This is a genomic window from Faecousia sp. (assembly GCF_048519415.1).
Lineage (GTDB): Bacteria > Bacillota > Clostridia > Oscillospirales > Oscillospiraceae > JAZOXB01.
Map to the genome: position 1 here is coordinate 1 of NZ_DBFZUT010000041.1, position 45,149 is coordinate 45,149.

At 62.4% G+C, this 45,149-nt stretch carries 39 protein-coding genes; 21 read left to right on the forward strand and 18 right to left on the reverse strand.

Features of this window, described 5'->3' with window-relative positions; translation table 11 throughout:
• The 6 genes from ACMKFF_RS04640 to ACMKFF_RS04665 all read left to right on the forward strand — a co-directional run.
• Positions 1 to 1,158, forward strand: a 1,158-nt coding sequence (locus ACMKFF_RS04640) for a polysaccharide biosynthesis C-terminal domain-containing protein (protein WP_419496206.1), incomplete at its 5' end; no start/stop codon positions are given.
• 110 nt (positions 1,159 to 1,268) lie between these two features.
• Positions 1,269 to 1,544 (forward strand): HU family DNA-binding protein, encoded by a 276-nt coding sequence (locus tag ACMKFF_RS04645; RefSeq protein WP_349136543.1) that lies wholly within the window; start codon positions 1,269 to 1,271, stop codon positions 1,542 to 1,544.
• Between the two features lie 239 nt (positions 1,545 to 1,783).
• Complete coding sequence (locus tag ACMKFF_RS04650) at positions 1,784 to 6,376, forward strand: S8 family serine peptidase (RefSeq protein WP_419496207.1); 4,593 nt, start codon at positions 1,784 to 1,786, stop codon at positions 6,374 to 6,376.
• Between the two features lie 28 nt (positions 6,377 to 6,404).
• Positions 6,405 to 7,379, forward strand: a complete 975-nt coding sequence (locus ACMKFF_RS04655) for an S-layer homology domain-containing protein (RefSeq protein ID WP_419496208.1) — start codon at positions 6,405 to 6,407, stop codon at positions 7,377 to 7,379.
• Positions 7,380 to 7,455: 76 nt separating this feature from the next.
• A complete protein-coding gene (locus ACMKFF_RS04660; protein ID WP_419496209.1) occupies positions 7,456 to 10,383 on the forward strand; it encodes an S-layer homology domain-containing protein in 2,928 nt (975 codons plus the stop codon).
• Positions 10,316 to 11,260 carry a hypothetical protein gene (locus tag ACMKFF_RS04665; protein ID WP_419496210.1) on the forward strand — a complete coding sequence of 315 codons (945 nt, stop codon included), beginning with the start codon at positions 10,316 to 10,318 and terminating at the stop codon, positions 11,258 to 11,260. The genes ACMKFF_RS04660 and ACMKFF_RS04665 overlap by 68 nt, the downstream gene beginning before the upstream one ends.
• 337 nt (positions 11,261 to 11,597) lie before the next feature.
• Here ACMKFF_RS04665 and pgsA read toward each other — a convergent pair whose 3' ends face one another.
• The 14 genes from pgsA to hprK form a co-directional block, all read right to left on the reverse strand.
• On the reverse strand, positions 11,598 to 12,143 hold the full coding sequence (gene pgsA / locus ACMKFF_RS04670; protein WP_419496211.1) for a CDP-diacylglycerol--glycerol-3-phosphate 3-phosphatidyltransferase: 546 nt from the start codon (positions 12,141 to 12,143) through the stop codon (positions 11,598 to 11,600).
• Complete coding sequence (rimO, locus tag ACMKFF_RS04675) at positions 12,143 to 13,477, reverse strand: 30S ribosomal protein S12 methylthiotransferase RimO (protein ID WP_419496212.1); 1,335 nt, start codon at positions 13,475 to 13,477, stop codon at positions 12,143 to 12,145. The genes pgsA and rimO overlap by 1 nt, the downstream gene beginning before the upstream one ends.
• Before the next feature lie 19 nt (positions 13,478 to 13,496).
• On the reverse strand, positions 13,497 to 14,117 hold the full coding sequence (locus ACMKFF_RS04680; RefSeq protein ID WP_419496213.1) for a regulatory protein RecX: 621 nt from the start codon (positions 14,115 to 14,117) through the stop codon (positions 13,497 to 13,499).
• Positions 14,117 to 15,217: a recombinase RecA gene (recA, locus tag ACMKFF_RS04685; protein WP_367926576.1), complete on the reverse strand. Its 1,101-nt coding sequence runs from the start codon at positions 15,215 to 15,217 to the stop codon at positions 14,117 to 14,119. The genes ACMKFF_RS04680 and recA overlap by 1 nt, the downstream gene beginning before the upstream one ends.
• 2 nt (positions 15,218 to 15,219) lie before the next feature.
• Positions 15,220 to 16,089, reverse strand: a complete 870-nt coding sequence (prmC, locus tag ACMKFF_RS04690) for a peptide chain release factor N(5)-glutamine methyltransferase (protein WP_417324430.1) — start codon at positions 16,087 to 16,089, stop codon at positions 15,220 to 15,222.
• Complete coding sequence (locus tag ACMKFF_RS04695; RefSeq protein WP_417324432.1) at positions 16,083 to 17,090, reverse strand: DUF1385 domain-containing protein; 1,008 nt, start codon at positions 17,088 to 17,090, stop codon at positions 16,083 to 16,085. The genes prmC and ACMKFF_RS04695 overlap by 7 nt, the downstream gene beginning before the upstream one ends.
• Positions 17,091 to 17,101: 11 nt before the next feature.
• Positions 17,102 to 18,532 carry a sensor histidine kinase gene (locus tag ACMKFF_RS04700; RefSeq protein WP_419496214.1) on the reverse strand — a complete coding sequence of 477 codons (1,431 nt, stop codon included), beginning with the start codon at positions 18,530 to 18,532 and terminating at the stop codon, positions 17,102 to 17,104.
• A 17-nt stretch (positions 18,533 to 18,549) separates the two neighbouring features.
• Complete coding sequence (locus ACMKFF_RS04705; RefSeq protein ID WP_417324436.1) at positions 18,550 to 19,236, reverse strand: response regulator transcription factor; 687 nt, start codon at positions 19,234 to 19,236, stop codon at positions 18,550 to 18,552.
• Positions 19,237 to 19,291: 55 nt separating this feature from the next.
• Entirely contained in the window at positions 19,292 to 20,626 is a 1,335-nt protein-coding gene (locus ACMKFF_RS04710; RefSeq protein ID WP_419496215.1) for a hypothetical protein, read from the reverse strand.
• 110 nt (positions 20,627 to 20,736) lie between these two features.
• On the reverse strand, positions 20,737 to 24,219 hold the full coding sequence (locus ACMKFF_RS04715; protein WP_419496216.1) for a DNA polymerase III subunit alpha: 3,483 nt from the start codon (positions 24,217 to 24,219) through the stop codon (positions 20,737 to 20,739).
• A gap of 34 nt (positions 24,220 to 24,253) precedes the next feature.
• Positions 24,254 to 25,183, reverse strand: coding sequence for a DNA-binding protein WhiA (gene whiA / locus ACMKFF_RS04720; protein ID WP_418464683.1), 930 nt, complete (start codon positions 25,181 to 25,183; stop codon positions 24,254 to 24,256).
• Positions 25,180 to 25,560 (reverse strand): RNase adapter RapZ, encoded by a 381-nt coding sequence (locus tag ACMKFF_RS04725; RefSeq protein WP_367926584.1) that lies wholly within the window; start codon positions 25,558 to 25,560, stop codon positions 25,180 to 25,182. The genes whiA and ACMKFF_RS04725 overlap by 4 nt, the downstream gene beginning before the upstream one ends.
• 7 nt (positions 25,561 to 25,567) lie before the next feature.
• Complete coding sequence (gene murB, locus ACMKFF_RS04730) at positions 25,568 to 26,470, reverse strand: UDP-N-acetylmuramate dehydrogenase (RefSeq protein ID WP_418464684.1); 903 nt, start codon at positions 26,468 to 26,470, stop codon at positions 25,568 to 25,570.
• Positions 26,471 to 26,652: 182 nt separating this feature from the next.
• A complete protein-coding gene (gene hprK / locus ACMKFF_RS04735) occupies positions 26,653 to 27,603 on the reverse strand; it encodes an HPr(Ser) kinase/phosphatase (protein WP_349136426.1) in 951 nt (316 codons plus the stop codon).
• A 246-nt stretch (positions 27,604 to 27,849) separates the two neighbouring features.
• On the opposite strand from hprK, the gene rpmB reads away from it, so the two are divergent.
• Positions 27,850 to 28,038: a 50S ribosomal protein L28 gene (rpmB, locus tag ACMKFF_RS04740; protein WP_349136427.1), complete on the forward strand. Its 189-nt coding sequence runs from the start codon at positions 27,850 to 27,852 to the stop codon at positions 28,036 to 28,038.
• Positions 28,039 to 28,258: 220 nt separating this feature from the next.
• Here the strand turns inward: rpmB and ACMKFF_RS04745 are convergent, their stop codons facing one another.
• On the reverse strand, positions 28,259 to 28,519 hold the full coding sequence (locus ACMKFF_RS04745) for a hypothetical protein (RefSeq protein WP_349136429.1): 261 nt from the start codon (positions 28,517 to 28,519) through the stop codon (positions 28,259 to 28,261).
• Between the two features lie 212 nt (positions 28,520 to 28,731).
• Here ACMKFF_RS04745 and ACMKFF_RS04750 point away from each other — a divergent pair, with 212 nt between their 5' ends.
• From ACMKFF_RS04750 to ACMKFF_RS04775, 6 genes are all read left to right on the forward strand, one after another.
• A complete protein-coding gene (locus ACMKFF_RS04750; RefSeq protein ID WP_349136431.1) occupies positions 28,732 to 29,121 on the forward strand; it encodes a 4Fe-4S binding protein in 390 nt (129 codons plus the stop codon).
• Positions 29,122 to 29,322: 201 nt separating this feature from the next.
• Positions 29,323 to 29,787 carry an N-acetyltransferase family protein gene (locus ACMKFF_RS04755; RefSeq protein WP_419496217.1) on the forward strand — a complete coding sequence of 155 codons (465 nt, stop codon included), beginning with the start codon at positions 29,323 to 29,325 and terminating at the stop codon, positions 29,785 to 29,787.
• 129 nt (positions 29,788 to 29,916) lie between these two features.
• On the forward strand, positions 29,917 to 31,722 hold the full coding sequence (gene pepF, locus ACMKFF_RS04760) for an oligoendopeptidase F (RefSeq protein ID WP_418467677.1): 1,806 nt from the start codon (positions 29,917 to 29,919) through the stop codon (positions 31,720 to 31,722).
• Complete coding sequence (locus ACMKFF_RS04765; RefSeq protein ID WP_419496218.1) at positions 31,722 to 32,000, forward strand: hypothetical protein; 279 nt, start codon at positions 31,722 to 31,724, stop codon at positions 31,998 to 32,000. The genes pepF and ACMKFF_RS04765 overlap by 1 nt, the downstream gene beginning before the upstream one ends.
• A 55-nt stretch (positions 32,001 to 32,055) precedes the next feature.
• Complete coding sequence (locus ACMKFF_RS04770; protein ID WP_419496219.1) at positions 32,056 to 32,844, forward strand: SDR family oxidoreductase; 789 nt, start codon at positions 32,056 to 32,058, stop codon at positions 32,842 to 32,844.
• Positions 32,845 to 32,857: 13 nt separating this feature from the next.
• Positions 32,858 to 33,709 (forward strand): NUDIX domain-containing protein, encoded by an 852-nt coding sequence (locus ACMKFF_RS04775; protein WP_419496220.1) that lies wholly within the window; start codon positions 32,858 to 32,860, stop codon positions 33,707 to 33,709.
• 108 nt (positions 33,710 to 33,817) lie between these two features.
• Here the strand turns inward: ACMKFF_RS04775 and ACMKFF_RS04780 are convergent, their stop codons facing one another.
• Positions 33,818 to 35,116, reverse strand: a complete 1,299-nt coding sequence (locus tag ACMKFF_RS04780) for a sedoheptulokinase (RefSeq protein WP_419496221.1) — start codon at positions 35,114 to 35,116, stop codon at positions 33,818 to 33,820.
• Between the two features lie 159 nt (positions 35,117 to 35,275).
• Between ACMKFF_RS04780 and ACMKFF_RS04785 the strand changes: the two genes are divergently transcribed.
• On the forward strand, positions 35,276 to 36,778 hold the full coding sequence (locus tag ACMKFF_RS04785) for an IMP dehydrogenase (protein WP_419496222.1): 1,503 nt from the start codon (positions 35,276 to 35,278) through the stop codon (positions 36,776 to 36,778).
• On the opposite strand, the gene ACMKFF_RS04790 is transcribed toward ACMKFF_RS04785, so the two are convergent.
• The gene (locus tag ACMKFF_RS04790; RefSeq protein ID WP_419496223.1) at positions 36,771 to 36,998 is read right to left on the reverse strand and encodes a hypothetical protein; all 228 of its coding nucleotides are present in this window, start codon (positions 36,996 to 36,998) and stop codon (positions 36,771 to 36,773) included. The genes ACMKFF_RS04785 and ACMKFF_RS04790 overlap by 8 nt on opposite strands.
• 95 nt (positions 36,999 to 37,093) lie before the next feature.
• The gene (locus ACMKFF_RS04795) at positions 37,094 to 38,776 is read right to left on the reverse strand and encodes a glutamine--tRNA ligase/YqeY domain fusion protein (RefSeq protein ID WP_419496224.1); all 1,683 of its coding nucleotides are present in this window, start codon (positions 38,774 to 38,776) and stop codon (positions 37,094 to 37,096) included.
• A 208-nt stretch (positions 38,777 to 38,984) separates the two neighbouring features.
• Here ACMKFF_RS04795 and pyrH point away from each other — a divergent pair, with 208 nt between their 5' ends.
• The 7 genes from pyrH to ispG all read left to right on the forward strand — a co-directional run.
• Positions 38,985 to 39,707 (forward strand): UMP kinase, encoded by a 723-nt coding sequence (gene pyrH, locus ACMKFF_RS04800; protein ID WP_349135022.1) that lies wholly within the window; start codon positions 38,985 to 38,987, stop codon positions 39,705 to 39,707.
• 1 nt (position 39,708) lies between these two features.
• On the forward strand, positions 39,709 to 40,260 hold the full coding sequence (frr, locus tag ACMKFF_RS04805) for a ribosome recycling factor (protein ID WP_349135023.1): 552 nt from the start codon (positions 39,709 to 39,711) through the stop codon (positions 40,258 to 40,260).
• An 85-nt stretch (positions 40,261 to 40,345) separates the two neighbouring features.
• Positions 40,346 to 41,086, forward strand: coding sequence for an isoprenyl transferase (locus ACMKFF_RS04810; RefSeq protein ID WP_419496225.1), 741 nt, complete (start codon positions 40,346 to 40,348; stop codon positions 41,084 to 41,086).
• Position 41,087: 1 nt separating this feature from the next.
• Positions 41,088 to 41,930 carry a phosphatidate cytidylyltransferase gene (locus ACMKFF_RS04815; protein ID WP_419496226.1) on the forward strand — a complete coding sequence of 281 codons (843 nt, stop codon included), beginning with the start codon at positions 41,088 to 41,090 and terminating at the stop codon, positions 41,928 to 41,930.
• 4 nt (positions 41,931 to 41,934) lie between these two features.
• On the forward strand, positions 41,935 to 43,083 hold the full coding sequence (locus ACMKFF_RS04820; protein ID WP_419496228.1) for a 1-deoxy-D-xylulose-5-phosphate reductoisomerase: 1,149 nt from the start codon (positions 41,935 to 41,937) through the stop codon (positions 43,081 to 43,083).
• Between the two features lie 5 nt (positions 43,084 to 43,088).
• Complete coding sequence (locus tag ACMKFF_RS04825) at positions 43,089 to 44,138, forward strand: M50 family metallopeptidase (RefSeq protein ID WP_349135027.1); 1,050 nt, start codon at positions 43,089 to 43,091, stop codon at positions 44,136 to 44,138.
• Positions 44,139 to 44,149: 11 nt separating this feature from the next.
• Positions 44,150 to 45,149: flavodoxin-dependent (E)-4-hydroxy-3-methylbut-2-enyl-diphosphate synthase (ispG, locus tag ACMKFF_RS04830; protein WP_419496227.1), on the forward strand; the 1,000-nt coding region annotated here is incomplete at its 3' end.

Here is a 45,149-nt window from a genome sequence, read left to right on the forward strand (position 1 = left end):
GGGCAGGGGAACATGGCTCCTACGGCCGTCAGCCAGATCATCGAGGCCCTGTGCAAGCTCTTCCTTGGCCTCGGCCTTGCCTGGCTCGTCATGAATCGCCTCGGCGACGGCCCGCTCGCCGCTGCCGGCTCCATCGCGGGCGTGACGATCGGCACGGTGCTCTCGGCCCTCTACCTCTTCTGCAAGACGCGCCGCCGCACGCGCGAGCTCAGCCGCGCGGAGGGGCAGGCAAGACCCGCGGGCGAGACGCTCAAGCGCCTGCTGGCAATTGCCGTGCCCATCACGCTCGGCGCAGCCGGTCTGCAGATCATCAACCTGTTCGATGCGGCGACGGTCATGAACCGCCTCATCAATGCCGCGGGCTACACGCAGGAGCGCGCGGACGTCGTCAAGGGCGTTTATAACTACTGCCAGACCATCTTCAATTTCCCCTGTGCCTTCATTCCCTGCATCACCATCGCCATCATCCCGGCCATTACGAACAGCCTGACGCTGCAGGACCGCCGCGGCGTGCGCTCCGTGCAGAATTCGTCGCTGCGACTCATGGGCCTCATCGCCATGCCCTGCGCCGTCGGCCTCATCGTGCTGGCAGAGCCCATCGTCGCCCTGCTTGGCGGCTACACCGGCGCGAACCTCACGCTTGCCACGAAGCTCATGGCCATCCTTGGCATCGCCGTGGTGTTCAACAGCATCGTGCTCATGACGGACGCCATCATGCAGGCGCACAACCACGCCGTCATCCCCGTCGTCAACACGCTCATCGGCGGCATCGTCAAGGTCATCGTCAACTACATTCTCGTCGGCAACCCCGATATCGCCATCACGGGCGCGCCCGTCGGCACCATCGCCTGCTATGCCGTCATCACCGTGCTGAACCTCATCGCCATGCGCCGCGTGCTGCGCCGCAATGCGCCGAAGCTCCTGCCGAACCTGTGGAAGACGACCATCGCCGCCGTTCTCATGGGCGGCGCGACGTGGCTGGCCTACTGGGGCCTCGGCCGCATCGGCATGGGCCGTGCCGTCGCCTGCCTCGGCTCCATCGTCGTGGCGGTCCTCGTGTACGTCGTGCTCATCATTGTGCTCAAGGTTTTGACCTATGAGGACTGCCTGCTGCTGCCCAAGGGCGAGAAAATTGCAAAAATTCTGCGCGTTCGCTGATTTTTTCCAGAAAAAACCTTGCGTATTTGCCCGGCATGTGGTAGATTTTATAAGCATGCGCTCGGGGATCTCCCCGGAGAATGATATACTGAGAAAAGAGGATACCCATTATGAACAAGACTGAACTCATTGCGGAAGTCGCCAACAAGGCCGGCCTGTCCCGCAAGGACGCAGAGAAGGCGCTCGGCGCCGTCGTTGAGACCATCACGGAAGCCGTCGTCAAGGGCGACAAGGTGCAGCTCGTCGGCTTTGGCTCCTTTGAGACGAAGCAGCGCGAGGCGCGCACGGGCCGCAACCCCAAGACGAAGGAGACCATCGAGATCCCGGCAACGCGCGTTCCCGTGTTCAAGGCCGGTAAGGCTCTGAAGGACGCTGTCGCAGAGTAATTCTTCTGATATTTTACAAAGATTTAACAGAACATTAAAGATGAGAGGCTGCTCCGCTTTGGCGGGGCGGCCTCTTTTTTGCGCCCAAATGACGATAAAAAATGGATATTTTTCCGAATAAAGCCTTGAATTCGACGGGGGATTATGGCATAATTATCTTAAACTTTTGCATGGTAAAGGATAACGGGATTCGTCCTTTCCTGTAAAAGAATGAAAATCAAAGGAAAGAGGTAAAAGCGATGTTAAAAGGCAAGGCGAAGCGATCCCTCGCATTTGTCCTGGCTGCCTGCATGCTGCTTGCTCTCCTGCCGTCCTTCGGCGCGGGCGCAAGCGCGGCAAGCGTGTCGTATACCGAGGTCGATCCTTCCGTGATCGATGCGGGCGCGGCCCTGCTGCCGGAAGCAGAGCAGGACGCGGAGCAGGACGTTCCTGCCGCGGACGAGGAGGTCCATGTGATCATCCTGTTCGAGCAGAAATCTCTGGCGAAGAAGGGCTTCTCTACCAAAGACCTGCTGGAGGATGAGGCGGCTGTCAGCTACAGCAGCAGCCTGAAGAAGCAGCAGCTGTCTCTGGTCGACCGCATCGAGCGCGAGGCGCTCGGCGGGGAGGAGCTGGAGATCCGTTATCAGTTCACCGTTGCCGTCAACGGCGTTGCAACGGTGGTGCCCTATGGCAGGATCGAGCAGATCCTTGCCGTGGACGGCGTGGCGGATGTCTACCTGGAGGAACGCTACGAGCTTGATGCGACGGTCCAGCCGGATACGGCGACTGCGGGCGAGATGGTCGGCTCCTACAGCGCGTGGGCAGACGGCTACACCGGCGCGGGCAGCCGCATTGCCATCATCGACACGGGCCTTGATCTGTCGCATCCTTCGTTCTCGGAGGGCGGCTATTACTACAGCCTGGGCATCAGCGCGGCGAGCTTCGGCAAGAAGATCTCCGATTACAACCTTCTGACGAAGGAAGAGATCAAAAAAGCGCTGCCCAACCTGAGCATTTCCGCGGACGAGAACCCGCCCAAGGCGGACGACCTGTACCGCAATGCCAAGGTCCCCTTTGCCTATAACTATGTGGACGACGGTCTGGATGTCTCCCACGATGCCGAGGGCGACAGCAACGGCGACCACGGCACGCATGTCGCCGGTATCGCGGCGGCGAACCGCTATGTCCCGCACTATGACGCTGACGGCGACCTGTACTATGACAAGCAGGAGCTCGGCGTTACGGGCGTTGCCCCGGATGCCCAGCTCGTCGTGATGAAGGTCTTCGGCGTGGGCGGCGGCGCCTATTCTTCCGACTATATGGCCGCCATCGAAGACGCCATCTGGCTGAACTGCGACAGCGTCAACCTGTCCCTTGGCTCCGGCAGCGCAGGCCGCAGCTACGCCTCGAAGAGTGATCAGCAGATCCTCGACAGCTTCCGGAACACGGATACCGTCGTAACGATCTCTGCCGGCAACAACGGCGCATGGGGCGAGAACGTTCTGACCGGAACCGGCATGACCTATACGACGGATGTGCGCATGCACACCGGCGGCAGCCCCGGCTCCTATACGAACTCCTTCACGATCGCCTCCGTGACGAACACGAGCATGAGCGGCGTGATGGGCAAGTTCAACGGCGTTGCCGCGATCCCCGGCGACACCGGTGAGACCTACGGCGCAAAGAATTTCTCCACGCTCGATACGAGCGAGGACCAGAGCGGCACGACGTATGATTATGTCTTCCTCGGCGATCCCGTCAAGGGCGAGGGCATCTACGGCCTGCCCGAGAACTATGCAAACGTCGACGTGAAGGGCAAGGTCGTCCTGATCTCCCGCGGCAATTCTTCGTTTTCGGACAAGGCCAACGCGGCCATTCAGGCAGGTGCCGCGGCGGCCGTCATCTACAACAACGCGCCCGGCTCCATCAACATGAACCTGTCGGACTATAACTTCCCGAATCCTGCCGTTATGATCGAGCAGGCCAAGGCCAAGGAGATCCTCGCGGCTTCGACGCAGGATGAGACGACCGGCCTCTGGGGCGGCAAGATGACCGTCTCCGCCAAGGCCGAGACGCTGCACGGCGTGGCCGACGGCTACAAGCCCAGCTCGTTCTCCTCCTGGGGCACGACGGAAAATCTCGACCTGAAGCCCGAGCTTATGACGCCCGGCGGAAACATCTATTCCACGCTGAACCACAGCAGCTACGGCGTGATGAGCGGCACGTCCATGGCGGCTCCGTCCGCAGCGGGCGGCGCAGCGATCATGGCGCAGTACATCAAGGAACACAAGCTCAGCAAGCAGGAGGGCCTCACGGTCCGTGCGCTGGCCATGGCGCTCATGATGAGCACGTCCGAGCCGCTGACCGACCCGGACACCGGCGTGACCTATTCCCCGCGCCAGCAGGGCTCCGGCCTGATGCAGCTGCAGGAGGCCGTGACATCTCCGGCCTACCTGCTCGTCGGTGAGAAGGAAGGCAACGACGGTAAGGTCAAGCTGACCTTCGGCGACGATGCGGAGCGCACCGGCGTCTACACCGGCAGCTTCTCCGTCCAGAACCTGTCCGATTCTCCGCTGCACTATGCACTCAGCGGCAAGGTCACGACCATGGCCGTCGAGGAGATCGAGGGCGAGGATTACATGAGCGACAGCGCCTATGCGCTGGATGCGAACGTGACGTTCTCCGCCGACGGTAAGAGCGTCTATGTCTATGACCTTAACGGCGACGACAAGGTCGACGAGCAGGATGCGCTCGTCCTGCTGCAGGCCGCAAACGGTACGCATGACGCGCTCGACGCCGAGACCGTGCAGAAGTACGACCTCGATGCCGACGGCACCATCACCACGGCCGATGCGCAGCTCTATCTTGCGGCGGTCAAGGGCGACAAGAGTGTCGTGGACGTCTACGCCGTGACCTACGAGGTTCCCGCAAACGGCAGCATGAACGTCAGCTTCACCGTCCGCCTGACCGACGGCGACAAGGCGTGGCTGAACGGGCATTATCCGAACGGCTCCTATATCGAGGGCTTCCTCTATGCCGATTCCTGCGACGGCGACGGCCGCCAGCTCTCCGTCCCGATGCTGGGCTTCTACGGCAGCTGGGCCGAGCCGAGCATGTATGACAAGTCCGTATATCTCGAGGATATGTGCACCGAGGGCGCAACGGGCTACGTTGCCCAGCGCACGAACTTCCTCGTGCAGCGCATGGCAGGCTCCACGTCCGGCTACTACTTCGGCGGCAACCTCTATGCCGAGGATGACGAGGCCATCGCGGACCGCGCGTCCTTCGCCAATGAGAGCGGCAATACGATCTATGCGGCCGTTCCGACCATGATCCGCAATACGTCCGATCTGAAGGTCACGATCCGCAATGCCGAGACCGGCGAGGTCTATAAGACCGTCGATTACGGCACGGCGACCGGCGCATATTACTCCGCCTCCTCCGCCGCGTGGTCCGCGACCGGCACGCAGGTCAACCTGAGCTGGCGCGGCACCGCGGCGGACAACAAGACGCTCCTGCCCGAGGGAACGCCCATCGAGGTCGTCACCCGCGCCGTCTCGGAATACTACTGGGATCGCGAGACGGAGACGGTCATCGGCGGCGAAGAGAACCTGCCGGAGAGCGCCTTCTGGACGACCCGCTTCGTGCTGGACAACACCGCCCCGCAGGCCAACGACATCGTGCTGCACAGCAGCGCTGCCACCGGCAAGCGTTCTCTGAGTGTCACGGTGCAGGATAACCGCTATGTCGCGGCCGTCCTCCTGCTCAGCCGCAACGGCAAGCAGATCCTCGCGCGCCAGGCCGTCAACCAGACGGAGCCCGGCACAGAGACGACGCTGGAATTCCCGCTCGACGGCATCTACACCAACGACCTGCTCGTCGCGGTCTATGACTACGCCTGCAATGTCACCGCCTATCAGACGAGCTTCGGCGGCAATGTCGAGCAGCCTGCGGCAAACGCCACGCTCCGTGCGGCCGTTCCCGGCACGGATGACACGACCCTCTTCCTCGAGCTGAACACCGAGGACAAGAGCAGCATCAAGGCCCTGAACGAAAACAATCCCCTGCCCGCATCTGTCCTTTCCGTCACGAGAGGCCCGGAGGGCAAGCTCCTGCTCGCAAGCAACGAGCTGGATGAGGCAAAGAACCTTGTTTCCACGCTCTACAGCGTCGATGAGACGGACTACACCGCTACGAAGATCGGTTCGCAGAGCAAAGCGGCCTACACGGCTATGGCCTATCTGCCGCACCTGAACGGCGGCACCCTGCTGGCCGGTTACGGCTACAATCTCCTGCGTGTCGATACCGCGACCGGCACGATGACGAGCCTCGGCAGCTTTGCCTCCGTCATTGGCAGCGGTGTCTACATCGTCGGCATGACCTATGTCGGCCCGGAGGAGACGGAGCAGTACGGTACCTGCGATGATTTCGCCATGCTGTGCAGCGACGGCAGCGTCTACCTCTTCTCCATGGCTTACTACAAGAATGCCAACGGCCGCAAGACCTATGGCCTGTACTCCAGCTCGCTGCTCGGCAACGTGCCGGACGTGATGGCGAACTATGCCGCCGGTTCTGCGCTGTACTATGCGGATAACCGCCTGTACATCAGTGTGCTGACCACGTCGGCCTCCAAGCTCAGCTATGTGGACCTGACGGCCGACATCTTCTGGCCCATTTCGATCGGGCAGATCAGCGCGGCGCCCGTCGCCCTGTACTCCGCCTTGCAGAATGCGGCTGCGGACAACGCAGCGGCGCTTGCTCCGTGGGCGGAGCGCCAGACCGGCATGCAGGCGCTGGAGCCCGCCGCAGCGGAGACGCTGACGGCCCAGCCGCTCCCGGCTCTGCAGTGAGTGCGGCACGGAAAGGAGACTTCCTGTTATGATGAAAAAACTCTTTGCGCTGCTTCTTGCAGCCGTAATGCTGCTGGGCGCCGGTGCGACGGCTCTGGCCGCCGAGCCCGCCGGCTATGACGTCCGCGCGACGGACAGCAGCAAGACGAACAGCCTGACTGTCGGCATGTTTGCCGGGGAAGGACTGAAGAACGGACGGCTGGAGCTGACGTACCCCGAGGGCCTGACGCTCGTTTCCGCCCGCGGTACGCTGGATGCCGGGGCCGGCATCACCGACCTCGACGCCTCAAAGTCCGGCACGGTGCACTTTGCCTGGGCGGCCTATGCCGCACAGAACGAGGGCACGCAGCTCCTGCAGCTCACGTTCCGCGGCCAGCACGGCAAGAGCTATGAGCTGACGCTGACCGAGACAGAGACCGGCAAGCAGGCAAAATTCCAGCTGGCCTTCGACTTCCGCTTTGCGGATGTGATGGACGAGAACGCCTGGTATTACGATGCCGTTTACGCTGCCTATGACGCGGGCCTGATGAACGGTGTGGGCGAAGGCCTCTTTGCGCCGAACGCCACGCTGGACCGTGCGACGCTTGCGACCGTCCTCTATCGTGAGGCGGGCGAGTCTGCCGCGAAGGGCACGGCGTCCTTCACGGACATTGCCGAGGGCCAGTGGTACACCGACGCCGTCAACTGGGCGGCAGAGCAGGGCGTGGTCAACGGCTATCCCGACGGCACGTTCCGTCCGGAGGCCCCGATCACCCGTCAGGAAATGGCCACGATGCTCTATCGCTACTGGAAGCTGCGGGGCGGCAAGTATACCGCGAAGGACGATGTCCTTGCGGGCTATCAGGACCGCGGTGAGGTCGCCGATTGGGCGCTGGAGGCCATGAGCTGGACGGTGCAGTCCGGCATCATCGTCGGCATGACGCCCACGACGCTGAACCCGGCCGGCAGCGCAACGCGCGCGCAGGTCGCTCTGGTGCTCGTCAACTACCTGAAGATGAACTGATCCCGAGACCGCAGGCTCCCGCCGTCTTCCGGCGGCGGGAGCGCCCCCGAACGATTCAGAAAGGAAGGAAATCTGCATGAAAAAGCGGATGTTATCCCTGCTTCTGGCGGTCGCGCTCGTGCTTGGGCTTTGCCCGAGCGTCTTTGCGGCGGGAAGCAGCTATGCCGATGTGCTCGACACCCATTGGGCGCATCCCTATATCGAAGACGTCACGGAAAAGGGCATCATGAACGGCGTGGACGATAAGAACTTCGCGCCGGAGGATGCCATGACGCGCGCCATGTTCGTCACGGTCCTTGCCCGCCTGAGCGGCGACACGCTCACGGAGCAGACCAGCTTCTCCGATGTCCCGGCCGGTCAGTGGTATTCCGCTGCCGTGAGCTGGGCGGCGGAAAACGGCATCGTGCTCGGCTATCCGGACGGCACGTTTGCCCCCGACAAGGCCGTTTCCCGTGAGGACGCCATGACCCTGCTGGTCCGCTTTGCGGGCTGGAAGGCGCTCACGCTCCCCGAGGGCGGCGAGCTGACCTATGCGGATGCCGCGAGCATCCAGGACTATGCAAAGGAAGCCGTCGCCGCGGCGACTGCGGCCGGAATTCTGGCCGGTTACCCGGACGGCACGTTCCTGCCGCAGAAGTCCATCACGCGCGCCGAGGCCGCCAAGATCCTCAGCACGCTCATGAAGGTCACGGATTACACGCCGGTCGAGCCGACGGAGCCCTCCGAGGAGCCGACGGAAGAGCCGACGGAGGAACCCACCGAAGAGCCGACCGAGGAGCCGACGGAAGAGCCCACGCAGGAGCCCACCGAGCCGTCCGAGCCGACGGAGCCGGGCAAGACCGTGACCGTCACGTTCCGCGGCGAGAACGGCTATGCCAAGTACCACGGCCAGAAGGTCGCGAGCATCGAGGTCAACACGAACGAGCCCTATGTGGAGTTCGGCCTCTACGGCGTGGCGGAAAACGGCTTTGAGCTCGACACCGCCTCCGCCTCCGCGGGCACGCTCGTCCGCGCGGAGAACGTATTCATCCTCTCGGACTTTGATGAGGATGTTACGGTCGACTTCACGACCCGCTACCGCACGATGCAGGTCAATTTCATCATCAGCCCGAACGCCAACGCCATGTACGTCGACACACCCGTGAGCGTGACGTGGGGCCAGCCCGTCCCCGTGCCGGAGACCCGCCGCGTCGGCTCCCATGTGTCGAACTGGTACACGGACGCCGCCTACACGCAGGTCTATGACTTCTCCACGCCGGTCACGACGAACCTGACGCTCTACGGCAAGTGGGAGACCAATGTCTATACCGTGACCTATATCGTCGACGGCGAGGTCTACTATTCTACGCAGGTCGATCACGGCAAGTATGTCACGAACCCGAAGAATCCGACGAAGAACAACTACGTCTTCAACGGCTGGTATACGGACGAGGCCTGCACGCAGCTCTTCGACCGTAATCAGAGCATCAAGGCCGACGTTACGGTCTATGCTGCCTGGGCCGAGGCAAAGCTCAACTATGTCTACCTCGACGGCAAGAACGGCGACGACAGCAAATCCGGCATGACGGCGGCAGAGGGTGTTAAGACCTTTGCCCGCGCCAAGGAGCTGCTGGCGGATTCGGCCTACAAGGTCATTTATATCACGAGCATGGTCACCGTCGGTGATACGCAGGTCTGGGATCTGAGCGAGTATCCGGATGCGGTGGTCACGCGTGCCGAGGGCTACAAGAGCAGCTACATGTTCTGGGTGAACGCCACCGGTAACCTGACGCTCCAGAATATCTGCATTGACGGCGGCGCGCAGCGCTGGGCTGCCGAGGACGGCACGCCGTTCTCCAGCTATATCGTCGGCAACTGCACGTCCGGCAAGCTGACGCTGAATGCGGGCACCGAGATCTGCAATACCGTTACGACCAGCAGCAATATTCTCTATCTGCATAACGCCGACTTCACCATGAACGAGGGCGCGAGCATCCATGACAACACCTGCAAGACGGCGACGATCGGCCTTTCGACCACGAAAGGCGGCAGCAGCATCGTCCTGAACGGCGGCGAAATTCACCACAATACCGTGACCGATGCCGCGAAGGCAAACGTCAGCGTCTTGAGCGTCCCGGCCGGTGCCATCAGCTTGTCCGGAAGCTCCACGAAGGGCTTTACGACGTTCACAATGAACGGCGGTAAGATCTACGCCAACAATGCCGCTGCCGAGGGCAGCCTGAAGGGCGTGGGCGCGATCATTGTCGGTCAGTATGTCAATGCCGAATTCAAGGGTGGCGAGATCACCGGCAATGTCGGCGCTACCGCAGGAGCCATCCTGCTGCAGGGCGGCTCGGCAACGAAGCCCAGCAGCTGCACGCTGGAAAACGGCAGGATTTTCGGCAATACCGCCACGGCGGGCGCAGAGTACCAGATCTACGCCCACGGCAGCCTGATCCTTGCGAACCAGAGTATGGTGGAAAGCGAAATTCTGCTGATGAACAGCACGGCCCGTCTGCCGGTTCTCGTGACCTCCGCTCTGAAGCAGCCGCTGCGGCTGAAGCTCGAAGCACAGGTTTACATGAACAAGATCGTTGGCGGCAGCGGCTATACGCTGACCGAGGCCGATCTGGCGAACATTGAGCTGACAGAGCCGCTGGATTCCCATTACAAGCTGTCGGTCGACACGGAAACGAACACGGTTTTCCTGAATGCTTCCCGTGTGGTCGGTACGGTCGTCTATCTCGCGGCCACCGGCAGCGATGCGAACGACGGCAAGACGGCCGAGACCGCCGTTCTGACGTTCGCGCGCGAAGGAGCTGCTTATCGAGCGGCAGTCCGCCACGGGGGACAACATCATCAGTATCCCGCCGGCTTCGGCGGGCTCTTCCCCCAAGTGCCTTGTGGTACGCAGCGACGAGACGTGGTCCCTGAAGGGCATTCCGAATGCCTATGTCATGCTGGAGAACGACACGAATACCTCTGGCAATCTTGTCGAGGTCCTGAACTGCACACTGACGCTTGAGGACATCACGTTCGACGGCAACCGCTATTATCAGCTCAAGGGCAAGTACGCTACGGCAATCCGCGGTGACTGGAGCGACGGCCAGAAGGCGCAGATCGTCGTTAAGTCCGGCACCGTGTTCCGCGATTTCGACGATGATGCCATCTATGCCTATGGCTCGATCGTTACCATCGAGGACGGCGCAGTCTTTGAGAACATCAGGAAGGGCTCCGCCGTCTTTGCAACAGGCTCGGTGCAGAAAACGGACGACAAGTCTTCCGAGGTCATCGTCAACGGCGGAACGTTCCGCAACAACCTCTATTCCTGCCTCAGCATCCTCGGCCAGAGCAAGCTCACGGTGAACGGCGGTACGTTTGAGAACAACGTCGTCAGCAATACCAAGGGCGGCGCCGCCATTCTCGGCGATTCGGCCGGTGCGGAGATTACAGTGAACGGCGGTATTTACCGCAACAATGCGCTGACGGCGGAGACCGGCACAATGAGCATCGGCACCGTTCTGCTGGCCACGAACGGCTGCAAGGTCACTGTCACGGGCGGCGAATTCTACGGCAACACCTGCGCCTCGGCTGAAAACGGCAACGGCTTTGCCTGCAGCGGCACGAACGCGGCGGACATCACGCTGAAGCTGAAGGCCGGAACGAACATGACCAATGCTCCGTTCTTCTGGAATACACCGAGCAAGACGGCCTGCCTGAACATCGCCTCGGCCCTGCCCGGCGCGATGAAGATCGCCTTCCGCAGTGCGCCTGCGGCCGGTACGGTCGTGGCTGCCGGTGCGGACTACACGCTCACGGAGAACGACCTGAACAACCTGACCAGCCTGACTGAGGGCGTGCGCTTCGCGCTCGTCAACGGCCAGATCGTCACGGCAGAATAAGCAATATCCCCAACGGCCCCGCTGCACCCGCAGCGGGGCCTCAGCTTGTCAAAAAAGTCCCTTTGGACTTTTTCGCCAAGCTGCTTTCAGAATTGCAAAATAGAATTTTGCAGTATTATTTTGCAATTCTGCCGCTGCGGCGGGTGATGGAACGCGAAAGGACACCCTGACGGTTTCCTTTCACACTTTTTTTCCCTCCGTAATTTTCGGCTGGGCAGGTTTTTCGACACTCTGGAGCCCCGGTGCACCAGCACCGGGGCTTTGCTTGTTTGCGGATGATGTAAAAAGTTCCCGGCGCGGTTTGATACTGCACCGGGAGCTTTTCCGTCGGAAACGGTTATTTCGTATTCTCGAACACGTCGTGATTCCGGACGAAGTATTCGATGCCGGAATAGAGCGTCGTGACGGTAATAGCGGCCACGACGATCCAGTCGAGCACCTCGCTGAACACAAAGCGGCGGCCGAAGACGAGCATGAAGCTCAGGCCTGTCATGGTGACAGCGGTCTTGACCTTACCGGACCAACCGGCTGCAATGACGCGGCCCTTTCCGGCGGCGATGAGACGCAGGCCTGTCACGGCAAATTCGCGCGCCAGAACGATCATCAGTGCCCAGGCAGGATAGATGCCCCATTCGCAGAACATGGCCATAGCGGCGATGACAAGCACCTTATCGGCCAGCGGGTCAAGGAATTTGCCGAGATCCGTCACCTGATTGCAGCGGCGCGCGATCTGACCGTCCAGAATATCGGAAAGACTGGCCACGGCAAATACGACGCAGGAGACGATCTGCATCCAGCTCCAGATCTCACTGAGGTACATACAGACCAGAAAAACCGGGATCATCACGACACGAAACAGCGTGATCTTCGTTGCAGTCGTCATTATGCATTCTCCTCCATTTCACCGACCAGGTCGCCGTCCTCGGCGCCTGTGATGCGGACCATTACAAACTCACCGGGAGAGACACTGCGCGCCGCAGAGAACAGTACACGACCGTCGATATCGGGCGAGTCGGCATAGGTCCGGCCGAAGCAGCGGCCGGTCTCCGGCTCCTCGCCCTCGCAAAGCACCTCCATGACCGTCCCGACGCGGGCTGCGTTGTACTCATCCATGATGCGCGACTGCAGCTCGGCGATGATCTCGGCGCGGCGCTGCGCGACCTCCTCGTCCGCATGTTCCATTTTGGCGGCAGGCGTTCCGTCCTCGGGGGAGAACACGAACGCACCGACGCGCTCGAGCTTGTTCTCACGGAGCCAGGCACAGAGCTCTTCGAACTCGGCCTCGCCCTCGCCGGGCAGGCCCGTGATGAGGCTCGTGCGGATGACGGCGTCGGGCAGGCGGCTGCGCAGCTTCTGGAGCATCTCGTCCAGCTCGGCGCGGGTCCCGCGGCGGTTCATGCGGCGCAGGATCGCGTCGTTCACATGCTGGATAGGAATGTCCATGTAGTTGACGAGCTTCGGCTCGGACGCGAACGTGTCCAGCAGCTCGTCCGTGATCATATCGGGGTAGAGGTAGTGCACGCGGATCCAGTGGAAGCCCTCAATGCGGCACAGCTCGTGCAGCAGGAGGGGAAGGCGCGGCGCGCCGTACAGGTCCGTGCCGTAGCGGCTCGTGTCCTGCGCGACGACGATCAGCTCCTTGACGCCGGACTCCGCAAGGCCGCGGGCCTCCTGCAGGATGTCCTCCACGGCGCGGCTGCGGTAGCGCCCGCGCAGATGGGGGATGATGCAGAAGGCGCAGAAATTGTTGCAGCCCTCGGCGATCTTGATGTAGGCATAGTGCTGCGGCGTCGTGAGCACGCGCCCGGCCTCGTCTGCCGGGGCGTCGATGTCGCCGAACTCGCTGACGGTCTCGCCGCCGTTCAGCAGGCGGTCCGCCACGGAGACGATGTCGTCATAGCTGCCCGTGCCGAGCACGCCGTCGACCTCCGGCATCTCCTGCAGGATCTCGTCCTGATAGCGCTGCGACAGGCAGCCTGTCACGAGCAGTCGGCCGATGCGGCCCTCCTGCTTCAGCGCGCCCATGGCGAGAATGTTGTCGATGGCCTCGCTCTTGGCCGAGTCGATAAAGCCGCAGGTGTTGACGATCACGAGATCCGCGCCGTCCACATCCTCCTGCAGGGTGTAGCCTGCCTGCTGCAGGCGATAGAGCATCTGTTCTGCGTTGACCTGATTTTTGGCACAGCCAAGGGAGATCATTCCCACTCGTTTGCCCATCGGGGTTGTACCTCTTTCCTTATTCCTCCGGAAAATCCGGGTCGTAACGTTCGAGCGCGCGGCGGATATCGCCCCACGCATGGCCGCGGCGCAGCAGCGCGTCTGCTGCGCGGCGGATCTCCGTGCGGTCGGGCTGCCTGCCGCGGAACCGCTTCTGTAAAAATGCGTCGATCGCGTCGTCCTGCTCCGGGAGCTCGGCAAGAGCCTCGTCCCACAGCTCGCGCGGGATGTGCTTGGCGTAGAGCATCTGCCGGATGCGTGCCGCGCCGTAGCCCTTTGCCGTGCCGCTGCGGACGATCTGCCGGGCTGCGGCCTCGTCATCGAGCAGGGAGAGCCCGGCGAGCCATTCGACGGCCTGCCTGGCGTTCTCGGGCGATTCGCCCTTCTGGCGCAGACGGTGCTCCAGCTCGGCGCGGGAGACCGTTGCGGCGGACAGAATGCGAACGGCGCGCTCCTTTGCGGACGCGGAGCCGGCAGCGGCCTCGAGCGAGGCGCGTGCGGCGTCCGGAATGTCCATGCCGGGGCGCAGGCTCAGGTCCGCGACCACGGCCGGGAGCACCAGCATGGCTTCGCCGCTGTCAAAGCGCAGACGCAGTTTGCCCTGCGGTGAGCGCGTCTGTTCAATGGCAAGCAGACGCATTATTCGGCGTCAAAGTCGTCCGCAGAAACATCCACGGGCTTGGCGGGGGCGGCGGGCTGCTTGATGCGGCTGTTCTGGACCTCCATCAGGTGGGCACGGACGCGCGCCTCCAGTTCGGCGGCCAGCTCGGGATGATCGGCGATATACTGCTTGGCATTGTCGCGGCCCTGCCCGATGCGCTCGTCGCCGACGGAGAACCAGCTGCCGCTCTTATTGACAAGCTCCAGCGTGACGGCGATATCCAGCAGCTCGCCGAAGCGGGAGATGCCCTCGCCGTACATGATATCGAACACGGCCTCACGGAAGGGGGGCGCGCACTTGTTCTTGATGACCTTCACGCGCGTGCGGTTGCCGACGATCTCAGTGCCGCTCTTGATGGCCTCGATTTTGCGGACGTCCAGACGCACGGAGGAGTAGAACTTCAGGGCGTTGCCGCCGGTCGTGGTCTCGGGGTTTCCGTACATGACGCCGATCTTCATGCGCAGCTGGTTGATGAAGATGACGATGCAGTTTGTCTTGGAGACGGTGCCTGCCAGCTTGCGCAGAGCCTGCGACATCAGACGGGCCTGCAGACCGACAAAGGCCTCGCCCATTTCGCCTTCGATCTCGGCGCGGGGCGTCAGAGCAGCGACAGAGTCGACGACGACGACGTCAATGGCGCCGGAGCGGACGAGGGCATCTGTGATATCGAGAGCCTGTTCGCCGGTGTCCGGCTGGGAAACGAGCATGGAGTCGATGTCTACGCCGATGGCGGCCGCATAAACGGGATCGAGCGCGTGCTCGGCATCCACAAAGGCGACTTCGCCGCCGCGCTTCTGTGCCTCCGCCAAAACGTGCAGGGCAAGCGTCGTCTTACCGGAGGATTCCGGACCGTAGATCTCAACGATACGGCCGCGGGGCAGGCCGCCGATGCCGAGGGCAGCGTCCAGTGCAAGGGAGCCGGTGGGGATGGCATCCACGTTCATCTCCGGACGGTCGCCCAGACGCATGACGGCGCCCTTGCCATAGTTTTTCTCGATCTGGTGCAGCGCGGTCTCCAACGCTTTTTTCTTGTCGTCTGCGGGCGCGGGGGCCTCGTAGGCGGGCTTTTTCTGTGCCATGGTCAGCCTTCCTCTCTCTTCCGGGCAAGCACGGCCCGGGTGATGTCTGCGGTGTCTTTTTTCAGCTCCGCGATCTCATAGCCTGCGCGGCGCAGCAGGTCGCACACGGCGGCGTCCTGGCCCATACCGAATTCGAAGCAAAGCCAGCCGCCGGGGTTGAGCGCGGGGGTGAAGTTGCGCACGATGGCGCGGTAAAAATCCAGTCCGTCGTCGCCGCCCCAGAGCGCCAGATGCGGCTCATAGTCGCGGACGGACGGATCGAGCGTCTCCATTTCCGCCGTTGTGACATAGGGCGGATTCGAGACGATCAGGTCAAAGGTGCCGAGAAACGGGGCCGCGGGCTGCCGGACGTCGATCGTCAGGCACTTCACACGGCCGGACAGGCGCTGGCTGCCGACGTTCTGCCGGGCCACGCGCAGCGCGGCAGGGGAGACGTCTCCGAGCGTCACGCGCGCGTCCTTCACGCGGCGGGCGATGGCAAGGCCGATGCAGCCGGAGCCGGTGCACAGATCCAGAATGCGCGGATTCTGCTCGAGAAACAGCGCCTTTTTGATGGCAAGCTCCGTCACGGCCATGGTGTCATCGCGGGGAATGAGCACGTCGGGCGTGACGGTGAGCGTCATGCCGTAGAAGTCCCATTCACCGAGGATGTAGGGCATGGGCTCTCCTGCCACGCGGCGGCGCACAAAGGACTGCGCCAGCTCACAGATCTCCTCAGAGGCGTAGAGGTCGCGGTCCGAGATCAGCTGCTCTGCCGTTTTGCCGGAGGCCGCGCAGATGAGCTCCCGCGCGACGTTCGAGGCAAACTGGCCCTCTGTGGGCAGCAGGGCGCGGCGGGCGTCGAGATAGAGCTCGGCGTATTTCTTTACCACCGGTCCTCGCCCTCCTTTTCCGGCAGAACGAGCGTCAGCGCCTCGATGCCGACCTCCAGCATGGAGTCGTCCGGCTCGTTTGTCGTCAGGTACTGCAGCCACATGCCGGGAGCGGACAGCGCGCGCGTCAGCCAGTTGTCATGGCGGCCGACGAGACGGTTGAATTCATAGCTGATGCCGACGACGATCGGCAGGAGCAGGAGCTTCAGCACCACGCGCACGATGGCCTCGAGCCAGTGCGAGGTGATGCCCGCCGTGATCGGCCGCAGCAGCGGCGTGGCAAGGGAAAAGACCAGAATGGAGACGATCATCACGACGAACAGGAAGCTTGTGCCGCAGCGCGGATGCAGGCGGGTCATTTTGCGCGCGTTTTCGACCGTCAGGGGGAGCTTAGCCTCGTAGCAGCGGATGGTCTTATGCTCCGCGCCGTGATAGGAGAAGACGCGGCGCATGTCCTTCATGCGGGACACGAGGAACATGTAAGCAAGGAAGATCACGATGCGCAGCAGGCCCTCGAGCAGGTTGCGCACGATCTCATTCGTGGTGACAAAGCGGTTCAGGAACGAGCCGAGCAGCGACGGCAGCACGAAGAACAGCGCGATGGAGAACGCCAGTCCGAGCACGACGGAGAACGTGATGAGCGCGTTCTGCGCCTTCTCGGAGGACAGGCGCTTTTCCAGCCAGGCCTCAAAACGGCCGGGCTCCTTGCCTTTTTCGTCCTCGTCCTCCTCCGCAAAGAAATCCGCGGAATACATGAGGGCGGAAACGCCGGTCTTCATGGATGTGCAGAAATTGAAGATGCCGCGGATGAACGGCAGCTTCTTCGGCGACCACTTCTGCGAGAGTTTCCGCGGCTCGACCTTGCGCTGCAGGCCGTCCTTCGTGCGGACGACAACGGCGGATTTCTCCGGGCCGAGCATCATAATGCCCTCGATGAGGGCCTGCCCGCCGATCATGGTCTTGAATTGTTCCTGCGGCTGCTGTGTGTTCTTTTTTGCCATGTGTTTCCTTTCTATTGCTCTGCAATGGGGAGCCGGATGGTGACGACCGCGCCGCCGCCCTCGGCATTGGCGATGTCGAGCACGCCGTTGTGCATCGTAACGATCTCTTCGCAGACCGCAAGGCCGATGCCGCTGCCGCGCGCCTTGGAGGCGCCCTTGTAGAATTTCTTTTTCACAAGCGGCAGCTCCTCTTCGGGAATGCCGGGGCCGAAGTCGCGGATGCGGATGGCGACGGAGTCCTGCCCGTCTGCGTTTTCCCGGCAGATCTCGGCCGTGATCCTGCCGCCCTCGCCGCCGTGCTTGGCGGCATTGTCCAGAATATTCAGGAAGACCTGCTTCATCCGCGCCGGATCGCAGGGAATCTCCGGGATATCGTCATCGTTTTCCAGGTAGTCCAGTACGATGCCCTCCTGCCGCAGGCGGGAGCCGTACATGAATACGGTGTCCTCGAACTCCGTGCGCAGGTCGCACGGCACGACGTTCAGGGTAAAGCGGCCGTCCTGAAGGCGGGTGAACTCCAGCAGCTCCTCGACCATATCCGTCAGGCGGGCGGCCTCGCGCTGGATGATGCTCAGGCCGCGGCGGGCCTCGGCGCTGTCAACGCCAGCTCCGGCGGACAGCAGCGTTTCGCTCCAGCCGCTGATGGCTGTGAGCGGGGTGCGCAGCTCATGCGAGACGGACGAGACGAACTCGGACTGCATTTTCTCTGCGCGGCTGATCTTTTCAGACATTTCGTTGATGGTGTCCGTCAGCTCGCCGATCTCGTCGTCGGACTTCCGCGGGATCTGCACGCCATAGCTGCCAGCGGAGATGCGCTTGGCCGTGGCGGTCAGCTCCTGCACCGGGACAAGGATGGATTTGACAAAGTAGCGGCCGCTGACATAGACAACGAGCAGCACGATCAGGCCGACAAGCGCGGCGCACAGGCTGAAGAGCATGATCTGCCGGTCGGCGCGGCGCAGGCTCGTGACATAGCGCAGCACGCCGATGACCTCGCCGTTTGTATAGATGAGCGGGCTGGAGACTGCCATGATGCGCTCGCCGGTCGCGGGATTTGTTCCGGTGTAGGACGCGATGGCCTTCGTCTCGATGGCCTCGCGGATGTCGGACGTCACACCGGCCATACCGGAGTACACGCCGTAGGACGAGGCGACGATGCGGTTGTTCGTGTTGACGAACTGCAGCTCCATCTGGTCCTTCGAGTCAAAGCTCTGGGCGAATTTTGCGCAGGACTGGTAATATTCGTTGTAGCTCTGGCGGACGTAGTTGTCGAAAAAGCTCGTGCTCGTGCGCGCTTTGGCCTCCATCCCGGCCTCCATGCTGGAGTAGTAATAGGCTGCGACCATGATCGAAAGCGCGATCACGCAGAGAAGCACGATGGCAAACAGAATGCTCAGCGTATTGCGCAGCCAGCGCTTCTGCAGGCCGCTGTTTCGTTTCATGGCGGTTCCTCCCGGGCTTACAGGCCCCATTTATACCCGTAGCCCCAGACCGTGGTGATGTAGGTCGGGTTTGCGGTGTTATCCTCGATCTTGATGCGCAGGCGGCGGATGTTCACATCCACGATCTTGAGCTCACCGTCATAATCGCGGCCCCAGACCGAGGTGAGAATGTCTTCCCGCGACAGGGCGCGGCCGGGGTTCTGCATGAACAGCTGCAGAATGGCGAACTCCACCTGCGTGAGCTTGATGCGGCGGCCGCTCTTTTCGAGTGTGCGGTTGCGCAGGTTGAGCGTGAACGGCTCGTGGACGATGACTTCGGGATCGGCCTCGGCCGCGCCGCCGATGCGGCGGTAGAGCGCGTCGATGCGCGCCGTCAGCTCGGCGGGGGAGAAGGGCTTGGTGACATAGTCGTCCGCGCCGGTCATAAGGCCCGTGACCTTGTCCATCTCCTGCGTGCGCGCCGTGAGCATGATGATGCCGATGGCCTTGTTCGTCGCACGGATGCTGCGGCAGACCTCGAAGCCGTCGATATCCGGCAGCATGATGTCCAGAATGGCCACGCCGGTGTCCGGGTTTTCCTTCAGGCGCTCAAGCGCCTCGCGGCCGGTCCCGGCCTCGATGGCCTCATAGCCCGCCCGCTTGAGATTGATGACGACGAAGCTGCGGATGCTGACCTCGTCCTCCAGAATCAGTACCTTTTTCATGCTTCTCTCCTTTTCCTGCCTTCCGCCGAGCGGCGGAGACTGCAACGGGGATCGGTCAGGACGTTGTAACGTCGCCGGTCTTCCAGTCGTTCTGAATAAAATGGAATTGCGTGCGGATGGCATCGGCCGTGATGCCGAGCGCCACGGCGCGGCGTGCCAGACGGCAGACATAGACCGTCTCACCCTTCTGCGTCAGGACCTGCCAGCCGTCTCCAAGTGCGCTGAGGTCCGATGCGGACAGGGCGGCAATCGTCAGAAGCTCCTCAGTGCTGCCGCCGGCTTCCCACAGAAAGCGGTAGCCGAGCGTGCTGCCTGCCACGGCGCTGCGTGTGAGCACGAGGTGCTCCTGCCACAACGTCGGGATCTGCAGATACCAGCCGCCCGTGTGGCAGTGGAATGTCAGCAGCTTCTCGTCCCGGGAACCGTCGAGCTGCAGATTATACCAGCTGACAAGGTACTGATCCTGCGAGCTGGCATCATAGTCGAGCGACGGCATGGGGCAGAGCATCGGCAGCTCGATCAGGCCGTCCTTGTCGATGTCGCCGCCGTAAATGTAGTAATCACGCAGGGTCTGCACGTCGGTGTTGGCGTCCTCCGAGCGGGAGAGGTTGGTGAACACCCCGTCGCGGAAGACGAAAATATCTGTGATCAGGCTGCCGTCGCTGTACTCCGAGGCGACGAAGACCGCTGCGACGTTCCGGCACATATAGCCAGTCAGAATGCGCTTGACGGACGAGACAGCCACAGACATCGAGACCTCGCGCTCACGCTTGAGCTGACCGTCGGCCCAGCAGTACAGCTCGGCAATACCGTTCTGCGAATCGCCGCCGCTGTGCAGCACAACGATCTCCTGCCGACTGTCCGCGTCCAGATCGCCCGTGACGAATTCGGCGTATTCCGTGCTCATCAGTTCGGTCAGCGTGCCGCCGCGCAGGGAATAGACATTCATGAGCTGCGGAACCTGATCGCTGATCTGGCGGCCGACGACGAGCTCATAGCCCGGCTGATCGTCGAAGGAGACATAGGAGACATGGTGGAACGCGCTGCCTGCGCCCTGCACGGATGCAGCCAGCGTGAAGGCATCGTTCTGCCGGTCAAAGACATAGATGCCAAGCGGAAGCTCACCGGTCGTTTTGCAGTAGACGACGGCTTCGTCCTCACCGTCGCCGTCGAGGTCGACCATCTGCACGACCTGCTGGTTATCGCCGGAGACCGGCGGGGCATAGACCGCACCGTCCGGCAGGGCCAATTCGATGGCGTTCTGCAGGTCATAGTATTCCTCTGACTGCTTCGGAACGGCGTAAAGTCCCTCTGCGGGCTCCAGAAAGCACCCGCAGAGCAGCAGGCAGGCCAGCAGCAGGGGAAGGAAGCGGATGCATTTCTTCTTCATCGGGTGCGTTCTCCTTTCGCCGATATTCTCCATCCAATATTATAACATAAATCGTAACCATTGTGTAGTGGGTCTGTCATTTTTGTGGGCAAAATTTCGGCCGGGCAGGGTCATTTCAGCACGACGGAATCCTCACCGAGCAGGGCGCGCAGCTCCTGCAGCATATCGCCGCGCAGGCCGCACTGTGTGCCGCGGCGGACGCCCGTATCCGCAAAATACAGGACGGCCGCCACATTGCCGGGGAACATGTTGAGCGTGGCGCGGACCTTGCCGAACAGCGGCGACTGCTCCGACGGCAGGCGCAGATACAGCCGCGAGGCCTGCAGGACCGCCTGCTCCTGCGCAGCGGGGCGCGGCGCGGCGGCCATGGGCGGCGGAGCCTGCTTTGTGAAGGACTCAAGCGGGTCAAAGCGATTGACCACGAGCTGCGGGGCCTTTTCGTCGCGCACGGAGATGCGGCCCTCGGCTACGACGGCGGCGTTTTCCGTCAGCAGGCTGCCGCTGCGCTCGAGCACGTTCGAGAACGTCAGCAGCTCCATCGCCGCCGTGTCGTCCTCCAGCGTGACATAGGCCATCATGGATCCGTTGCGGGTCGTCTTGCGGCGGATCTCCTCGACCATGCCCGCAATGCGGACGTTCTGGCCGTCGTGGAAAAAGCCGTCGTTCTCTTCAAACGACTGCAGGATGCGCAGCACGGGCGTGACGCCCGCCGCGCGCAGCCGCGTGCGGTATTCGTCGAGCGGATGGCCGGAGAGATAGAGGCCGACCGTCTCCTTTTCCATCTGCATGAGCTCCGCCGGGCGCAGCGGGGGGAGCTTCGGCGCGGGGATCTCCGGCATGCCGCCGTCCTCCGGGCCAAAGAGCTGCAGCTGCCCCTCGAGATTGCGGCGGTAGGTGTCCGCCGCGGCGTCGAGCACCATTTCGTAAATGGCCAGCATCTGCCCACGGCCCATGCCGAGGCCGTCCATCGCGCCGCATTTGATAAGGTTCTCCACGGCGCGCTTGTTGAGGTCCGAGCCCTGCATACGGCGGGCAAAGTCCTCCAGCGAGACAAACGGGCCGTTTTCCGCGCGCTCCGCCATGACCTGCCGGATGAGGCCGCGGCCAATGTTCTTCACGGCCCCGAGGCCGAAGCGGATGCCGTCCGGCTCCACGGTGAACTTGTCCTCCGAGGCGTTGATGTCCGGGTGCAGCAGGCGGATGCCCATGTCGCGGCAGTCGGCGATGTATCCGGCCGTCTTCGTGGAGTTGTCCAGCACGGATGTCAGCAGCGCCGCCATATATTCGCGGGGATAGTGGCACTTGAGATAGGCCGTGTCATAGGTGACCTTGGCATAGCACACGGCGTGCGCCTTGTTGAAGGCGTAGTTCGCGAAATCCAGAATTTCCTTGTAAATGGCCTCTGCCGCCGTCTCGGACACGCCGTTTGCGATCGCGCCGGGGATGCCGCGCGCGGCGTCACCGTGGACGAAGGTCTGCCGCTCGGCGATGATGACCTTTTCCTTCTTTTTGGAAATGGCGCGGCGCATGTTGTCCGCCTGTCCGAGGCTGTAGCCGCCGAGCTTGCGGAAGATCTCAATGACCTGCTCCTGATAGACGATGCAGCCGTAGGTCACGGCGAGGATCGGCTCGAGCTGCGGGCAGAGATAGGTGATGCGCTCCGGGTGGGATTTGTTCTCAATAAAGCGCGGGATGGAGTCCATGGGGCCCGGGCGGTAGAGGGCGACGATGGCGGTGAGGTCCTCGATGGACTGCGGCTTCATGTTGACACACACGCCCGTAATCCCGGCGGATTCCAGCTGGAAAACGCCCGCCGTCTTGCCATCACCCAGCATGGCGAACGTTGCAGCGTCGCCGTCCGGCAGCCGCTTGAGATCAAAGTCCGGCTCGCGGCGGCGGATGGCGCGGGCGGCGTCGTCGAGGATCGTCAGATTGCGCAGGCCGAGAAAGTCCATTTTGAGAAGGCCAAGCTCCTCGATGGTCGTCATGGTAAACTGCGTGACGATGGTCTCGTCGTTGCGCGCCAACGGCACATAGTCGCTGACGGGATTTGCCGTGATGACGACGCCTGCGGCGTGCGTCGAGGTGTTGCGGGGCATGCCCTCGAGGCCGCGCGCCGTGTCGACGAGCTTTTTGATGCGCTCGTCGCTCTCGACCATTGTGCGCAGCTGCGGCGAGATGCGCAGCGCCTCGTCGAGCGTCATGTGCGGCGTGGCGGGGATCTGCTTGGCCACGGCATCCGTTTCGGCATACGTCAGGTTCATGACGCGGCCGACGTCGCGGATGGCGGCGCGGGCGGCCATGGTGCCGAACGTCACGATCTGTGCCACATGGTCCTTGCCGTATTTACCCATGACGTAGTCGATGACCTCGCCGCGGCGGAGCTGGCAGAAGTCCGTATCGAAATCCGGCATGCTCACGCGCTCCGGGTTCAGAAAGCGCTCGAAGATAAGGTGATACTGCATGGGGTCCATCTCGGTGATGTGCATGCAGTAGGCCGCGATGGAGCCTGCGCCGGAGCCGCGCCCCGGCCCGACCGGGATGCCCTGCTCCTTGGCCCAGCGGATGAAATCCGCCACAATGAGATAATAGTCGACATAGCCCATCTTCTCCACGACGGACATCTCGTATTCCAGCCGCTCACGGTAGCCCGCAGGGGCACCCGGGTAGCGCTCACGGAAGCCCTCATCGCACATGCGGCGGAAATACGTCAGAGAATCGCTCCCGTCCGGGGGCGTGAAGGCGGGCAGATGATAGTGGTTGAATTCAAATTCGACCTTGCAGCGGTCGGCAATGCGCTGTGTGTTTTCCAGCGCCTCCGGCAGGGCGGGGAAGAGGGCGCGCATCTCGTCCTCGGACTTCAGGTAGAACTCCTGCGTCTCAAAGCGCATGCGGTTCGGGTCGTCGAGCGTCTTGCCGGTCTGGATGCACAGCAGCACATCCTGCAGCTCACTGTCCTCGCGCGTGAGATAATGCGCGTCGTTCGTCGCCACGAGCGGAAGGCCCGTCTCCTGCGCGATGCGCAGCAGGCCGCGGTTGACCTCACGCTGCTCCGGAATGCCGTGGTCCTGCAGCTCCAGATAGAAATGCTCCGGGCCGAAAATGCCGGAAAGCTCCAGCGCATAGGCCTTGGCTCCGTCATAGTCCCCGGCGCGCAGCCTGCGCGGGATCTCGCCCGCCAGACAGGCCGACAGAGCGATCAGGCCCTCGCTGTGCTGCCGCAGCAGGGCGAGGTCTACGCGGGGCTTGCCGTAAAAGCCCTGCAGGAACCCCATGGAGACCAGATAGCTCAGATTGCGGTAGCCCGTTTCGTTTTCGCACAGCAGGACCAGATGGCGCGCATCATTGTCCACGCCGTGGACGCGGTCTGCTATGGTGCGCGGTGCGACATAGACCTCGCAGCCGATGATGGGCTTGATGCCCTCGGCCTTTGCAGCACGATAAAAGTCGATCACGCCGTACATGACGCCGTGATCGGTGATGGCCAGCGCAGTCTGGCCCAGCTCTTTGGCGCGCGCAGCAAGCCTGCCAATGCGGCATGCGCCGTCGAGCAGACTGAATTCGCTGTGGACGTGAAGATGTACGAATGCCATGAGGCAGCCTTCCTTTCTCGGAAAAGCGCGGCGGTCACGCCGGGCCTTCTTCGGTCGTCTCCGTGCCCTCTGCCGCCAGAGCCAGCAGCTTGCGCATGCGGTGGTTGACGGTGGACTTGCTGGTGGGCGGCTCGTGAAGCTCTGCCAGCTCGGAGAGCGTGGCCTCCGGGTGCTCGCGGCGCAGCAGGGCCGTCTGCAGGAGTTTTTCGGGCAGAGAGTCCAGCCGGCCCTGTGCCTCGAGCGTGCGCAGCGCGGCAAGCTGCTCCTGCGCGGCGTCCACGGCCTTGGTGACGTTTGCGGTGTCGCAGTTCGTCTTGCGGTTGGCATCGTTGCGCCAGTCCTTTTCGATCTTGGCCTGCATGACGGTCATGGCGCTGACCGGCGCGCCCATCAGGGCCAGCAGCTCCTCGATGGTCTCGCTCTGCTTGAAGTAAAGAATGCTGCTTCCCTTGCGCTCCGTCTGTTTCGGCGTCAGGCCCATCTCCAGCAGCAGCGTGCCCGTCTCGGCGCATACGCGCCGGTGCGAGGTGGAGAATTCCAGATGATAGCGCTTGGCAGGGTCTGTGACGGAGCCGCCCGCCAGAAAGGCTCCGCGCAGGAAGGCGCGGCGGCAGCAGTCATTTTCCAGCAGGGCAAGATTCACATGCAGTGCAAGGCTCGATTCGGCGGAAAAGCCGCAGAGCGTGAAAACATGCGAGATTTTTTCCGGGTCCTCCAGCACGAGCACGCGCTTGCCCTGCGCTTCCGGCTCCGGCAGCGCGTCAAAGCGCAGGCCGAATCCGCGCTGCAGCAGGCGCGGCAGCCGCGCGGCGAATTCCGGATTCTCCGTGACGATGCGGATGCACGAGGCACTGAAATGATTGGCATACAGGAGTGCGCCTAGCATCTCGGCCAGCGCGCAGCATTTTGCGCCCGGTGCCGTGCGGCAGAGCTCCCGTTTCACGTTGGCGGAAAAGGAGATCATGCGTTTCCCTCCCGGCTCAGATCGCGGTGGAAGACCGTGACGGTATGGCCATGCTCCCGCAGCCCGGCGGCCAGAAATTCTGCGCCTACTACGGAGCGGTGACGGCCGCCCTTGCAGCCGACGCCGACGGTCATGTCGTTGCCCCAGCCGCGCTCGGCATACAGGTCCGCCTGCAGGAGCAGCATGGACAGCGCGTAGTTCAGTACGGTGCGGCTCTGCTCATTGTGCAGGATAAAATCGCGCACAGGGGCGTCCTGACTGCAAAGTTCACGCAGCTCCGGCTCCCAATAGGGATTTTTCAGGCAGCGCAGATCGAATACCTCGTCAGCCTCCGGCGCGCCGTAGCGAAAGCCGAAGGAAAATATCGTAAAGCTCATGTGTTCCTCAGTCCCAAAGGCGAATTTCCGGCTCGAGCCGGATGCCGCTGTGCTCCAGAACGCGCTGCTGCACCTGACGGAGCAGCTCCAGCACGTCTGCGGCGGTCGCGCCGCCGCGGTTGACAACAAAGCCCGCGTGTTTTTCCGAGACCTGCGCGCCGCCGACCGTCAGGCCCTTCAGCCCGGCAGACTCGATGAGCGCGGCGGCATAGCCGCCCTGCGGGCGCTTGAAGGCGCTCCCGGCCGAAGGCAGGTCCAGCGGCTGTGAGACAGTGCGGCGCGTCATCAGCTCGCGCATCGTCTCGCGGATGATGCCGGGGTCGCCCGGCTGCAGGGCAAAGCACGCCCGGACGATCACGCCGTCTGTATGCTGGAAGACGCTCGTGCGGTAGCCGAAGCCCTGCGAGACGCCCTCCCGCCGGACGAGCGTCCCGTCCGGCAGCATCTCCTGCGACCAGCGGCACACGGCGCGTATCTCGCCGCCGTAGGCTCCGGCGTTCATATAGACGCCGCCGCCGACGGTGCCGGGGATGCCGTGGGCAAATTCCAGACCCGTCAGGCCGTTGTCGCGGGCAAAGCAGGCGAGCCGCGCCATCGTGACGCCGGACATGGCCTCGATATGCGCTGCATCCGGCATGGAAAGGCCGGTCAGCGCGCCGCTCGTCACGATGACAAGCCCGCGCACGCCGCCGTCCGGCGCCAGAATATTCGTGCCTGCGCCGAGCAGACGCACGCGGATACCCTCCTGTGCGCTCAGGCGCAGCAGGGCCTGCAGCTCTGCAAGCGACGACGGGAAGGCCATCACCTCGGCGGGGCCGCCGATGCGGAACGAAGTGTGCGCCGCAAGCGGCTCCTCACGCAGCAGGCGGAGCCTGGGCAGCGCGAGGGAAAGACGGTCAAACAGATCCATGAGATATCCTCCAGAATATCAAAAAACAACAGGGCCATCCTCCGGCGGAATTTCCGCCGGGAGGCGAACAGAAATCATTTCATTATAGTATACCACAGTCTGCCGTCCGCAGCAAGCCCCAGAACGCGGCGTATGAAAAATGGGCTGCCGCAGATTCTGCAGCAGCCCATGGTATAAACGAATCAGAAGCTCTGCCCGGCCGTCTCGTCGAAATGGCGGTTGATCTGCTCCGTGAACTCCGCCGCGGCGTTGTAGCCCATCTTTTTCTGGCGGTTGTTCATGGCGGCGACCTCCAGAATGATGGCGAGGTTGCGGCCGGGGCGGACGGGGATGGTAATGGCCGGGACCTTCACGCCCAGCAGGTCCATATACTGCTCCTCGAGGCCAAGACGGTCGAAGATCTGCTCATTGCCGACCGGGACGATGTTCACGACGAGGTCCACGGTGGATTCGTCCTTGATGGCAGCCATGCCGAACAGCTTTGCCACGTTGATGACGCCGATGCCGCGGATCTCGATATAGTTGCGGATCAGCTCCGGCGATGTGCCGCGCAGCGTGTTCCCGGCGACCTTGCGAATTTCCACGGCGTCGTCTGCGATCAGGCGGTGGCCGCGCTTGAGCAGCTCGGCTGCGGCCTCGCTTTTGCCGATGCCGCTTTCGCCCATGAGCAGCAGGCCCTCGCCGTAGACCTCAACGAACACGCCGTGGCGCGTGATGCGCGGGGCCAGCGCGTTCTTGAGGTAGGTGATGAGACTGGAGACGACATAGGACGTGGATTCCAGACAGCGCAGGATGGTGATATCGTGCTTTTCCGCCATCTGCATGCACTCGGGCATCGGCTCAATGTTACGCGCGAAGACGAGTGCGGGGATGTGATAGGAGAAGAGCTGGTCGAAGGTCTCGGCGCGGCGCTCCGGTGTGAGCGAGTGAAGATAGGTCGCCTCGGCATTGCCGATGACCTGCAGGCGCAGCGGCTCAAAATGCGTAAAAAAGCCTGCCAGGGGCAGACCGGGACGCATGACTTCTTCCACCATGAGATCGATGCGATCGTAATCGCTGGATTCACGGGCGACGATGAGGTTAAATTCCTCCACGACCTGCTTCAGCCGAACGCTGTAGGAATTCATGGGCATGACTGCGATCCTCCTGCACCGGGCGTACAGGCCCGAAGATAATAATGTTATTATAACGGTTTCCGGTAGGTTTGGCAACCGTTTTTGCGCTTTTTTTCGAGCAAATTCGGGAAAATCGCCAAAAGGAAAATTTTTTTGCATTTTTTCGATTTTCCACTTGCATTCTTGCGATTTCTTTGCTATTATGTATAGGCGTCTTTTAGCGCGATCTAGAGCGTGATTTTGCGATGATTGGAGGTGCAGCAATTGGCAAAGTGCGATTTTTGCGGCAAGGGTGTCACGTTTGGCATCAAGGTTTCTCACTCCCACAGACGTTCCAACCGTGCGTGGAAGCCGAACGTGAAGCGCGTCAAGGCTATCGTTGACGGCGCTCCCCGCCATGTTTACGTCTGTACGAGATGCCTCCGCTCCAACAAGGTTGAGCGCGCCATCTGATCTCAGCGTTATGGTACAAAAAAGACAAGCCTGCAGGCTTGTCTTTTTTTCATGCCCGCAGACCGGCACAAATCGGTCATGACCGCAGGCGATTTGCGGTATAATTCGAGCAGAGAAATGGTTGAGCAGGAGAGAAAAACGGAGCCGGAAAACAGATCGGGGATCACGGACTCCGTTAAATTTGGGAACCGCTTCCGGGCAGGAGGCGGTTCCCATGCTCTTATCGTCTGCTGCGCGCATTTGCGGCATTTGTGGTGCCTTCAGAAGCCTCCGTCATGCCGCTTTCGGACTCGGTACGGCTGTCGTCCGTTGCGGCGGACGGCTCCGTCATGATTTCCGAAGCTGCCGTCGGGATGAGGGCGGATGGCTCCGTGCCGTCCACGCGGCCGTCTGTCGTGTTCGGGACATTGCTGCGGCAGCCCGTGAGCAGCGCGGCGCATAGGGCGAGCGTCAGAAAGAGCAGAGCTTTGGTTCGTTTCATCGATCAAGATCCTCCTGATATTATGATTGTCCCGCTTAGTTTGCCCGGCTTTGCATGGCCTACGCAGGGAAAATTGTCGAAAACGTAAAATTGGGATTGATTCTTTTTGCATTGCCTTGTATAATGGGATGGTACGCCAAACTTTTTGCTTTGGCCCGTCCGCAGAGACGGAGAAATGAAACAACATATCACCAACCGAAGGGGAAGCTGACATGAAGAAACTTTTCGTCAAGAAGGATGTTCCGTGCATGGCATGTCTGGAGTGCGTCCGCGCCTGCTCGACCGCATTTTATAAAGAGTTCCATCAGGACAAGGCCTGCCTGAAGATCGTTGAGCGCAACGGCAAGGTCCGCCCGATGACCTGCGTCCAGTGCGGCAAGTGTGCTGCGGCCTGTGAGCACGGTGCGATCACCCAGAATCCGAAGACCGGCGTGTACATGGTCAATAAGAAGCTCTGCGTTGGCTGCGGCAAGTGCGTGGAGGCCTGCCCGTTCGGCGTGATGCTGCAGGTTGCCGGCGCGCCCGCCGCCTCGAAGTGCATCGCCTGCGGCATCTGTGTCAAGGCCTGCCCGATGGAGGTCCTCGAGATCCGCGAGAGCTGATTTCAGCACGCGGAGTCCGGACGAAGAACGATATCGATCAAATCGTCGCAAAACCTGCCCCCCGAAGCTTTCGGCCGGGCAGGTTTTTCGATAGGCTCAAGTGCCTGAATAAGAAAAGAAAGGGTGGTTTTTATGAAAATGAGTCGTGTATGGAGGGTTCACGCTTCCTAACCCTCCGAATCGGATTTTGGAGGAAACAACATGGAAAATCGGATCACCATCATCACCATCCGCGAAGGGATCGCGGAAAACGAAGCGGCGCTCCTTTGGGAGCAGCTTCTGAAGCTCATCAACGGGTTCAAAAGGGACATCGGCGAAGAACCGCTCACAGAGGAAGGACAGCAGCGGCTTCGGCAGGCAATGAAGGACGGGAGGATCACGTTCTTTCTTGCGTTGTGCGGCGATCATGCCGTGGGTATGTGCAGTACTGCAAAATGCTTTTCCACCTTTGCGTGTACCGACACCGGCGTATTCGAGGATTTCTACATGGAACCGGAATTCCGCCGGAAGGGCATTGCCCATATGCTGGCGCAGGCGGCGCAGAAATGGAGCAGAGAAAACGGCCTTGCCAGCATGACCGTCACCTGCGCACCCTGTGACGAGGGAATGTATCAGGCACTTGGCTTTGAGCTTCGGCTGGGTACGACCTTCGCACATATGGGATAACGGCTTCCGGATTGATCCGGCGCAGCAGTTTTTCGTGCTTTCGCCCGGAAATATGGTTGAGAATCCGGGACTGATATGATATGATAACCAAAGAACACCGAAATATTGATATGGAGGTTATGAATCACTATGGCAGAAACCAAAAAGATCCCGGAACGTGCTGAGCTTGCACAGCAGGACAAATGGGCGATCGAAGATATTTACGCAACCGATGAGCTTTGGGAAGCCGACCTCGAAAAGGCGAGGGGCTATATTCCCAAGATCGCTGCGTTCGCGGGCCATCTGGGCGAATCCGCACAGATGCTGCTTGCCTATGCGCAGATGGAAGAGGAGATCGAGGTCCTTGCGAGCGACCTCGCGAACTACGCCATGCGCCGCGCGGATGAGGATGTGCGCGTTGCCAAGTATCAGGCGATGACCGGCCGCCTCATGAGCAGCTTTGTCGAGCTGAACGCAGCGGGCAGCTTTGCCACGCCGGAGCTCATGGCCATCCCGGACGAGACGTTTGAGGGCTTCTTCACCGCCTGCCCGGAGCTGGAGCGCTATCGCCGCTATCTTCTCGATATCCGCCGCCGCCGTGCCCATGTGCTCAGCCCGGCCGAGGAAAAGCTGCTGGCCGCCGCAGGCGAGATGGCTCAGGCTCCGGACAACATCTATGGTCTCCTGACGGATGCCGATATGAAGTTCCCGGACTGCACGGATGGCGAGGGCAACAAGCATCCGCTGTCCCACGGCACCTATATCTCCTACATGGAGTCCGGCGACCGCGCGCTGCGCAAGAGCGCCTTTGAGAATCTCTATCACACCTACGGCAGCTTCGGCAACACCATCGCCGCCGTGCTGGCCTCTCAGGTCAAACAGCTGCAGTTCTTCGCGCAGGCCCGCAAGTACGGCTCTGCCATGGAGGCTTCTCTCGATGTCACAAACGTTCCGACGAGCGTCTACACGAACCTCATCGAGGCCGTTCACAAGAATCTGGACAAGATGTACCGCTATGTCGATCTGCGCAAAAAGCTCCTCGGCGTGGACGAGCTGCATATGTACGACCTGTACTGCCCGCTCATTGAGGGCGTGAGCGGCCGCACACCCATCGAAGAGGCCAAGAAGACCGTTTACGACGCGCTGGCTCCGCTCGGCGAGGACTACCGCAAAGTGCTGCAGCAGGGCTTCGATAACCGTTGGATCGACGTCTATGAAAACGCGGGCAAGCGCTCCGGCGCATATTCCGCAGGCGCGCGCGTCCATCCGTATGTTCTGCTGAACTACACCGGCACGCTCGACAGCCAGTTCACGCTGGCGCATGAGATGGGCCATGCCATGCATTCCTATCTCTCCAACCACAACCAGAACCCGCTCGACGCCGATTATGTGATCTTCGTGGCGGAGGTCGCCTCCACCTGCAACGAGGCCCTGCTCATGGAGTACCTCCTCGGCAAGACGACGGACAAGAAGGAGCGCGCCTACCTCATCAACCACTTCCTCGAGCAGTTCCGCACGACGCTGTACCGCCAGACCATGTTCGCCGAATTCGAGCTGAATGTCGGCCGCATGGCGCAGGAGGGCACGAGCCTTACGCCCGAGGTGCTCAATGCCGAGTATCGCCGCCTGAACCGCCTGTACTTCGGCGAGAACATCGTGCTCGACCACGAGATCGACACCGAGTGGATGCGCATCCCGCATTTCTATTACAACTACTACGTCTTCCAGTATGCCACCGGCTATGCTGCAGCCATCGCGCTGTCCCGCCGCATCCTGCGTGAGGGCACGCCTGCTGTGAAGGACTACATCGGCTTCCTGTCCGGCGGCTGCAGCAAGAGCCCGATCGACCTGCTGAAGGGCGCAGGCGTGGACATGAGCACCACGAAGCCGGTTGAAGAGGCCCTGAGCCTGTTCGGCGAGCTCATCGGTGAGATGGAAGAGCTGATGAAAGACTGATGGAGATTTTCCTTCCTACGCTTCACACGTTTGAGAACAACAATATCTTTACCGGCAGCTGCGGCCTGCTCCGCTTCCGCATCGCCCCGACGGTCGTGATGGCCACGCCGAAGGAGGTCGATCTGGCTGCCAGCTCCATCCACGCCGAGCTGTGGCACGGCGAGCTGTGCTATGAGCTCAGCGAAATGGAACAGGAGCGGACCTTCCCCATGTCGGACGAGGGCCGCGCCGCCATGCAGCAGTGGCTGGAGGAAAATATCGAGCCAAAGGCTATCTAAAGCGATCCGGGGCTGCTGCACTGCGCAGCGGCCCCATTTTTCCGGAGAGGATCCTATGAAAGCTGCAATTGTGACCGGAGGGACCTCCGGCTTGGGCCTTGCCGCGGCGCAGACGCTGGCGGAAAGGGGCCTTCGGGTGTATGCCCTGTCGCGGCACGGCGCGCTGGTGCCCGGCGTGACGTCGCTGGCCTGCGATATCACGGACGCGGACGCTGTGGAGCGGACGGTCGCCGCCATCGAGGCGGAGGCCGGGCGGATCGACCTTGTGGTGAACAACGCGGGCTTCGGTATCTCGGGCGCAGTGGAGTGCACCACGCCCGAGGAGGCACGCCGTCTGTTCGACGTCGATTTCTTCGGCGTCGTCAATGTGAACCATGCCGTTCTGCCGCGCATGCGCCGCGCGGGCGGCGGGCGGATCGTCCATGTCAGCAGCGTCGCCGCGCCCGTCGCCATCCCGTTTCAGGCGTATTATTCTGCGGCAAAGGCGGCGATCAATGCCTACAGCAGTGCGCTGCGCTGCGAGGTCGCGCCGTTCGGCATCGACGTCTGCGCCGTGATGCCCGGCGATCTGAAGACCGGCTTCACGGCGGCGCGCGAGAAAAACGTCCGGGGCGACACTGAGTACGGCGGGCGTATCAGCCGTTCCGTCTCCCGTATGGAGCATGACGAGCAGACCGGCATGCCGCCGGAGAAAGCCGCGGCCTTCCTGTGCCGCGTGGCGCTCCGCCGCCGGACGAAGCCGCTGTATGCCATTGGGCCGCAGTACAGCGCGGCGGTCCTGCTGAGCAGGCTCCTGCCGTGCAGGCTCGTCTCGTGGATCGTATCCCGGCTCTATGCCGCGTAAGGAGGGGATGACCATGCCGGTTGCAGCGTATTATCTGCATGATCCTGCCGCGCCGAGGCCGAACAGCCCGACGCGCATGGGAACGAACGTCCTGCTCGAATGCCGCGGGCGGCTCCTGCTGGAGCAGCGCTGGGACTGCGGCGCATGGGGCCTGCCCGGCGGGCGGCTGCGCCGCGGGGAGAGCGAGGCGCGCGGCATTGCGCGGGAGCTGTTCGAGGAGACGGGCCTGCGCCTGCCGGAGGCGGCCTTTACGCGGGTGCGCGTCGTGGATGACGCCGACCGCATCGCCAGCTATCAGGACGGGACGGTCTGGCGCATGGTCATCGTCCTGTTCCGCGCGCAGCTTCCGCAGGAGCCGGAGCTGCACTGCAGCCGGGAGTCCTGCACGCTGCGCTTTTTTACGCCGGAGGAGCTGCGCACGGCGGACCTCGTGCCGACGCACCGCGACCTGATCGAGGCCTGGCGGCCTGCGCCGCTCGAGGTCGCCGCAGCCATGCTGACGCGCGGGCAGACCGTCCTGCTCTGTCGCCGCCCGGAGGGCAAGGCGCGCGCCCTGCAGTGGGAATTCCCCGGCGGCAAGCTCGAGCCCGGCGAGACGGGTGAGCAGGCGCTGGCGCGCGAATGCCGCGAGGAGCTCGATGCAGAGGTCCATGTCGGCCCGCGCGTGGACGAGCTGGTGTTCGACTATCCGGATCTCTCGGTCCATCTGACGCTCTATCAGGCCGAGCCGCTCACAGAGCCGCGCGCACTGGAGCACAGCGCGCTCGACTGGGTAGGACCTGCCGGGCTGGAGCGCTATGACCTCTGCCCGGCGGACCGGCGCTTCGTCCCGGCCGTGCAGCAGTGGTTCCGGGAACAGAAATGAAAAAAATGCCTCCGCGCGGTCAAATCGCGCGGAGGCTTGCTGGTTTTGTACGGGTAAATGCTGTAGGGGAGCGGACAGCCGGTCCCGCCGCTGCAGGCAAATCACAAGTCAGAAAGCCTCCTGCATCTCTATCCGCGCAAACAGCGCCGCGCCGCAGGCGGCCTCCTCCGGGACGGCGGCCAGTGTGAGCGGCAGGCCAAAGCTCCTCGCAACGGCGCGCTGCAGGGCGGGATTGCGCCGCAGGCCGTTGCCGGAGCCAAGCAGCCGCCCGGCGGGCAAGCATCCGGCATCAAGCGCAGCGCGGTAGTAGGCGGCAAGCTCATCCGCCATGCCGCGCAGCAGAGCGTGCAGCAGGGGAACGGGGGCAAAATTCTCCTCATCCAGTCCGCTGAGCACGGCGCGCTCCGCCGGGTCCTGCCGCGTTCCGGCAAACGTCGTGCGGAACTGCGGCACATCGTCCGGCATGGGAGCCTCCAGCGCGCGGAGCATGGCGGGGTAGGCGGACGGGCAGGGCGTTCCCGTGACCAGCTCGGCTGTCTGGCGGAAAAAACGCTCCAGCAGGGCGAAGCTCCGCCCGCCGCAAAGCGGCGCGCCCGTCAGCAGCCAGCCGCCGGGAAAGGGGCGCGTTTCCAGCCCCGGCACGGTGCGGTGTTCCTTCGTGAAGAACGAAAACTGGCTGCCCGTGCCGATGTTCACGAGCGGCGCGTCGAGCCGTCCCTGCCCCGCGCCGAGGAAGCTGGCCTGATTGTCGCCGAGCGCGGCAAAGATGTGCAGCCGTCCGCCGCCCAGTTCTGCCTTCTCCGAGACTTCCGGCAGGAGCTGTTCCGGCAGTCCCGCCCGGCGGACGGCCTTGCGGTCAAAGTCCGTTCCGTCGAACAGACCGAGGCTGGCGGCCATGGAGGGCGTGAGGCGCGGGGCCGTTCGGCCGGACAGCCGCATGGCGAGATAGTCCGCGATCGTGCAGACGGCAGCGGCCCCGTCCGGGATGGTTCCGGCTGCCTGATGGCAAGCGAGTGTGACGAGGCCGTAGCCGGAGGCGAGGGGATAGCCGGTCCGCGCAGTCAGGCGGGCCGCCGTGCTTTTCCCGTCCGGCCCCGGCTGCGCGCCCGTCTCGTCCTGCCAGGTGTAAAGCGGCGAGAGCAGCTGCCCCGCCGCGTCCACATAGACGATGCCGTGCATCTGGCCGGTCAGGCCGACGCAGCCGATGTCCGGAAATTCCTGCAGCAGCCCGTCCAGCAGGGACAGGGCTGCGTGCTCGATGCCGCGGGCATCCTGCTTGCGCTCCCACGGCTGCCCGGCGACGGCAGCGCCGCCCGGCACGGTGCGCGTGCACAGGAGCCTGCCGTCCGCGTCCAGCACGGCGGCGGAGATCGTCGTCGTCCCGAGATCAAGGCCCAGATGATCCATATCGATCCTTCTTCCGTATTTCAATGGGAATAGTATAGCAGAAGGTCTGGGAGCTGTAAAGCTCAGGCCTCTGCTGACCGGCAAAAACGCTTGACGGCACGGCGGATTTCGGCTATAATCTCTTCATCATATCCAATTCTCAGGAGGAGGACGATCCCAATGGCCTTTTACTATTCCGAACCGAGCCACACCTTCAGCGAGTATCTGCTGATCCCCGGCTACACGGCGGAGGACTGTGTCCCTGCCAATGTTTCGCTCCGCACGCCGCTGACGCGCTTCCGCAAGGGTGAGGAGCCTGCCATTTCTCTGAATATCCCCATGGTGTCTGCGATCATGCAGTCCGTTTCCGATGATAAGCTGGCCATCGCGCTGGCGAAGGAAGGCGGGCTGTCTTTTATTTATGGTGCGCAGTCCATCGAATCCGAGGCCGCGATGGTCGCCCGCGTCAAGAACCACAAGGCGGGCTTTGTCGTCTCCGCGTCCAACCTGACGCCGGACAGCACACTGGCGGACGTTCTGGCGCTCAAGGCGAAGAACGGCTATTCGACCGTTGCCATCACGGACGACGGCACGGCGAACGGCCGCCTGCTCGGCATCGTTTCGAGCCGCGATTACCGCGTCTCCCGCATGGACGGCAGCCAGAAGGTCAGCACGTTCATGACGCCGCTGGAAAAGCTCGTCACCGCGCCAGCGCAGACGACGCTGAAGGAAGCAAACGACATCATCTGGGAGCATAAGCTCAACTCCCTGCCCATTGTGGACGCCGACGGCCACCTGCTGTACTTCGTGTTCCGCAAGGACTACGCCTCCCATAAGGAGAACCCGCTCGAGCTGCTCGACGATCAGAAGCGCTATCTCGTCGGCGCGGGCGTCAACACGCGCGACTATCAGGAGCGCATCCCGGCCCTGCTGGCCGCGGGCACGGACGTGCTGTGCATCGACTCCTCCGAGGGCTACTCCTGCTGGCAGGAGAAGACCATCGCCTGGGTGCGCGAGCAGTACGGCGATTCCGTCAAGATCGGCGCAGGCAACGTCGTTGACCGCGACGGCTTCCTGTTCCTTGCCAAGGCGGGCGCGGACTTCGTCAAGGTCGGCATCGGCGGCGGCTCCATCTGCATTACCCGCGAGACAAAGGGAATCGGCCGCGGTCAGGCTACGGCTCTCATCGAGGTCTGCGCCGCCCGCGATGAATATTACCGCGCCACCGGTGTCTATGTGCCGGTTTGCTCGGACGGCGGCATCGTCTATGACTACCACATGACGCTCGCACTGGCCATGGGCGCGGACTTCCTCATGCTTGGCCGCTATTTTGCCCGTTTCGACGAGAGCCCGACAGCCAAGGTCATGGTCAACGGCGTCTATATGAAGGAATACTGGGGCGAGGGATCGAACCGCGCACGCAACTGGCAGCGCTATGACCTCGGCGGCGCAGGCAAGCTGAGCTTTGAAGAGGGCGTCGATTCGTTCGTGACCTACGCAGGCTCCCTGCACGACAATGTAGAGATCAGTCTCTACAAGGTCAAGAGCACCATGTGCAACTGCGGTGTCAAGACCATCGCTGACCTGCAGAAGAACGCCCGTCTGACGCTCGTCTCGGCCACGTCCATCGTGGAAGGCGGCTACCATGATGTCGTCCTCCGCTCCGGCTCGCAGATCAAATAATTGGTAAAATACCTGAAGAAGCTGCTGTTTCTTCAGGTATTTTGCATATAAAAATCTCCCGGCGGGATTTCCCGCCGGGAGCACAGCTTGTCAAAAAAGTCCCTTCGGGCTTTTTCACCAAGCTGCTTTCAGAATTGCAAAATCTGCAGCATGATTTTGCAATTCTGCCGCTGCGGCGGGTGATCAAACGCGAAAGGACACCCTGACGGTTTCCTTTCACACTTTTCTTCCCTCCGAAACTCTCGGCTTGGCGGTTTTTGGATAGTTTGAGCTCCCGGCGGGATTTCCCGCCGGGAGCACTGCATTTTTTGGAGATCAGGCCTGCGGCTTATAGCTGTCCTTCAGACTGACGGAGCGGTTGAAGACCGGGTGCTCCGGCGTCGAGTCCTTGCTGTCCGGGCAGAAGTAGCCAAGGCGCATGAACTGATAGGATTCCGGGGCCTTGGCCGCGGCGAGTGCGCGCTCGATCTTGCAGCCCGTGAGGATCTCGAGGGAATCGGGGTTCAGGCACTCAAGGAAGTCCTTGTCCGCCGCGTCGGGATCGGGATCGGTGAAGAGGTTCGAATATAGGCGTACCTCGGCGTCTACGGCCCCGTTGGCCTCGACCCAGTGGATGGTGGACTTGACCTTGCGGCCGTCGGCGGGGTCACCGCCGCGGGAGGCCGGGTCATATTCGCAAAGGACCTCCGTGACGTTGCCGTCCGCGTCCTTGACGCAGCCGGTGCACTTGACGACGTAGGCACCCTTCAGGCGGACTTCATTGCCGGGGAAGAGGCGGAAGAACTTGCCGACCTTCTCCTCCATGAAGTCATCCTGCTCGATCCAAAGATCGCGGGAGAACGGGATCTCGCGCTTTCCCATCTCGGGGTGGTTCGGGTGATTTTCAACCTCGAAGATCTCCGTCTGCCCCTCGGGATAGTTCGTCACGGTCAGGCGCAGGGGATGCAGCACGGCCATGGTGCGCGTGGCGGAATCGTTGAGGTCCTCACGCAGGCAGTGCTCGAGGAAGGCATATTCCACGGTGGAAGCGGCCTTTGCCACGCCGATGCGCTCACAGAAGCTGCGGATGGAGTGCGGCGTGTAGCCGCGGCGGCGCAGACCGCACAGCGTCGGCATGCGGGGGTCGTCCCAACCGGCGACGCGGCCGTCCTCGACCAGCTTGCGCAGCTTGCGCTTGGACATGACGGTGTAGTTGATGCCGAGGCGCGCAAACTCGATCTGACGCGGCTTCGACGGCAGGTCGCAGTGCTCCACGACCCAGTTGTAGAGCTGGCGGTGCGCCTCGAACTCCAGCGAGCACAGCGAATGCGTGATGTGCTCTATGGCATCCTCGATCGGGTGGGCAAAATCGTACATCGGATAGATGCACCACTTGTCGCCCGTGGCGTGGTGCGGCATATGGTTGATGCGGTAGATGGCCGGGTCGCGCATGTTGAAGTTGCCGGAGGCAAGGTCGATCTTCGCGCGCAGCGTCATGGCGCCGTTCGGGAACTCACCGGCCTTCATGCGGCGGAAGAGGTCGAGCGACTCCTCGATGGGACGGTCGCGGTACGGGCTGCGGGCAGGGGTCGTCAAGTCGCCGCGGTATTCGCGCATCTGCTCGGGCGTCAGCTCGCAGACATAGGCCAGACCCCTGCGGATGAGGTCCTCTGCGCACTCGTACATCTTGTCAAAATACTGGGATGCATAGTAAAAACGGTCGTCCCAGGTAAAGCCGAGCCAGCGGATATCCTCTTTGATGGCCTCGACGTATTCCGTGTCTTCTTTTGTGGGGTTCGTATCGTCCATGCGCAGGTTGCAGATGCCGCCGAATTTTTCGGCGGTGCCGAAATCGATGCACAGCGCTTTGCAGTGGCCGATGTGCAGATAGCCGTTCGGCTCAGGCGGGAAGCGCGTGTGCACCTGCATGCCCTCATACTGGCCGCCGGGGCCGATATCCTCTTCGACAAAGGCCTCGATAAAATTCTTGATCTCCGGGCGATTGAGCTCGTCTGCCATGTTTCCCATCCTCTCAGGTAAAAGTACTCCTCATTATAGCGCAGTCCGCCCAAAATCGCAACTCCTTTGCATACAAATCGCGAAATTTCATCTGTCCGGGAAAGAAATTTAAAAACAATTTGTGAAAATATGCAGATTTCGGTTGTCAATCCGGCAAAATTATTATAGAATAGACGAAGACAAACAGAAGGTAAAGGAGAGGTTCCCCATGAACGAGCCGAAGTATCGCCGCGTACTTCTGAAAATCAGCGGCGAGGCCCTGGCGGGCGACGCCCACCGCGGCCTGAATTTTGATGTGATCGGCAGTGTCTGCGACGTCGTCAAGCAGTGCGTCGAAGCCGGTGTGCAGGTGGGCATCGTCGTCGGCGGCGGCAATTTCTGGCGTGGCATCAAGGACGGCGGCGACCGGATGGAGCGCACCCGCGCCGACCAGATGGGCATGCTTGCCACGGTCATCAACTGCCTCGCTCTGGCCGACAGTCTGGAGCAGCGCGGCGTTGAGGTCCGCGTGCAGACTGCCATTGAGATGACCCGCATCGCCGAGCCCTATATCCGCGGCCGTGCCATCCGCCATCTGGAGAAGGGCCGCGTCGTGATCTTCGGCTGCGGCACCGGCAACCCGTTCTTCTCGACGGATACCGGCGCGGTGCTCCGCGCGGCGGAGATCAACGCCGACGCCATTCTGCTGGCCAAGAACGTCGACGGTGTATATTCCGACGATCCCGCGAAGAATCCGGACGCCGTGAAATTCGACGAGATCACCTATGACGAGGTCCTTGCCCGCCACCTGATGGTGATGGACTCGACGGCGACCTCACTTTCCATGGACAACCACATTCCTATCATTCTCTTCGCGCTGAAGGACCCCGAGAACATCCTGCGCGTTGTGATGGGCGAAAAGATCGGAACCGTAGTGAAGGAGGACAAATAACATGGTTGACTTTAAGGACTATACCTACAAAATGGACCGCACGCTCGAGGTGCTCCAGGAGGACTTCGGCGCCGTCCGCGCCGGCCGTGCCAATGCCCGCGTGCTTGACCGCATCAGCGTCGAGTACTACGGCGTCGATACGCCCATCGGACAGGTCGGCACCATCGCCTCACCTGATGCGCGCACGCTCGTCATCCAGCCGTGGGACGGCAGCCTGCTCAAGAAGATCGAGAAGGCCATCCAGACGTCCGACCTCGGCATCAATCCGCAGAATGACGGCCGCGTTATCCGCCTGGTGTTCCCGCAGCTCACCGAGGAGCGCCGCCGCGAGCTGACCAAGCAGGTCAAGAAGTACGGCGAGGATGCCAAGGTCGCCGTGCGCAACATCCGCCGCGATGCCATGGACTATGTCAAGGCCCTGAAGAAGAAGTCTGAGATTACCGAGGACGACCAGAAGAAGGCCGAGAAGGACCTGCAGGACCTGACCGATAAGTATATCAAGAAGGTAGACGAGGCCTGCGCCGTGAAGGAAAAGGAGCTTATGGAGCTCTGAGCGCCCAGAATAGAGCCCGCTTCGCAAAAGGGGACCGTGACGGTTCCCTTTTGCGCCGATTGGGCCCGGATTGGAAAAAACTGCAATGAGATTATTCCGAAAAAAGACCGCCCCGGCGCAGCCGCGGCGGATCCCGACCCACATCGCCATCGTCATGGACGGCAACGGCCGTTGGGCAAAGCAGCGTGGTCTGCCGCGTCCTGCAGGACATAAGGCGGGCGCGGAGTCGTTCCGCACGATCGCAAATTATGCCAAGAGCATCGGTCTGCAGTATCTGACGGTCTACGCCTTCTCCACGGAGAACTGGAAGCGCCCGGAGGACGAGGTGGACGCCATTATGGACCTGCTGGAGAAATACCTCCGCGAGGCAATCCGCGACATGGACCGCAACCGTGTGCGCTTCTGCTTTTTCGGCGATCTGACCCGGCTTTCGCCGGAGCTGCAGCGCGAGGCGCAGGAGGCTGTGGAACGCTCGAAGAAATACGAGGGCGTACAGGTGAATTTCTGCCTGAACTACGGTGGCCGCGATGAGATCGTCCGTGCGGCACAGCGCTTTGCCGCACAGTGCGCCGCCGGAGAGCGCCGCCCGGAGGAGCTGACGGAGGATATGTTCTCCGATCTGCTCTATTCTGCCGGGGTGCCGGACCCGGAGCTTGTCATCCGCCCCGGCGGAGAGACTCGCATTTCCAATTTCCTGTTATGGCAGTCGGCTTATGCCGAATACTATTTTACGGATGTCCTCTGGCCGGACTTCGGCCCGGAGGAGCTGGACAAAGCGATCGACGCCTTCAACGCGCGCGATCGCCGCTTTGGAGGAGTGAAATAATATGCTGACCCGCATTCTTGCCGCCTGCGTCGGACTTCCGCTGCTGTTGGCCGTCGTTCTGTTTCTGCCGCCTGTGGCAACGGCGATTCTGTTTGCACTGGCCTGCGGCGTGGCGGCCTATGAGATGCTTTGGCGCACCGGCATCCTGAAGCATCGCCGCATTCTGGCCTATACGGTTGTCGCCGCTATGGCGAACGTCATGTGGTCGTGGCTGCGTGCGTGCAGCATCGTCTCGGAGCAGACGCTGTGGCTGTGCGCGCTGCTGGGCCTGTTCGTCTATTTCTGCGCCCTGTTCTGCGAGCTGCTCGCGGCTCATACGGAGCTGCGCTTCACGGCCGTGTGCGTGGCGCTGTTCAGCGGCTTCGTCTATCCGTTCCTCATCGGCGCGCTTGTGCGCCTGCGCGGCATGGACGGCGGCAAGTTCTATATTCTGGTGGCCTTCCTGCTGTCCATGGTCGCAGACAGCGGCGCTTATTTTGTCGGCCGCGCCTGCGGCAAACATAAGCTGGCACCCATCGTCAGCCCGAAGAAGACCGTGGAGGGTGCAGTCGGCGGCGTCGTTTGCAACATCGTGTTCCTGTGCCTGTATACGCTGCTCCTGAACAAGTGCTTCGGCTTTACGCAGGTGAATTATTTCTATGCCGCGATCTACGGCGTGCTTGGCGCAGCGGCGTCCATCGTGGGCGATCTGACGCTGTCCGTCGTGAAGCGGCAGGTCGGCATCAAGGACTACGGCAATCTGATCCCCGGACACGGCGGCATCCTCGACCGATTCGACAGCACGATGCTCGTCGCGCCGCTGACCGAGCTCCTGATCCTGCTCATCCCGTTTGCGGTGAAGTGATATGATGACAAAAAATCTGACGATCCTCGGTTCGACCGGCTCCATCGGGCGGCAGACGCTCGAGGTCGTTGAGCAGCTGCCCGTGCGCGTCGCTGCGCTGACTGCCGGGCAGAATGTGGAGCGCATGGCCGAGCAGTGCCGCCGCTTCCGGCCGCAGCTTGCCGTGATGGGCACGGAGGAGGCCGCGCAGCGCCTGCGTGAGGCGCTGGCAGGGGAGAAAATTGAAATTCGCTCCGGCATGGACGGCCTCATCGCCGCGGCAGAGCACCCGCTGGCGGACACCGTTGTGACGGCTGTTGTCGGCATGCTCGGCCTGCGGCCGACGCTCGCGGCCATCCGGGCGAAAAAGCGCATTGCCCTTGCCAATAAGGAGACGCTCGTCTGCGCGGGCGAGCTCGTTATGCGCGAGGCTGCGGCGGCCGGGGCGGAGATCGTACCGGTCGACTCAGAGCACTCCGCCATCTTTCAGTGTCTTATGGGCTGCCGGGACCGCAGCGAGATCCGCCGCCTGATCCTGACATGCTCCGGCGGGCCGTTCTTCGGCAAGACGCCGGACAAGCTGCGGCAGGTGACGAAGGCCGACGCCCTGCGCCACCCGAACTGGAAAATGGGCGAGAAGATCACCATTGACTGCGCGACGCTTATGAACAAGGGCCTTGAGGTCATCGAGGCCATGCGGCTGTACGGCCTGCCGCTTTCGCAGGTCGACGTCGTCATCCACCGGCAGAGCATCGTGCATTCGCTTGTGGAGTTCCGCGACGGGGCCGTGCTGGCCCAGCTCGGCGTGCCGGATATGCGCGTGCCCATCCGGCTGGCGCTGACCTACCCGAACCGCGCGGAGAATCCGGCTGAGCCGCTCGACCTGCTGCGCTGCGGCCCCCTGACGTTCGATGCGCCGGATGAGGAAGCCTTCCCGTGCTTCCGCCTTGCAAAGCAGGCGGCGCAGACCGGCGGAACGGCCTGCGCGGTGCTCAACGGTGCGAATGAGACCGCCGTGGCGCATTACCTGCGCGGCGAGTGCGGCTTTTATGACATTCCGCGCATGGTCGACCACGCGCTGCAGGCTGTCCCGTTTGCGGTAGCAGACACGCTCGAGACCGTGCTGCAGGCCGACCGCGCCGCACGCGCGGCGGCAGATTCCTGGATGAGGTGATGAGCTTGACCGTTGTTTATATTCTGGTAGCAATCCTCCTGTTCGGCCTGCTCGTGCTCGTGCATGAGTTCGGCCATTTCCTGACGGCGAAGCTGTCCGGCGTGCAGGTCAATGAATTCTCCCTGTTTATGGGTCCGGCGATCTGGAAAAAGCAGAAGGGCGAGACACTGTATTCTCTGCGCTGCATCCCCATCGGCGGCTATTGCGCCATGGAGGGTGAGGACGGCGACAGCGACAATCCGCGCGCCTTCGGCCGCGCGAAGGTCTGGAAGCGCCTCCTCATTCTGGTGGCCGGTTCGTTTATGAATCTCGTGGCGGGCCTGCTCATCATGACGATCTATGTGGCGTCCGTTTATCAGGCCATCCCCACGCGCGCCGTCGCGTCCGTCGACTCTGCCAGCGTGTTTGCGGGGCAGCTGCAGGCGGGCGACAGCTTCTATTCCATCGGCGGCGAGCGCGTCTACACGTCGGGTGACGTCACGATGCTGCTCGACCGCTGCGAGGGCGGCACGGCGGACATCGTGGTGCTGCGCGGCGGCGAAAAGGTGCGCCTGCCGAATGCACAGGTCGAGCGCCGCGACTTCGGCGGCGAGCAGCTCTACGGCTTCACGATCGACGTGCAGGAAAAAACGCTTGGCGGGACGCTCGGCTTCTCGTGGAACAGCTGCGTCGACTTTGTCCGCATCGTACGGCTCGGCCTCGGGGACCTGTTTACGGGCCGCGCGGGCCTGAAGGATATGAGCGGACCGGTCGGCATCGTCGAGCAGGTCACGGAGACGGCCAACCAGCAGGAGAGCGCCTGGGAGGGGCTGGCTGTCGTGCTGTATTACTTCTCCTTCATCGCCATCAACCTCGGTGTGATGAACCTGCTGCCCATCCCGGCGCTGGACGGCGGCCGCATCGTCGGCCTGCTGCTCACGACGCTCATCGAGCGCATCACGCGCAAAAAGCTCAACCCCAAATATGAGGCGTGGATCAACGGCGTCGGCATGGTGCTCCTGCTCCTGCTGATCGCGGTCATCACGTTCAAGGATATTTTCCATCTCTTTACCTGAGGAGGCCCGGAATGACCAGACAGATCAATGCGGGCGGCGTGCGCATCGGCGGCGGCGCGCCGGTCTCGATCCAGTCCATGCTGAACACCGCCACAACGGACGTGGAGGGCAGCCTTGCCCAGATCGCCGCGCTCAAGGCGGCCGGGTGTGAGCTGGCGCGCCTTGCCGTGCCGGATCAGGCTGCGGCAAAGGGCTTTGCCGCCATTGCGGCCCGGTCCCCGCTGCCGCTCGTGGCGGATATCCACTTTGACTATCGCCTTGCCATCGCTGCGGCGGAGGGCGGTGCGGCCAAGATCCGCATCAACCCCGGCAACATCGGCGGCGAGGCCCATGTGCGCGCCGTGGCAGACTGCTGCCGCGCCCACCATATCCCCATTCGCATCGGCGTGAACGGCGGCAGCCTCGAGAAGACCCTGCTGGAAAAATACGGCCATCCCACGCCGGAGGCGCTGGTCGAAAGCGCGTTTTCCCACATCCGGATGCTCGAGGACGTCGGCTTCGGCGATATCTGCGTTTCCATGAAGTCCAGCAATGTGCCGCTCATGATGCAGGCCTATCGCCTGATGCACGAGCGCAGCGACTATCCGCTGCATGTCGGCGTGACGGAGACTGGCACGGAATATATGGGCACCATCAAGTCCGCCATGGGCATCGGCGGTCTGCTGTGCCTCGGCATCGGCGATACGATCCGTGTCTCCCTGACGGCGGACCCCGTGCGCGAGGTCGTGGCGGCCAAGGCGATCCTCAAGGCGGCCGGTCTGCGGAAGCAGGGCGTGAACCTCATCTCCTGCCCGACGTGCGGCCGCACGAAGATCGACCTCATCGGCCTTGCCAACCGCGTGCAGGAGGCCCTGCAGGACTGCGACAAGGAGCTGACGGTCGCCGTCATGGGCTGTGTTGTGAACGGGCCGGGCGAGGCGCGCGAGGCGGACATTGGCATCGCGGGCGGCGACGGCTGCGGCGTGCTGTTCGTGCACGGTGAGCTGAAGGAAAAGCTGCCCTATGACGAGC

Excerpts from the sequence above, each read along its gene's own strand:
- ACMKFF_RS04645 (WP_349136543.1), top strand. The coding sequence starts at position 1,269 with ATGAACAAGACTGAACTCATTGCGGAAGTCGCCAACAAGGCCGGCCTG.
- ACMKFF_RS04650 (WP_419496207.1), top strand. The coding sequence starts at position 1,784 with ATGTTAAAAGGCAAGGCGAAGCGATCCCTCGCATTTGTCCTGGCTGCC.
- ACMKFF_RS04655 (WP_419496208.1), top strand. The coding sequence starts at position 6,405 with ATGATGAAAAAACTCTTTGCGCTGCTTCTTGCAGCCGTAATGCTGCTG.
- ACMKFF_RS04660 (WP_419496209.1), top strand. The coding sequence starts at position 7,456 with ATGAAAAAGCGGATGTTATCCCTGCTTCTGGCGGTCGCGCTCGTGCTT.
- ACMKFF_RS04665 (WP_419496210.1), top strand. The coding sequence starts at position 10,316 with ATGCTGGAGAACGACACGAATACCTCTGGCAATCTTGTCGAGGTCCTG.
- pgsA (WP_419496211.1), bottom strand. The coding sequence starts at position 12,143 with ATGACGACTGCAACGAAGATCACGCTGTTTCGTGTCGTGATGATCCCG.
- rimO (WP_419496212.1), bottom strand. The coding sequence starts at position 13,477 with ATGGGCAAACGAGTGGGAATGATCTCCCTTGGCTGTGCCAAAAATCAG.
- ACMKFF_RS04680 (WP_419496213.1), bottom strand. The coding sequence starts at position 14,117 with ATGCGTCTGCTTGCCATTGAACAGACGCGCTCACCGCAGGGCAAACTG.
- recA (WP_367926576.1), bottom strand. The coding sequence starts at position 15,217 with ATGGCACAGAAAAAGCCCGCCTACGAGGCCCCCGCGCCCGCAGACGAC.
- ACMKFF_RS04695 (WP_417324432.1), bottom strand. The coding sequence starts at position 17,090 with ATGGCAAAAAAGAACACACAGCAGCCGCAGGAACAATTCAAGACCATG.
- ACMKFF_RS04700 (WP_419496214.1), bottom strand. The coding sequence starts at position 18,532 with ATGAAACGAAACAGCGGCCTGCAGAAGCGCTGGCTGCGCAATACGCTG.
- ACMKFF_RS04705 (WP_417324436.1), bottom strand. The coding sequence starts at position 19,236 with ATGAAAAAGGTACTGATTCTGGAGGACGAGGTCAGCATCCGCAGCTTC.
- ACMKFF_RS04710 (WP_419496215.1), bottom strand. The coding sequence starts at position 20,626 with ATGAAGAAGAAATGCATCCGCTTCCTTCCCCTGCTGCTGGCCTGCCTG.
- ACMKFF_RS04715 (WP_419496216.1), bottom strand. The coding sequence starts at position 24,219 with ATGGCATTCGTACATCTTCACGTCCACAGCGAATTCAGTCTGCTCGAC.
- whiA (WP_418464683.1), bottom strand. The coding sequence starts at position 25,183 with ATGATCTCCTTTTCCGCCAACGTGAAACGGGAGCTCTGCCGCACGGCA.
- ACMKFF_RS04725 (WP_367926584.1), bottom strand. The coding sequence starts at position 25,560 with ATGAGCTTTACGATATTTTCCTTCGGCTTTCGCTACGGCGCGCCGGAG.
- murB (WP_418464684.1), bottom strand. The coding sequence starts at position 26,470 with ATGGATCTGTTTGACCGTCTTTCCCTCGCGCTGCCCAGGCTCCGCCTG.
- hprK (WP_349136426.1), bottom strand. The coding sequence starts at position 27,603 with ATGCCCATGAATTCCTACAGCGTTCGGCTGAAGCAGGTCGTGGAGGAA.
- ACMKFF_RS04745 (WP_349136429.1), bottom strand. The coding sequence starts at position 28,519 with ATGAAACGAACCAAAGCTCTGCTCTTTCTGACGCTCGCCCTATGCGCC.
- ACMKFF_RS04750 (WP_349136431.1), top strand. The coding sequence starts at position 28,732 with ATGAAGAAACTTTTCGTCAAGAAGGATGTTCCGTGCATGGCATGTCTG.
- ACMKFF_RS04755 (WP_419496217.1), top strand. The coding sequence starts at position 29,323 with ATGGAAAATCGGATCACCATCATCACCATCCGCGAAGGGATCGCGGAA.
- pepF (WP_418467677.1), top strand. The coding sequence starts at position 29,917 with ATGGCAGAAACCAAAAAGATCCCGGAACGTGCTGAGCTTGCACAGCAG.
- ACMKFF_RS04765 (WP_419496218.1), top strand. The coding sequence starts at position 31,722 with ATGGAGATTTTCCTTCCTACGCTTCACACGTTTGAGAACAACAATATC.
- ACMKFF_RS04770 (WP_419496219.1), top strand. The coding sequence starts at position 32,056 with ATGAAAGCTGCAATTGTGACCGGAGGGACCTCCGGCTTGGGCCTTGCC.
- ACMKFF_RS04775 (WP_419496220.1), top strand. The coding sequence starts at position 32,858 with ATGCCGGTTGCAGCGTATTATCTGCATGATCCTGCCGCGCCGAGGCCG.
- ACMKFF_RS04780 (WP_419496221.1), bottom strand. The coding sequence starts at position 35,116 with ATGGATCATCTGGGCCTTGATCTCGGGACGACGACGATCTCCGCCGCC.
- ACMKFF_RS04785 (WP_419496222.1), top strand. The coding sequence starts at position 35,276 with ATGGCCTTTTACTATTCCGAACCGAGCCACACCTTCAGCGAGTATCTG.
- ACMKFF_RS04795 (WP_419496224.1), bottom strand. The coding sequence starts at position 38,776 with ATGGCAGACGAGCTCAATCGCCCGGAGATCAAGAATTTTATCGAGGCC.
- pyrH (WP_349135022.1), top strand. The coding sequence starts at position 38,985 with ATGAACGAGCCGAAGTATCGCCGCGTACTTCTGAAAATCAGCGGCGAG.
- frr (WP_349135023.1), top strand. The coding sequence starts at position 39,709 with ATGGTTGACTTTAAGGACTATACCTACAAAATGGACCGCACGCTCGAG.
- ACMKFF_RS04810 (WP_419496225.1), top strand. The coding sequence starts at position 40,346 with ATGAGATTATTCCGAAAAAAGACCGCCCCGGCGCAGCCGCGGCGGATC.
- ACMKFF_RS04815 (WP_419496226.1), top strand. The coding sequence starts at position 41,088 with ATGCTGACCCGCATTCTTGCCGCCTGCGTCGGACTTCCGCTGCTGTTG.
- ACMKFF_RS04820 (WP_419496228.1), top strand. The coding sequence starts at position 41,935 with ATGACAAAAAATCTGACGATCCTCGGTTCGACCGGCTCCATCGGGCGG.